General features: G+C 67.3%; 56 protein-coding genes (1 of these 56 only partly in view). 26 read left to right on the top strand and 30 right to left on the bottom strand.

All coding sequences use genetic code 11. From position 1 onward, the window contains the following. Positions 1 to 186: 186 nt before the first annotated feature. Both JNK84_RS20490 and pimC read right to left on the bottom strand, forming a co-directional pair. Positions 187 to 1,335, bottom strand: a complete 1,149-nt coding sequence (locus tag JNK84_RS20490) for an acyl-CoA dehydrogenase family protein (RefSeq protein WP_293427626.1) — start codon at positions 1,333 to 1,335, stop codon at positions 187 to 189. Positions 1,336 to 1,500: 165 nt separating this feature from the next. Next, positions 1,501 to 2,697 carry a pimeloyl-CoA dehydrogenase large subunit gene (pimC, locus tag JNK84_RS20495; protein WP_293427629.1) on the bottom strand — a complete coding sequence of 399 codons (1,197 nt, stop codon included), beginning with the start codon at positions 2,695 to 2,697 and terminating at the stop codon, positions 1,501 to 1,503. Positions 2,698 to 2,966: 269 nt separating this feature from the next. On the opposite strand from pimC, the gene JNK84_RS20500 reads away from it, so the two are divergent. Further along, on the top strand, positions 2,967 to 3,719 hold the full coding sequence (locus JNK84_RS20500; RefSeq protein WP_293427632.1) for an SDR family NAD(P)-dependent oxidoreductase: 753 nt from the start codon (positions 2,967 to 2,969) through the stop codon (positions 3,717 to 3,719). Positions 3,720 to 3,770: 51 nt separating this feature from the next. On the opposite strand, the gene JNK84_RS20505 is transcribed toward JNK84_RS20500, so the two are convergent. Continuing rightward, the gene (locus JNK84_RS20505) at positions 3,771 to 5,216 is read right to left on the bottom strand and encodes an aldehyde dehydrogenase family protein (protein ID WP_293427635.1); all 1,446 of its coding nucleotides are present in this window, start codon (positions 5,214 to 5,216) and stop codon (positions 3,771 to 3,773) included. Positions 5,217 to 5,465: 249 nt separating this feature from the next. Between JNK84_RS20505 and JNK84_RS20510 the strand changes: the two genes are divergently transcribed. Then, the gene (locus JNK84_RS20510) at positions 5,466 to 6,212 is read left to right on the top strand and encodes a TIGR00730 family Rossman fold protein (protein ID WP_293427637.1); all 747 of its coding nucleotides are present in this window, start codon (positions 5,466 to 5,468) and stop codon (positions 6,210 to 6,212) included. Between the two features lie 29 nt (positions 6,213 to 6,241). Continuing rightward, a complete protein-coding gene (locus JNK84_RS20515) occupies positions 6,242 to 7,834 on the top strand; it encodes an MBL fold metallo-hydrolase (protein WP_293427639.1) in 1,593 nt (530 codons plus the stop codon). A gap of 6 nt (positions 7,835 to 7,840) precedes the next feature. Here the strand turns inward: JNK84_RS20515 and JNK84_RS20520 are convergent, their stop codons facing one another. Continuing rightward, positions 7,841 to 8,533 (bottom strand): GntR family transcriptional regulator, encoded by a 693-nt coding sequence (locus JNK84_RS20520; protein WP_293427641.1) that lies wholly within the window; start codon positions 8,531 to 8,533, stop codon positions 7,841 to 7,843. A 138-nt stretch (positions 8,534 to 8,671) separates the two neighbouring features. Between JNK84_RS20520 and JNK84_RS20525 the strand changes: the two genes are divergently transcribed. The 7 genes from JNK84_RS20525 to JNK84_RS20555 all read left to right on the top strand — a co-directional run bounded on the left by JNK84_RS20525 (position 8,672) and on the right by JNK84_RS20555 (position 15,141). Next, positions 8,672 to 9,661 carry a TRAP transporter substrate-binding protein gene (locus JNK84_RS20525; RefSeq protein ID WP_293427643.1) on the top strand — a complete coding sequence of 330 codons (990 nt, stop codon included), beginning with the start codon at positions 8,672 to 8,674 and terminating at the stop codon, positions 9,659 to 9,661. A 90-nt stretch (positions 9,662 to 9,751) separates the two neighbouring features. After that, on the top strand, positions 9,752 to 10,276 hold the full coding sequence (locus tag JNK84_RS20530; protein ID WP_293427646.1) for a TRAP transporter small permease: 525 nt from the start codon (positions 9,752 to 9,754) through the stop codon (positions 10,274 to 10,276). Between the two features lie 2 nt (positions 10,277 to 10,278). After that, a complete protein-coding gene (locus tag JNK84_RS20535) occupies positions 10,279 to 11,559 on the top strand; it encodes a TRAP transporter large permease (protein ID WP_293427649.1) in 1,281 nt (426 codons plus the stop codon). Between the two features lie 25 nt (positions 11,560 to 11,584). Further along, positions 11,585 to 12,424, top strand: a complete 840-nt coding sequence (kduI, locus tag JNK84_RS20540; RefSeq protein ID WP_293427652.1) for a 5-dehydro-4-deoxy-D-glucuronate isomerase — start codon at positions 11,585 to 11,587, stop codon at positions 12,422 to 12,424. Continuing rightward, positions 12,421 to 12,765, top strand: a complete 345-nt coding sequence (locus JNK84_RS20545) for a cupin domain-containing protein (protein ID WP_293427655.1) — start codon at positions 12,421 to 12,423, stop codon at positions 12,763 to 12,765. The genes kduI and JNK84_RS20545 overlap by 4 nt, the downstream gene beginning before the upstream one ends. Positions 12,766 to 12,853: 88 nt before the next feature. Next, positions 12,854 to 13,741, top strand: coding sequence for a sugar kinase (locus tag JNK84_RS20550; protein WP_293427658.1), 888 nt, complete (start codon positions 12,854 to 12,856; stop codon positions 13,739 to 13,741). Between the two features lie 122 nt (positions 13,742 to 13,863). After that, positions 13,864 to 15,141 carry a calcium:proton antiporter gene (locus JNK84_RS20555; protein WP_293427661.1) on the top strand — a complete coding sequence of 426 codons (1,278 nt, stop codon included), beginning with the start codon at positions 13,864 to 13,866 and terminating at the stop codon, positions 15,139 to 15,141. Here the strand turns inward: JNK84_RS20555 and JNK84_RS20560 are convergent. From JNK84_RS20560 to JNK84_RS20600, 9 genes are all read right to left on the bottom strand, one after another. Continuing rightward, positions 15,039 to 18,230 carry an efflux RND transporter permease subunit gene (locus tag JNK84_RS20560; protein WP_293427954.1) on the bottom strand — a complete coding sequence of 1,064 codons (3,192 nt, stop codon included), beginning with the start codon at positions 18,228 to 18,230 and terminating at the stop codon, positions 15,039 to 15,041. The genes JNK84_RS20555 and JNK84_RS20560 overlap by 103 nt on opposite strands. Positions 18,231 to 18,364: 134 nt before the next feature. Next, positions 18,365 to 19,483, bottom strand: coding sequence for an efflux RND transporter periplasmic adaptor subunit (locus tag JNK84_RS20565; protein WP_293427664.1), 1,119 nt, complete (start codon positions 19,481 to 19,483; stop codon positions 18,365 to 18,367). An 11-nt stretch (positions 19,484 to 19,494) separates the two neighbouring features. Beyond that, positions 19,495 to 20,097, bottom strand: coding sequence for a TetR/AcrR family transcriptional regulator (locus JNK84_RS20570; protein WP_293427667.1), 603 nt, complete (start codon positions 20,095 to 20,097; stop codon positions 19,495 to 19,497). A 283-nt stretch (positions 20,098 to 20,380) separates the two neighbouring features. After that, positions 20,381 to 20,590 carry a CsbD family protein gene (locus JNK84_RS20575; protein WP_293427670.1) on the bottom strand — a complete coding sequence of 70 codons (210 nt, stop codon included), beginning with the start codon at positions 20,588 to 20,590 and terminating at the stop codon, positions 20,381 to 20,383. Between the two features lie 93 nt (positions 20,591 to 20,683). Beyond that, on the bottom strand, positions 20,684 to 21,745 hold the full coding sequence (locus tag JNK84_RS20580; RefSeq protein ID WP_293427673.1) for a branched-chain amino acid ABC transporter permease: 1,062 nt from the start codon (positions 21,743 to 21,745) through the stop codon (positions 20,684 to 20,686). 10 nt (positions 21,746 to 21,755) lie between these two features. Then, positions 21,756 to 22,775, bottom strand: a complete 1,020-nt coding sequence (locus JNK84_RS20585; RefSeq protein WP_441343280.1) for a branched-chain amino acid ABC transporter permease — start codon at positions 22,773 to 22,775, stop codon at positions 21,756 to 21,758. Between the two features lie 10 nt (positions 22,776 to 22,785). Then, positions 22,786 to 23,508 carry an ABC transporter ATP-binding protein gene (locus JNK84_RS20590; RefSeq protein WP_293427676.1) on the bottom strand — a complete coding sequence of 241 codons (723 nt, stop codon included), beginning with the start codon at positions 23,506 to 23,508 and terminating at the stop codon, positions 22,786 to 22,788. Further along, positions 23,501 to 24,274 (bottom strand): ABC transporter ATP-binding protein, encoded by a 774-nt coding sequence (locus JNK84_RS20595; protein ID WP_293427679.1) that lies wholly within the window; start codon positions 24,272 to 24,274, stop codon positions 23,501 to 23,503. Before JNK84_RS20595 ends, JNK84_RS20590 begins: the two co-directional genes overlap by 8 nt. A 129-nt stretch (positions 24,275 to 24,403) precedes the next feature. Then, positions 24,404 to 25,612 carry a substrate-binding domain-containing protein gene (locus tag JNK84_RS20600; RefSeq protein ID WP_293427956.1) on the bottom strand — a complete coding sequence of 403 codons (1,209 nt, stop codon included), beginning with the start codon at positions 25,610 to 25,612 and terminating at the stop codon, positions 24,404 to 24,406. 140 nt (positions 25,613 to 25,752) lie between these two features. On the opposite strand from JNK84_RS20600, the gene JNK84_RS20605 reads away from it, so the two are divergent. From JNK84_RS20605 to JNK84_RS20655, 11 genes are all read left to right on the top strand, one after another. Next, positions 25,753 to 26,373 carry a TetR/AcrR family transcriptional regulator gene (locus JNK84_RS20605; protein WP_293427682.1) on the top strand — a complete coding sequence of 207 codons (621 nt, stop codon included), beginning with the start codon at positions 25,753 to 25,755 and terminating at the stop codon, positions 26,371 to 26,373. 7 nt (positions 26,374 to 26,380) lie between these two features. Continuing rightward, positions 26,381 to 27,154 (top strand): enoyl-CoA hydratase/isomerase family protein, encoded by a 774-nt coding sequence (locus tag JNK84_RS20610; RefSeq protein ID WP_293427684.1) that lies wholly within the window; start codon positions 26,381 to 26,383, stop codon positions 27,152 to 27,154. Continuing rightward, positions 27,151 to 28,650, top strand: a complete 1,500-nt coding sequence (locus tag JNK84_RS20615; protein WP_293427687.1) for an acyl-CoA synthetase — start codon at positions 27,151 to 27,153, stop codon at positions 28,648 to 28,650. Before JNK84_RS20610 ends, JNK84_RS20615 begins: the two co-directional genes overlap by 4 nt. After that, positions 28,647 to 29,048 carry a MaoC/PaaZ C-terminal domain-containing protein gene (locus JNK84_RS20620; RefSeq protein WP_293427690.1) on the top strand — a complete coding sequence of 134 codons (402 nt, stop codon included), beginning with the start codon at positions 28,647 to 28,649 and terminating at the stop codon, positions 29,046 to 29,048. Before JNK84_RS20615 ends, JNK84_RS20620 begins: the two co-directional genes overlap by 4 nt. Then, a complete protein-coding gene (locus tag JNK84_RS20625; protein WP_293427693.1) occupies positions 29,035 to 29,409 on the top strand; it encodes a phosphate acetyltransferase in 375 nt (124 codons plus the stop codon). The genes JNK84_RS20620 and JNK84_RS20625 overlap by 14 nt, the downstream gene beginning before the upstream one ends. A 1-nt stretch (position 29,410) precedes the next feature. Further along, positions 29,411 to 30,202 carry an alpha/beta fold hydrolase gene (locus tag JNK84_RS20630; protein WP_293427696.1) on the top strand — a complete coding sequence of 264 codons (792 nt, stop codon included), beginning with the start codon at positions 29,411 to 29,413 and terminating at the stop codon, positions 30,200 to 30,202. Positions 30,203 to 30,302: 100 nt separating this feature from the next. Beyond that, positions 30,303 to 31,496, top strand: a complete 1,194-nt coding sequence (locus JNK84_RS20635; RefSeq protein ID WP_293427699.1) for a CaiB/BaiF CoA transferase family protein — start codon at positions 30,303 to 30,305, stop codon at positions 31,494 to 31,496. An 11-nt stretch (positions 31,497 to 31,507) separates the two neighbouring features. After that, positions 31,508 to 32,296, top strand: a complete 789-nt coding sequence (locus JNK84_RS20640; protein WP_293427702.1) for an enoyl-CoA hydratase — start codon at positions 31,508 to 31,510, stop codon at positions 32,294 to 32,296. Between the two features lie 16 nt (positions 32,297 to 32,312). Beyond that, on the top strand, positions 32,313 to 33,086 hold the full coding sequence (locus tag JNK84_RS20645; RefSeq protein WP_293427705.1) for a short-chain dehydrogenase/reductase: 774 nt from the start codon (positions 32,313 to 32,315) through the stop codon (positions 33,084 to 33,086). A gap of 24 nt (positions 33,087 to 33,110) precedes the next feature. Beyond that, positions 33,111 to 34,913 carry a gamma-glutamyltransferase family protein gene (locus tag JNK84_RS20650; protein ID WP_293427708.1) on the top strand — a complete coding sequence of 601 codons (1,803 nt, stop codon included), beginning with the start codon at positions 33,111 to 33,113 and terminating at the stop codon, positions 34,911 to 34,913. A 4-nt stretch (positions 34,914 to 34,917) separates the two neighbouring features. After that, on the top strand, positions 34,918 to 35,517 hold the full coding sequence (locus tag JNK84_RS20655) for a GNAT family N-acetyltransferase (protein WP_293427711.1): 600 nt from the start codon (positions 34,918 to 34,920) through the stop codon (positions 35,515 to 35,517). Here the strand turns inward: JNK84_RS20655 and epmA are convergent. Then, entirely contained in the window at positions 35,507 to 36,568 is a 1,062-nt protein-coding gene (gene epmA, locus JNK84_RS20660) for an EF-P lysine aminoacylase EpmA (protein ID WP_293427714.1), read from the bottom strand. The two genes, JNK84_RS20655 and epmA, sit on opposite strands and share 11 nt — an antisense overlap. Positions 36,569 to 36,676: 108 nt before the next feature. Between epmA and JNK84_RS20665 the strand changes: the two genes are divergently transcribed. Further along, positions 36,677 to 37,504 (top strand): acyl-CoA thioesterase, encoded by an 828-nt coding sequence (locus tag JNK84_RS20665; RefSeq protein WP_293427717.1) that lies wholly within the window; start codon positions 36,677 to 36,679, stop codon positions 37,502 to 37,504. A gap of 66 nt (positions 37,505 to 37,570) precedes the next feature. Beyond that, positions 37,571 to 38,194, top strand: a complete 624-nt coding sequence (gene efp / locus JNK84_RS20670) for an elongation factor P (protein ID WP_293427720.1) — start codon at positions 37,571 to 37,573, stop codon at positions 38,192 to 38,194. A 227-nt stretch (positions 38,195 to 38,421) separates the two neighbouring features. Here efp and fabI read toward each other — a convergent pair whose 3' ends face one another. The 3 genes from fabI to fabA form a co-directional block, all read right to left on the bottom strand. Beyond that, entirely contained in the window at positions 38,422 to 39,267 is an 846-nt protein-coding gene (gene fabI, locus JNK84_RS20675; protein WP_441343283.1) for an enoyl-ACP reductase FabI, read from the bottom strand. A gap of 183 nt (positions 39,268 to 39,450) precedes the next feature. Further along, positions 39,451 to 40,677, bottom strand: a complete 1,227-nt coding sequence (gene fabB / locus JNK84_RS20680) for a beta-ketoacyl-ACP synthase I (protein ID WP_293427726.1) — start codon at positions 40,675 to 40,677, stop codon at positions 39,451 to 39,453. Positions 40,678 to 40,730: 53 nt separating this feature from the next. After that, on the bottom strand, positions 40,731 to 41,243 hold the full coding sequence (gene fabA / locus JNK84_RS20685) for a 3-hydroxyacyl-[acyl-carrier-protein] dehydratase FabA (RefSeq protein WP_293427957.1): 513 nt from the start codon (positions 41,241 to 41,243) through the stop codon (positions 40,731 to 40,733). A gap of 243 nt (positions 41,244 to 41,486) precedes the next feature. Between fabA and irr the strand changes: the two genes are divergently transcribed. Then, positions 41,487 to 42,002: a Fur family transcriptional regulator Irr gene (irr, locus tag JNK84_RS20690; RefSeq protein ID WP_293427729.1), complete on the top strand. Its 516-nt coding sequence runs from the start codon at positions 41,487 to 41,489 to the stop codon at positions 42,000 to 42,002. Positions 42,003 to 42,006: 4 nt separating this feature from the next. Here the strand turns inward: irr and JNK84_RS20695 are convergent, their stop codons facing one another. Genes JNK84_RS20695 through JNK84_RS20710 form a run of 4 tightly spaced genes read right to left on the bottom strand, consistent with a single transcriptional unit; the run spans position 42,007 to position 45,464 of the window. Next, positions 42,007 to 42,759 (bottom strand): hypothetical protein, encoded by a 753-nt coding sequence (locus JNK84_RS20695; RefSeq protein ID WP_293427732.1) that lies wholly within the window; start codon positions 42,757 to 42,759, stop codon positions 42,007 to 42,009. 40 nt (positions 42,760 to 42,799) lie between these two features. Next, positions 42,800 to 44,347 carry an acetolactate synthase large subunit gene (locus tag JNK84_RS20700; protein ID WP_293427958.1) on the bottom strand — a complete coding sequence of 516 codons (1,548 nt, stop codon included), beginning with the start codon at positions 44,345 to 44,347 and terminating at the stop codon, positions 42,800 to 42,802. Positions 44,348 to 44,369: 22 nt separating this feature from the next. Further along, positions 44,370 to 44,684, bottom strand: coding sequence for an NIPSNAP family protein (locus JNK84_RS20705; protein WP_293427735.1), 315 nt, complete (start codon positions 44,682 to 44,684; stop codon positions 44,370 to 44,372). Positions 44,685 to 44,708: 24 nt separating this feature from the next. Next, on the bottom strand, positions 44,709 to 45,464 hold the full coding sequence (locus tag JNK84_RS20710) for an SDR family NAD(P)-dependent oxidoreductase (RefSeq protein WP_293427738.1): 756 nt from the start codon (positions 45,462 to 45,464) through the stop codon (positions 44,709 to 44,711). A 215-nt stretch (positions 45,465 to 45,679) separates the two neighbouring features. On the opposite strand from JNK84_RS20710, the gene JNK84_RS20715 reads away from it, so the two are divergent. Beyond that, complete coding sequence (locus JNK84_RS20715) at positions 45,680 to 47,278, top strand: glucan biosynthesis protein (RefSeq protein ID WP_293427741.1); 1,599 nt, start codon at positions 45,680 to 45,682, stop codon at positions 47,276 to 47,278. Positions 47,279 to 47,368: 90 nt separating this feature from the next. Here the strand turns inward: JNK84_RS20715 and JNK84_RS20720 are convergent, their stop codons facing one another. From JNK84_RS20720 to JNK84_RS20745, 6 genes are all read right to left on the bottom strand, one after another. Then, positions 47,369 to 48,097: a hypothetical protein gene (locus tag JNK84_RS20720; RefSeq protein ID WP_293427744.1), complete on the bottom strand. Its 729-nt coding sequence runs from the start codon at positions 48,095 to 48,097 to the stop codon at positions 47,369 to 47,371. Continuing rightward, complete coding sequence (locus tag JNK84_RS20725; protein WP_293427747.1) at positions 48,094 to 49,242, bottom strand: CobW family GTP-binding protein; 1,149 nt, start codon at positions 49,240 to 49,242, stop codon at positions 48,094 to 48,096. The genes JNK84_RS20720 and JNK84_RS20725 overlap by 4 nt, the downstream gene beginning before the upstream one ends. A 67-nt stretch (positions 49,243 to 49,309) precedes the next feature. Then, positions 49,310 to 50,233: a metal ABC transporter solute-binding protein, Zn/Mn family gene (locus JNK84_RS20730; protein WP_293427749.1), complete on the bottom strand. Its 924-nt coding sequence runs from the start codon at positions 50,231 to 50,233 to the stop codon at positions 49,310 to 49,312. 42 nt (positions 50,234 to 50,275) lie between these two features. Continuing rightward, the gene (locus JNK84_RS20735) at positions 50,276 to 51,142 is read right to left on the bottom strand and encodes a metal ABC transporter permease (protein ID WP_293427751.1); all 867 of its coding nucleotides are present in this window, start codon (positions 51,140 to 51,142) and stop codon (positions 50,276 to 50,278) included. Between the two features lie 10 nt (positions 51,143 to 51,152). Next, a complete protein-coding gene (gene aztA / locus JNK84_RS20740) occupies positions 51,153 to 51,890 on the bottom strand; it encodes a zinc ABC transporter ATP-binding protein AztA (RefSeq protein ID WP_293427753.1) in 738 nt (245 codons plus the stop codon). Positions 51,891 to 51,897: 7 nt separating this feature from the next. After that, positions 51,898 to 52,128 (bottom strand): hypothetical protein, encoded by a 231-nt coding sequence (locus JNK84_RS20745; protein WP_293427755.1) that lies wholly within the window; start codon positions 52,126 to 52,128, stop codon positions 51,898 to 51,900. A gap of 141 nt (positions 52,129 to 52,269) precedes the next feature. On the opposite strand from JNK84_RS20745, the gene JNK84_RS20750 reads away from it, so the two are divergent. Beyond that, positions 52,270 to 53,232, top strand: a complete 963-nt coding sequence (locus tag JNK84_RS20750) for an alpha/beta hydrolase (protein WP_293427758.1) — start codon at positions 52,270 to 52,272, stop codon at positions 53,230 to 53,232. Here JNK84_RS20750 and JNK84_RS20755 read toward each other — a convergent pair. From JNK84_RS20755 to JNK84_RS20765, 3 genes are all read right to left on the bottom strand, one after another. After that, complete coding sequence (locus JNK84_RS20755; RefSeq protein ID WP_293427761.1) at positions 53,229 to 54,173, bottom strand: homocysteine S-methyltransferase family protein; 945 nt, start codon at positions 54,171 to 54,173, stop codon at positions 53,229 to 53,231. The two genes, JNK84_RS20750 and JNK84_RS20755, sit on opposite strands and share 4 nt — an antisense overlap. A gap of 158 nt (positions 54,174 to 54,331) precedes the next feature. Next, entirely contained in the window at positions 54,332 to 54,607 is a 276-nt protein-coding gene (sciP, locus tag JNK84_RS20760; RefSeq protein ID WP_106749419.1) for a CtrA inhibitor SciP, read from the bottom strand. A gap of 188 nt (positions 54,608 to 54,795) precedes the next feature. Then, positions 54,796 to 55,236, bottom strand: partial view of a flagellar hook assembly protein FlgD gene (locus tag JNK84_RS20765; RefSeq protein ID WP_293427767.1) — the 3' portion only. Its footprint extends 213 nt past the window's final position; 441 of the gene's 654 nt are visible here — the last part of the coding sequence; its start codon lies off the right edge, out of view; it ends in the stop codon at positions 54,796 to 54,798.

The following is a 55,236-nucleotide window of genomic DNA, read 5'->3' on the forward strand; positions in this document are numbered from 1 at the left end:
AGGGTGGCGGCGGCAGCGGCGGCGAGGGCGAGGGTCTTGAAGCGGGTCATGGCGCGTCTCCGATGAAGGCTCAGGTGGGGCCCGATGCCCCGGTCCTCCATCAGTCGCCGCCACCGCCGAAAAGGTTCGAGGCCCGCGACGAAAAAATCGCGAGCCCCGGACAGGGTTAGCCAGACGTGAAAATGCTCAGGCGGCCGTAACGAGCTTGCCGTAGTCCGCGACCGCCGACAGGTGATGGTCGGCATCGCCGAACAGCGTGTCGATCATGGTGAGCCGTTTGAAGTAGTGGCCGGCCTTGTACTCCATGGTCATGCCGATGCCGCCGTGGAGCTGCACCGCCTGCTGGCCGATGAACTTCGCGGAGCGGCCGATCTGCACCTTGGCAGCGGAGGCGAGCGCGCGGCGCTCGACCGGATTCTCCGTCGCCGCCGTCATGGCCGCGAACATGGCCATGGACCGCGCCTGTTCCAGCGCCACGAACATCTCGGCCGCGCGGTGCTGGAGCGACTGGAACGAGCCGATATTGATGCCGAACTGCTTGCGCTGCTTGAGGTAGTCGACGGTGACGTCGGTCAGTTCGCTCATCGCGCCGACCGCCTCGGCGCAGAGAGCGGCAATGGCCTCGTCCGCCACCGCCTCGAGAATGGCGAGCCCGCCGGCCGGATCGCCGATGACCGCATCCGCCCCGACCTTGACGCCCGATAGCGTCACTTCGGCGGCGTGGGTGCCGTCCTGCGTGACGGAATCGCGACGGCTGACGCCCGGCGCATCGCCCTTGACGATGAACAGGCCGATGCCGGCCTTGTCTCGCCGCTGGCCGCCTGTGCGCGCGGAGACGATCAGATAGTCCGCCGTGCCGCCGTTGACGACGACCGACTTCTCGCCGTCGAGGACGTAGGCATCGCCGTCCTTCTTCGCGGTGGTCGTGACATCGTTGAGGTCGTAGCGTGAATGCCGCTCGGTGGTCGCCAGCGCGAAGGTGCGCGAGCCGTCGGCGATGGCCGGAATGTGCTCGGCCTTCTGCGCGGCGGAAGCCCGCTTCAGCACGCCACCGCCGAGGATAACGGTCGCAAGATAGGGCTCCAGCACCAGATATTTGCCGAGGCTCTCGGCCACCAGCATGGTCTCGACCGCGCCGCCGCCGAAACCGCCATCCTCCTCCGCGAAGGGCAGGCCGAGCAGGCCGAGTTCCGCGAACTTGGCCCAGACGTCGCGGCTGTAGCCGCCCGGCTGCGCGGCGATCTTCCTGCGGCTCTCGAAGTCATAGGTGTCGGCGAGAAAGCTGCCGATGGAGTCCTTGAGGAGCTGCTGTTCTTCGGAGAGGTCGAAATCCATGGAGACTGTCCGTTCGGTTTCGAATGACGCTGGAGCGTTAGTTCGCGTCATGCCCGGCCCAGGACCGGGTATCCACGACTTGAACACGGCGTTGCAGGAATTCCTGGATGGCCGGGCCAGGCCCGGCCATGACGACGAGAGAATGCCTCTTGAGAAGCGATACCCTCAGAGGCCCAGCACCGCCTTGGCGATGATGTTCTTCTGGATCTCGTTGGAGCCGCCGTAGATCGAGACCTTGCGCACGTTGAAATAGGTCGGCGCGATGGTCTGGGCCCATTCCGGCCCGATCGGCGGCTCGTTGGTGCCCGGCTCGTCCGGCGTATAGGGCGCCGAATGCGGACCGATCACCTCCATCAGGAGCTCGGTGGTTGCCTGCTGCAGCTCCGAACCCTTGATCTTGAGCACCGAGGAAGCCGGGTCCGGCTTGCCCTTCTCGCGCTTCGCCTCGCCGGCGATGACACGCAGCTGCGTGATCTCCAGCGCCTTCAGCTCGATCTCCACGGCCGCGATCTTCTCGCGGAAGCGGATGTCCTCGATCATGGGCTTGCCGCCCCTCTGCTCGATCCCCGCCATCTCCTTGATCTTGGCGATGCGCTGCTTGGAGATGCCGACGCGGGCGATGCCGGTGCGCTCGTTGCCGAGCAGGAATTTGGCGTAGTCCCAGCCCTTGTTCTCCTGGCCGACGAGATTCTCCAGCGGCGCCTTCACGTCGTCGAAGAACACCTCGTTGACCTCGTGGCCGCCGTCGATCGTCTGGATCGGCTTCACGGTGATGCCCGGCGTCTTCATGTCGACGAGGATGAAGGAGATGCCCTCCTGCTTCTTCACGGTCGAGTCGGTGCGGGCGAGCACGAAAATCCAGTCGGCATGCTGGCCGAGCGTGGTCCAGGTCTTCTGGCCGTTGATCACCCAGTGATCGCCGACCTTCTCGGCCTTGGTCTTGAGGCCGGCGAGATCCGAGCCGGCGCCGGGCTCCGAGAAGCCCTGGCACCACCAGTCATCGAGATTGGCGATGCGCGGCAGGAAGCGCTTCTTCTGCGCGTCGGAGCCGAACGTGTAGATCACCGGGCCGACCATCGAGGTGCCGAAGGCCAACGGCGGCGGCGACGGCGCCATCATCATCTCCTCGAGGAAGATGTACTGCTTCACCGCATCCCAGCCGGTGCCGCCATAGGCCTTCGGCCAATGGGCGACGCCCCAGCCCTTCTCGTTCAGCGTGCGCTGCCAGAAGACGATATCGTCGCGGGAGGCGTGGTGGCCGGCCGCCAGCTTCTCGCGCAGCGCCTTCGGCAGCTTTTCCGCGATGAAGTCGCGCACTTCCTTACGGAAGGCGATTTCCTCGTCGGTGAACCTCAGCTCCATGGGCCAGCCTCCTCAAAACGGGAGCGGGCCTGAGGCGCCCTCCCTGCCTGTCGCTTCCTCGCCGCGCGAAAACATACTCGCGCGAATGTTTGTTGGCCGCATTCAAGACCTGCCCGGGCGCGAAGGCAACAGGAACCTTGGAGCCCGGGCATCGCCCGAACGGGTGGCATCCCGATGCATGGCAGGGGCGAGGCTCCCGGCCGCGACATGCCATGGCCGCCATGACAGGATTGTCCGCAAGGGGCGATGTGCCCTGCAAGGAACGGCTCATGGCATTCGATTTCAAGGGCAAGCGCGTGGTGGTCTGCGGCGGCAGTCGCGGGATCGGTCGATCCATCGCGCTCGGCTTCGCGGCAGCGGGCGCCGGCGTGTCCATCTGCGCGCGGGGTGAAGACGGCTTGAAGGCCACGGCCGCCGAGATCGCCGCCCATGGTGTCGCCTCGCACTATGCGCCCTGCGATCTCGCCAGCGCCGAGGCTATCGCCGGCTACATTCCTACCGCAGCCAAGGCGCTCGGCGGCATCGACGTTCTGGTCAACAACGCCTCCGGCTTCGGCATGGGCGACGACGAGGCCGGCTGGGAGAAGGGCCTGAACGTCGACGTCATGGCGACGGTGCGCGCGAGCCACGCCGCGCTGACCTATCTCGAGGCGGCCAAGGGCTCCTCGATCGTCAACATCGCCTCGATCTCCGGCTACCGCGCCTCGACGCGCACCCCGGCCTATGCGGCGGTCAAGGCGGCGGTGATCCAGTACACGACGAGCCAGGCGGCAGCCCTCGCGCCGAAGGGCATCCGCGTCAACTGCGTCGCGCCCGGCTCCATCGAGTTTCCCGGCGGCACCTGGGAGGCGCGTCGCGCCGCCGACCCCGCCCTCTACAACAAGGTGCTGTCGGCGATCCCCTTCAACCGGCTCGGCACGCCGGAGGAAATCGCCAATGTCGTGCTGTTCCTCGCCTCGCCCTATGCGAGCTGGGTGACCGCGCAGACCGTGACGGTCGATGGCGGCCAGTTGCTGGGATGAATGAGAAAGGGCGGGCCAAGGCCCGCCCTCCCAAGGCTCTGTGCGCCCGCCTCACGCCAGCGTGTAGGCGGTCTTCACCGTGGTGTAGAACTCGCGGGCATAGGCGCCCTGCTCGCGCGGGCCGTAGCTCGAACCCTTCCGGCCACCGAACGGCACATGATAGTCGACGCCCGCTGTCGGCAGGTTGACCATGACCATGCCGGCCTCGGAATTGCGCTTGAAGTGCGAAGCATATTTCAGCGAAGTCGTGCAGATGCCCGACGACAGGCCGAACTCGGTATCGTTGGCGATCGTCAGCGCCTCGTCGTAGCTCTTGGCGCGCACCACGGCCGCCACGGGGCCGAAAATCTCCTCGCGCGCGATGCGCATGGAGTTGGTGACCTCGGTGAACAAAGCCGGCTGCAGGTAGAAGCCGGGATTGTCGCGGTTCAGCCGCTCGCCGCCCCAATGAAGCTTGGCGCCCTCGTCGCGACCGATGGCGATGTACTTCTCATCCTGACCAAGCTGCGATTCATCGACTACCGGGCCGATATGGGTGCCGGATTTCAGCGCGTCATCGACGACGAGGCCCTTGAGGCGCTCGGTGAGCGCATCGACGAAGCGGTCATGGATACCCTCGGTGACGATCAGGCGCGAGGAGGCCGTGCAGCGCTGCCCCGTGGAGAAGAAGGCGCCGTTGGCGGCGCACTCGACGGCCACCGACAGGTCGGCATCGTCCAGCACGACGAGCGGGTTCTTGCCGCCCATTTCCAGCTGCACCTTCTTCATCGGCGTGGCGGCGACGCAGGCGGCTGCCACGCGCCGGCCGGTCGCGACCGAACCGGTGAAGGAGATCGCGGCGACGTCCGGATGCTCCAGCATGGCCTGCCCGACCACCGAGCCGCGACCCATGACGATGTTGAGAACGCCCTTCGGCAGGCCGGCGCGGTTGAGGATATCGACCAGCGCCCAGGCGGAACCCGGCACGAGGTCGGCCGGCTTGATGACCACGGTGTTGCCGTAGGCGAGCGCGGGCGCGATCTTCCAGGCGGGAATGGCGATGGGGAAGTTCCACGGCGTGATCATGCCGACGACGCCGACCGCCTCGCGGGTGATCTCGATGCCGACGCCCGGACGCACGGAATTGACCAGCTCGCCATTGAGGCGCAGCGCCTCGCCGGCAAAGAAGGACAGGATCTGGCCCGCACGCGCCACCTCGCCGATACCCTCGGGAAGGGTCTTGCCTTCTTCGCGGGAGAGCAGCGCGCCGAGCTCCTCCTTGCGCGCCATGACCTCGTTCGAGGCCTTCATCAGCACATCGTAGCGCAGCTGAGGGTTGGACCGGCTCCAGGCGGGGAAGGCGTCCTTTGCGGCGGCGACCGCTGCCTTGAGGTCCTCCACCGTCCCCTGAGCATATTCGCCGACGACCTCGTTGGTGTTCGACGGATTGAGGTTTGGCGCGGCCTTGGCCGGAGGGACGAATTCGCCGGCAATGAAATTGCGGAACACGGTGGTCATGGGCCTCGCCTCCTCGAGCGCTTCTCGCTGCGGGCCGTCCTTGAACGCCCGACGGAAATAGGGCCGGCACAGAACCACAATCGCGGCGGAACGACCAGACCGCGCGGCGCGCATGGCAGCCGCCGACAGTGCCTGCAACCGGAGCGGCTGGCGCATCGCCGCGTCGCGCCCTAGATTCTCCTGTCCGACAGGCAGATTGCGATGGACATGCAGGACATCAGACCACCCCCGGGGCCGAATTCGGCCCAGATGGCCTCCCCTTCCTACCGCCTCCCGGCTCTCGATCAGGATTTCCTGCTCGCAGAGGAACAGCGCGGCGTCCGTTTCCTGCTGGAGTATGAGAAGGCAGAGCAGGCTCTCGCGCGCTGGGCGGTGAAATCGACCATCGTGGTCTTCGGGAGCGCCCGCGTGCGCGAGGATGGACCGGGCAAGCAGGCGGGGTGGTATGCCGCCGCGCGGGAATTCGGACGTCTGGCGTCAACCCACGGCGGTGCTCTGAACGCCGGCGCGGCTCCGCGCGAGAACGTCATCGCCACCGGCGGCGGACCCGGCCTCATGGAAGCGGCGAACCGCGGCGCGGCCGAAGCCGGCGCGCCCTCCATCGGCTTCAACATTCGCCTGCCGCACGAGCAGGAGCCGAACGCCTATTCCACACCGGACCTGACGTTCCTGTTCCACTATTTCGCCATGCGGAAGATGCACCTCGCCATGCGCGCCAACGCGCTGGTGGTCTTCCCCGGCGGCTTCGGGACCTTCGACGAACTGTTCGAGATTCTCGCCCTGATCCAGACCGGCAAGATGCGGCGCGTGCCGGTCGTGCTGTTCGACAGCGCCTACTGGCATCGAGTGTTCAATTTCGATGCGGTGGTGGAAGCCGGCATGATCGCGCCGCACGACCTCGATCTTGTCGCCTATGCCGACACGCCGGAAGCCATCTGGAAGCTGATCGCGACCGCCGACGGCATCGCCCCGGACCGGCCGCTCGTCCAGCCCTGACGTCACAGCAAGACCTGAGGAGACAGACCATGCCCGTCCGTATGCATGTCCTGGGCGCGGCCCATGTCGTCACCGGCTCCTCCTATCTGCTGGAAGCCAACGGCCGGCGCATTCTGGTCGATTGCGGCATGTTTCAGGGCTCCAAGACGCTGAAGGAGCTGAACTACCGGCCCTTTCCCTATGAGCCGGATCGCCTGCATGCCGTACTGCTGACCCACGCCCATATCGACCATTCCGGCCTGCTGCCGAAACTCACCAAGGCGGGCTTCCACGGCCCGATCCACGCGACGCGCTCCACCATCGAGCTCTGCGCGATCATGCTGCCGGATTCCGGTCATATCCAGGAGATGGAGGTGGAGCAGCTCAACCGGCGCCGGTCGCGCGGCGGCGAGCCGCCGGTCGAGCCGATCTACACGGCCGAGGACGCCGTCGCCTGCATGACGCAGTTCCGCCCTGTCGACTACGGCGCCTGGCTCGACCTCGGCGATGGCGCCAGGGCGCGCTGGTGGAATGCCGGTCACATCCTCGGCTCGGCTTCCATCGAGATCGAGGTCGCGGAGGCCGGCGGCGAGCCGGTCCGCATCCTCATGTCCGGCGACCTCGGTCCGGAGGCCAAGCTTTTCCATCCCGACCCTGACGGGCCGCAGGGCCTCGACCTCGTCGTCTGCGAGGCGACCTATGGCGATCGCGACCGCCCGGACACGACCATCGCCGACCGGCGCACGCTGCTCGCAAGCGAGATCCGGGCCGCCGCCCAGCGCGGCGGGCCGCTGCTCGTGCCCTGCTTCGCCGTGGAACGGACGCAAGAAATCCTCACCGACCTGATCGACCTGATGGAGGCCGGCACCATCCCGCGAGCGCCGGTCTTCGTGGACTCGCCGCTCGCCATCAAGGCGACCGAAGTATTCCGTAGCCATGCCGGCGAACTGGAGGAAGGCGGCGCGCTGGCGCGGCTCACCAACTCGCCCTTCGTGCGCTTCACCGAGAGCGCCGACCAGAGCAAGTCGCTGGCCCGCTTCCGCGGCTTCCACATCATCATCGCGGCCAGCGGCATGGCCGAGGCCGGCCGCATCCGCCATCACCTGAAGAACCATCTCTGGCGGTCATCCACGACGGTCCTGTTCGTCGGTTATCAGGCCGAGGGCACGCTCGGCCGCATCCTGCTCGATGGCGCGCCGACCGTGACCATTCACGGCGATGCCGTCAGGGTGAAGGCGCAGATCCGCTCCATCGACAGCTATTCCGGCCATGCCGACCGGACCGAGGTGCTGGACTGGCTGAAGGCGCGCCTGCCGATCCGCGGTGGCGTCGCCCTCGTTCACGCCGAGGAGCGTGCCATCGCCGCCTTCGTGCCGGTCGTCGGCGCCGAGGTCGTGACGCCCGAGCGGGTGGTGGCGCCGCATCTCGACGATGTGCTGGAGATTGCGCCCGGTAGCGTGCGGCTGGTCCTGCCGGCGACGCCGCGCCGGATCGAGCCGGAGCGCGCCAAGGGGCAGGACTGGCACAACGATTCCGCCGCCTTCCTGCTCGACCTCAAGGACACGCTGGACAAAGCGGCCGATGACCGGGCGCGCGGCGTGATCCTGCGCCGGCTGAAGAAGGCGCTGGAGGAAATCGAATAGACGCGCCTACTCGAACAGCTCCGCGAATTTCAGCTCGATCCCCGCGACCGCCTTGAGGATCTCGTTGAGGTGATGGCTCATTGCCGCCACCGCGCGCTCGGCATCGCCGTCGTCGATCGCGTCGAGAATGGCGCGATGCTGCTCGACAAGAGGCTCGGCCGAGCCCGGCACATGCAGCGTCAGCGCACAGACCCGGTCCATATGGGCCTTCTGCAACTCGATGGCGTTCCACGCCTCGGCGCAGCCCGCACCTTCCGCCAGCGCGACATGGAACAGGCTGTCGAGCTGCTGGAAGCCGCGATGGTCGCCGGCGGCGGCGGCTTGCGCCTGCGCGTCGATCAGCGCCAGCGCCCGGTTGCGGTAATGCGGATCGAAACGCTCGCAGGCGCGCCTGACGATCGCGACCTCGATCGCCTCGCGGATGAACCGAGCATCCAGCATCCGCCGCACCGAGAGCTTCACGACAACCGTTCCGCGCTGCGGCTGCACATCCACGAGGCCCTGCCGCATCAACGCGATGAACGCCTCGCGCACCGGCTGCCGCGACACCGAGAAGCGCTCGGCGATCTCCGATTCCGACAATCGCTCGCCGGGCCGCACGGTGAGGTCGATGATCTTCTCGCGCAACGCACGTTCGACGCGCGCCGCCGCGCTTTCCGGCGGGCGGGCTTCGGCGCGCGGCGAGAAATCAACATCCATCGTCACTGGCCCTTGAACTTCCATACAAGTGCATACTAGACTGAATTCCGGTCAGGAAGCCACACCTTGTCGCAAGGCTTCGATCTCAAGGTTCCCGACGACAAGAGGGACCGTCGTTTCGACCGGGAGGATACCCAGATGCTCACACGCCGCACCTTCATGTCCACCGCGGGCGCGCTCGCAGCGACGCCCGCCATCGTCGGCCCGGCTTCCGCCCAGGCCGCCATCACGCTCCGCTCCACCGACATCCATCCCGATGGCTATCCGACCATCGACGCGGTGAAGTTCATGGGCCAGCTGCTCGAGCAGCGGACCCAGGGACGCATCAAGATCAACGTCTTCCACTCCGCGCAGCTTGGTCAGGAACGCGACACGATCGACCAGACGCGCTTCGGCGTCATCGACATGAACCGCATCAACATGGCGCCGTTCAACAACCTGATCGCCTCGACCAACGTGCCCTCGCTGCCGTTCATCTTCCGGTCGGTCGCGCATATGCGGAAAGTGATGGATGGTGCCATTGGCGACTCCATCCTCAATGACTTCACGCCGCATAACCTCGTCGGCCTCGCCTTCTATGATTCCGGCTCGCGCTCGTTCTACAATTCCAAGCGGCCAATCAACACGCCGGCCGACATGCGCGGCATGAAGATTCGCGTCCAGCAGTCCGACATGTTCGTGGCCCTCGTGCAGGCGCTCGGCGCCAACGCGACGCCCATGCCGTTCGGCGAGGTCTATACCAGCTTGCAGACCGGCGTCATCGACGGCGCGGAGAACAATTGGCCGAGCTATGAATCGACGCGCCATTTCGAGGTCTCGAAGTTCTACTCGCTGACCGAGCACTCGCTGAGCCCCGAAGTGCTGGTCATGTCGAAGCGCTCCTTCGACAAGTTCAACGCCGCCGACCAGGCGCTGATCCGCGCCGCCGCCAAGGAATCGGTCGTCAAGATGCGCGAGCTCTGGGACGCCCGCGAGAAGGCCTCCGAGGCCAAGGTCCGCGCCGGCGGCGCGCAGATCAACACGGTCGAGAAACAGCCGTTCATCGACGCGATGAAGCCGGTCTACGACCGTTTCGTCACCGACGCCAAGATGAAGGATCTCGTCGCCCGCATCCAGGCGACGACCTGACGCCTGCCTGAACCGGGAGCCTGCCGCGCCGGGTGCGCGGCGGGCATCTCGCCTCCCCGCGCCGCGAGCAATGTCAGGTTCGATAATCGCATGGTCGCCGTCCTGAAGCTCCTCGAACCGGTCGCCGGCTGGATCAGCCGGGCCGCTCTCCTTCTCGCCGGCCTCGGCGTGGTCGCCATGACCGTCCTGGTGTTCTGGAGCATCGTCGGCCGCTACGTCTTCAACGACACGCCGACCTGGACCGAGCCGGCCGTGCTGCTGCTGATGTCGTGGTTCATCCTGCTCGGCTCGGCGGTCGGCGTCCGGGAGCGCAGCCATATCGGCTTCGAGATCGGCCTTGCCGCCGCGCCTCCGCCACTTCGCCTCGCGATGAAGGTGGTCACGGAGGCGCTGCTGGTCGGCTTCGGCGTCGCCATGGTCGTCTATGGCGCGCAGCTCGCGGCCGGCACCTGGAGCAGCCTCACGCCAATGCTCGGCATCAGCCAGGGCTGGGACTACGTACCGGTCGCCGCCGGCGGCGCGCTGATCGTCCTGTTCTCGGTCGAGCGGCTGCTGATGATCCTGACCGGCACCGACGACACGGCATCCCTCGACCACGGCACGGGCGAGATCTGACGATGGAACTCGCGATCCTCTTCGGCACATTCGCCGTTCTGCTGCTGATCGGCATGCCGATCGCCTTCTGCCTCGGCATCGCCTCGCTGGCGACTGTCTTCTATATGGACGTGCCGGCGGTGGTCGTCTTCCAGCAGATGAATTCCGGCATGAACGCCTTCGCGATGATGGCGATCCCGTTCTTCATCTATTCCGGCGATCTGATGATCCGCGGCGGCATAGCCGAGCGCCTGATCTCGTTCGCGGCCTCGCTGGTCGGCCATATCCGCGGCGGCCTTGGGCAGGTGAACGTCGTGACGGCGACGCTGTTCGGCGGCATTTCCGGCTCGGCCGTCGCCGACGCATCGGCGGTGGGCGGATTGATGATCCCCCAGATGAAGAAGCGCGGCTACGACGCCGACTACGCGGTGAACGTCACGGCGAACGCGGCCATCATCGCGCTGCTCATTCCACCGTCGCACAACATGATCATCTATTCGCTGGCGGCCGGCGGAAACCTCTCCATCGCCGACCTGTTCACCGCCGGCATCGTGCCCGGCCTGATGCTGGCGGGCTCGCTGATGGTGGCAGCCTATTTCGTCGCGCGCACGCGCGGCTATCCGGCGGAGGCCTTTCCCGGCTGGCGCATGGTGGCCCAGACGCTGGTTGTCGCCCTGCCGGGCATCCTCCTGATCGGCATCATCTTCGGCGGCGTGCGCTCCGGCGTCTTCACCGCGACGGAAAGCTCCTGCGTCGCCGTGGTCTATGCGCTGCTGGTGACGATCTTCGTGTACCGGCAGCTGTCGTGGGAGGCCTTCGTCGAGGCGACGTCTGGCGCGGTGCGCACCACGGCCATGGTGCTGCTCGTCATCGGCACGGCGGCCGCCTTCGGCTGGCTGATGGCCTTCCTGCAGGTGCCGGCCCAGACCGTCGCCTTCATGAAATCGATCACCAACGATCCGATCGCGATGCTCCTCCTGATCAACGTGATCCTCCTGTTCCTCGGCACCTTCATGGACATGGCGCCGATGATCATCATCCTGACCCCGATCCTGCTGCCTGTCGTGAAGGCCTTCGGCGTCGATCCCATCCATTTCGGCGTGATCCTGATCCTCAATGCCGGCATCGGCCTCAACACCCCGCCGGTCGGCTCGGTGCAGTTCGTCGCCTGCGCCATCGGCAAGATCAGCATCGGCGAGAGCATGAAGACGATCTGGCCCTTCTACGGCGCCTCCGTCGCCGTGCTGCTGCTGGTCACCTATGTGCCGGCCTTCTCGCTCTGGCTGCCGAAACTGTTCCACTGACCTGCCGCATCGACCGGGGTTCGCCATGACCATCGCCGTCCGACATCCCTCGCATCCCGAGGCCGTCAAGCACTACGACACCGCCGCCCTGCGCGCGCATTTCCTCGTCGAGACGCTGTTCCGGCCGGACGCGGTCGAACTGACCTACAGCCATGTCGACCGCATCGTGATCGGCGGCGCCATGCCGGTCGCCAGGCCGCTGAAGCTCGAAACGGACAGGGCGACCATCGGCCAGCCGACCTTCCTCACCCGCCGCGAGCTCGGCGTCTGCAATATCGGCGGCCCCGGCCGCGTCGTCTGCGACGGCGAGAGCTTCCAGGTGAAGCTGCGCGACATGCTCTATGTCGCCATGGGCACGAGCGAGGTGACGTTCCACGCCGACGACCCGCAGAACCCGCCGAAATTCTACCTGTTCTCCACGCCCGCCCACGCCCGGCACAAGACGGTGCTGGTCGGCGAGGCCGACGCCAGGGCTATCAACCCCGGCAGCCAGGAGCAGGCGAACCTCCGCACCGTGCGCCAGTACATCCTTCCCGGGCTGGTCGAGACCTGCCAGCTGGTCATGGGCCTCACCACGCTGAAGCCCGGCAACATCTGGAACACCATGCCGGCCCACGTCCACGACCGGCGCTGCGAGGCCTATCTCTATTTCGACCTGCCGGCTGAATCGCGCATCGTCCACCTGATGGGCGAGCCGCGGGAGACGCGCCACCTGATCGTCGCCAACGAACAGGCGATCATCTCGCCGCCCTGGTCGATCCACTCGGGCTGCGGCACCTCGGCCTATTCGTTCATCTGGGCGATGGGCGGCGACAATCAGGACTACACGGACATGGACATGGTCAATGTCGGAGACCTGAAGTGACTGCTGCCAAGGGAACCGACATCTTCCTGCATGACCGCGACGTGCCCTGGACCGATCTGGGCGGCGGCGTGAAGCGCAAGATCCTCACCTGGGACGAGACCCTGATGCTGGTCCGCGTCGCCTTCGAGAAGGGCGGCGTCGGCGCGCTGCACAGCCACCCGCACATCCAGTCCACCATGGTCCTGTCGGGCAGCTTCGAGATGACCATCGGCGACCGGACCACGATCATCAAGGCGGGCGACTGCTACATCGTGCCGACCGGCGTGGTGCACGGCGTTGTCTGCCTGGAGGCGGGTGAGCTGCTCGACGCCTTCGCCCCCATGCGCGCCGATTTCGTCTGAGGTTTCAGCCCCGCGCCTCGGGAAGCCCTGCCGGCCAGGAATCCGGCTGCGGGTGGACACCTCGGGCTCTCTCCCCCACTCTGCCGGTATGGAAGCGCTCTTCATCGGCCAGACCTATATCGATGTCACCCTGCTGGCGGATGAGATTCCGACCGGCGACGACAAGGCGGTGGCACGGGACTACGCGGTGTCTTTCGGCGGCAATGCGGTGACCGCCGCCTTCGCCTGCGCGAAGCTCGGCATCGCGCCGGACCTCCTCACATCGCTTGCCGGCGACTGGCTTGGCCGCATGTTCACCGACATGGCCGCGCGCTACGGCGTCTTCGTTCACCCCCGGCCGGTGAAGCGGTCGTCGCTGTCCTTCGTCATCCCGAACAACGGCAAGCGCGCTATCCTGCGCGCCCGCGACGACAATTACCTGCATCCCTATCCGACGCTGAATCTCGACGGCTGCCGCCTGCTGCACCTCGACGGTCACCAGTCCGACGCGGCCATCGCCTATGCGAAGGCATGCCGCGAGAAGGGCATCGTGACCTCGCTCGACGGCGGCGGCCTGCGCTCCAACACCCATGAGCTTCTGGAATTCATCGACATCGCGGTGGTCGCCGAGCGCCTCTGCGAACAGATGGAGCTCACTCCCAACGAGATGCTGACCTATCTCCACGCTCGCGGCTGCGCCGTTGGCGCGGTAACGCTCGGCGAGCGCGGCATCGTCTGGATCGAAAAGAGCGGCGAGAAGCGCGAGATGGCGGCGCTGAAAGTGCCGCGTGCCCGCGTGGTCGACACCAACGGCGCCGGCGACATCTTCCATGGCGCCTACTGCTATTCGTACCTGTCGCAGCCGGATGCGCCCTGGGAGGAGCATTTCCGTTTCGCTCGCGCGGCCTCCGCTCATTCGGTTCAGCATCTTGGCAACGAGGCGAGCCTGCCTTCGCTCGCCGACATCACCGCAATTCGTGCCGCTCTGGAGACGTGATGCGCGGCAGCCCGCCGCATCCCGTTACGATTTGTCGCGTTCGCACGCCGGAAATTCGTGGTTGATCTGATCCGCCTCTCTGTTCAGAACGAAGACCCCATCTTCTAGTTGCACGAGGCCTTATGCCTGCGAGCCGCCACCCGACCGCGTTCATCACACCCGTCGTCGCGCTGGGCGTCGCAATAGTGGCCACTGTCTTCCCCGACCTGATCAAGGCCATTCCGGGCTCGACCACCATATGGCCGATCGTGGAATTTGCGATCCTCGGGGCTGCTGTCTTCGCCGCCGTCCACCATGCCGATGTCGTCGCCCACCGCACCGGCGAGCCCTACGGCACGCTGGTTCTGACCATCGCGGTCATGGTCATCGAAGTCTCGCTGATCATCTCGATCATGCTGGCAGGCGACGGCTCGCCGACGCTCGCGCGGGACACGATCTTCGGCGTCATCATGGTCGTCTGCAACGGCCTGGTCGGCCTCTGCATCATTATGGGCGGCCTCAAATACGGCGAGCAGGGCTTCCACATTTCAGGCGCCCGGGCCTATCTCGTGGTGCTCATGCCGCTTGCGACCATGACGCTGATCCTGCCGAACTACACGATCAGCGCGCCGGGGGCTGCCTTCAACGTCAGCCAGCTCGTCTTCGTCACCATGGCGACCATCGTGCTCTACGGCATCTTTCTCTATGTGCAGACGGTGCGCCATCGCGACTACTTCCTGTCGGACGACGGCATGTCCACGGCTGACGAGCACGCCCATGTGCCGAGCGACCGGGAGGTCGCCGCCAGCGTGGTTCTGCTCGTCGCAGCACTGGTCGGCGTCGTGCTGCTGGCCAAGCACTTTGCCGAGACCGTAAAGCTCGGGGTCGCGGTCGTCGGCGCGCCGATCGGCATTATCGGCCTTCTGGTCGCCATGATGGTGCTGCTGCCGGAGAGCCTTGCGGCGCTGCGGGCCGCCAAGCGCAACGAGCTGCAGAAGAGCATCAATCTGGCGCTCGGTTCGTCGCTCGCCACGATCGGCCTGACGATCCCCGCCGTCTGCGCGGTTGCGATCGTGCTCAATCAGCCGCTCAGCCTCGGTCTGGAGACGCGCGACATCGTGCTGATGATGCTGACCTTCGCGGTCAGCCTTGTCACCTTCGGCGGCGGCCGCACCAACATCCCTGCCCGGTGTCGTCCACCTGGTCCTGTTCGCGACCTATGTGTTCCTGATCTTCGCGCCTTGACGGAAACGGAAATGCCCGGCGCGAGGCCGGGCATTTCCATTTTACTTCCCCGAACCTCGGATCCGCTATCGCCTCACTCGGCCGCCATGCGCAGTGCGGGGGCCGGCTCCTCGGTATCGGCCGGTTCCTGCTTCGGCTGCTTGTCTGACGGCTTGACGCGGAACCAGACCGCGTAGAGCGCCGGCAGGAACAGGAGCGTCAGCAGCGTCGCGCCGGCGAGACCGCCGCCGATGGTGATCGCCATCGGTCCCCAGAACAGCGAGCGGGCCAGCGGGATCATCGCAAGGATGGCGGCGAGCGCGGTCAGCACCACCGGCCGCGAGCGGCGTACGGTCGCCTCGATGATGGCGTCGTGCAGCGAGTAGCCGGCTGCTACCTCCTCGTCGATCTGCTGCACCAAGATCACCGTGTTGCGCATGATCATGCCGGCGAGAGCGATGAGGCCGAGCAGCGCCACGAACCCGAAGGGTGCGTTCAGAAGGTTCAGCGCGAAGGCCGCGCCGACAATGCCGAGCGGGGCGGTGAGGAACACCAACGCCAACCGCGAGAAGGACTGGAGCTGGATCATCAGCACGGTCAGCATGCCGAGCAGCATGATCGGGAACAGCACGAAGATGGAGGCATTGGCCTTGGCGGATTCCTCCACCGCGCCTCCCTGCTCGATGCGCATGGTCGGCGGCAGGCTGGCGATGAGCCCCTTCAGCGCCTCCTGAACCTGCGCGCTGACCACCGGCGGCTGGACGCCGTCGGCGACGTCCGCGCGCACGGTCATGGTCAGGTCGCGGTTGCGCCGCCAGAGGATCGGGTCCTCCTGCCGGAACTCGATGCGCGCGACCTGCGCCAGCGGCACCGGCACGCCACCACGCGCGATGATGGTCAGGTCCCCGATACGACCGAGGTCGACACGTTCCGAGGGCACCGCGCGGGCGACGATGTCGACCTTCTCAGTGCGGTCGCGCACCGTCGTAACCGTCGCGCCCGAGAGCAGCGTCTGCAGCGTCTGTGCGACATCCTGCACGTTGAGGCCGAGCGAACGGGCGCGGTCCTGATCCACCACCAGGCGGACCGAGGGCGACTGCTCGTTCCAGTCGAGGTGCGGATCGCGCGCGTTGGGATTGCCGCGCATGATCTCGCGCACCTTCACCGCGGTCTCGCGAACGAGCTGCGGCTCGGGTCCGATCACCCGGAACTGCACGGGGAAGCCGACCGGCGGTCCGAAATTGAAGCGGTCGACGCGCACGCGCGCCTCCGACAGCGCCCCGGCGGCGACCTCGCGCTCAAGCCGCGCCTTGACGCGCTCGCGGCCTTCGAGGGTCTTCGCCTGGATGACGATCTCGGCGAAGGACTCGTCCGGCAGCTGCGGATTGAGGCCGAGCCAGAATCGCGGCGAACCCTGGCCGACATAGGTCGTGTAGGTGGCGATGTCGGCATCGCCCTTCAGCATGGTTTCGGCGCGCTTGGCGGTTTCCAGCGAGGCGGTGATCGCCGTGCCCTGCGGCAGGCGCATCTGGAAGAACAGCTCGGTGCGTTCCGAGACCGGGAAGAACTGCTGCTGCACCCGGCCGAAGGCGACGATGGAGGTCGCGAACAGCAGGACCGTTGCGGCAACCACGAGGAACTTGTGATCGACGCACCAGCCGATGACGCGGCGAAGGGCGTTGTAGGTCGGCGTCTCGTAGAGGGCGTGCGGGTTCGAATGGTCGACGCGCTGGGGCGCCGGCTTGCCCCGCTTCGCCGCGCGCGCGAGGCGGCGCTGGTACTTGCGCTCCTCGACCGCATGGAAGTCGGGGAGCAGCTTCGCGCCCAGATAGGGCGTGAAGATCACCGCGACGAACCACGAGACGATCAGCGCGATGCCGACCACCCAGAAGATCGAGCCGGTATATTCGCCGACGCCCGAGTTCGCGAGGCCGACCGGCAGGAAGCCGATCGCGGTGACCAGCGTGCCGGTCAGCATCGGGAAGGCCGTGGAGGTCCAGGCATAGGCCGCGGCCGACAGGCGATCCCAGCCCTGCTCCATCTTCACCACCATCATCTCCACGGCGATGATCGCATCGTCGACCAGCAGGCCAAGGGCGATGATCAGCGCGCCGAGCGAAATGCGGTGCAGGTCGATGCCGAGCGCGAACATGGCGATGAAGATCACCGCCAGCACCAGCGGCACCGACAGCGCCACGATGATGCCGGTGCGCCAGCCGAGCGAGACGAAGGAGACGAACAGCACGATGGCCAGCGCCTCCAGGAACACCTTGATGAACTCGGAGATCGCCGTCTCGACGACATGCGGCTGGTCAGCGATCTGGCCGAGCTCGATGCCCGCCGGCAGCTCGCGGCGGAACTCCTCGCGTGCCGCGGCAAGGTCGTGGCCGAGCTGCGAGATGTTGCCGCCCTTCTGCATGACCACGCCGACGAGCACGGCCTGCTCGCCCTCCTGGCGGATGAGATAGGTCGGCGGATCGACGAAGCCGCGCGTCACCGTCGCGATATCGCCGAGCCGGAAGATGCGGCCGTTGACGTCGACCGGGGTCGCGGCGACGGCTGCGACGCCGTCGAGCGCGCCGGTGACGCGCAGCGGCACGCGGTTGGCGCCGGTGTCGATCGTGCCTGCGGGAACCACGGCGTTCTGACGCTGGAGGCTGTCGAAAATGGCGGAGGCCGGCACGCCGAGCGTCGCAAGCTTGGCATGGCTGAACTCGACGAAGATGCGCTCGTCCTGCGCGCCGTAGATATTGACCTTGGTGACGCTCGGCACGCGCAGCATGCGGCTCTTCAGGGCCTCGGCATAGCGCTTCAGGTCGGCGTAGGAGGCGCCGTCCCCGGTCAGCGTGAACAGGACGGAATCGACGTCGCCATATTCGTCATTGATGTTCGGGCCGATCAGGCCGGCCGGCAGCTCAGCGCGGATGTCGTCGAGCTTCTTGCGCAACTGGTAGAAGAGCTGCGGCACGTCGCGCGCCGGCGTCTGGTCGCGGAACGACACCTGCATGGCCGTGAAGCCGGGCTTGGTGTAGGTCTGCACCCGCTCGAACCAGGGCAGTTCCTGCAGCTTTTTCTCGATGCGCTCGGCAACCTGATCCTGCATCTCCCGGGTGGTTGCACCGGGCCAGATCGCGGTCACGATCGCCACCTTGATGGTGAAGGCCGGGTCTTCGGCGCGCCCCAGCCGCGAAAATGAGTAGGCGCCGCCTGCGACCAGCGCGAGGATCATGAACAGCACGAGCGCGGGGTGCGTCACCGCCCAGTGTGACCAGTTGTTGCGCACCAGACTCGGATCGTGGCTGTCGTGCGCGGCGGAGGAATTGTGTCCGGAAGACATGGGGGCTCGCTCCGCGAGGAAGGATGGCGGTCAGTGCGGATGGATGGCGGGAGCGCGCCGGGGCGGCGCGCCCGGGATGCGGATCAACGGCCGGCGACGACGCGCACGCGCTGGCTCTCGTCGAGCTTGTGGACGCCGAGCGCGACGACCTTGTCGCCCTCCGCGACACCATCGGCGATGAGCACTTCGCGACCGTCATAGCCCGCGACCGTCACTGGCTTCAGAGTCAGCCTGCCGGTTGCGGGCTCGACCACGAAGACCGAGGGGCCGCGCCCTTCCGAATAGAGCGCGGAGATGGGGAGGCGAGCCACGCGGGCGGACGCGGGCTCGCCGACCGCGACGGTTGCCGTCATACCTATGACGACACCGTCATCGGCGTCCTGAATGGTGAAGCGGGCCTGGAAGGTCCGGGTCGCCGTGTCCGCCGAGGCGGCGAACTCGCGCAGCGTGGCGCGGTAGGTCTTTCCGGCATTCGACCAGAGCGAGACGGTCGCCTGGCCGGCGCGCACATGCTCGATCAGCGCCTCCGGGATCGCGACGACGGCTTCGCGTTCGCCCGAACGGGCGAGACGGATCACCGGCGTACCGGCAGCAACGACCTGACCGGGCTCGGCCATGGTCGCCGTCACGACGCCGTCGGCATCGGCGACGAGCGCGGCATAGGTGAGCTGGTTATCCGCAAGGTCGAGGGCGCGCTTGGCACGGTCGAGTCGGCCGCGGGCATCGGCGCTGCGGGCGAGCTGGGTATCCAGCGTTGCCTGTGTCGCCCAGCCAGCGACACGCAGATCCTGCGTGCGCTTGTCCTGCGCGAGCGAGGCATTGAGGTTCACCTGCGCCGCGGTCAGCTCGGCCTCGGCCTGTTCGCGCTGAAGCGTCAGGTCGGCCGCGTCGAGCCGGGCCAGCGGCTGGCCGCGGCTGACGCGCTCACCCTGCTGCACCAGCCGCTCGGCGACCTTGCCGGCGACGCGGAACCCGAGATCGCTCTCGATGCGCGGGCGCACGGTGCCGACGAAGCTGCGCTCGCGGTTGCGCGGTCCATACGTGATCGTTTCGGTCACCACGGCGCGGGCTGCCGCCTCCGGTTTGGCCTCGGTGCTTGCATTGCCTTCGGTACAGGCGGCAAGGCCGAGAGCCAGAAGCGAGACGAGCGCCAGGGAGCGGATGGCGGCGGGGGACGAGGAACCGAAGACGCTGGACGACATGAGGGCTGTCCTCAGACTTTCAGGGCACGAATGGCGAATTGGGTCAGGCGGCGGGTCTGCTCGTCGAGATCGAACAGCGTCGCGCACTGTTCGATCAGCGAGGGGTGGAAAACGGTGACGTGGCATTGCTTGAACGACCAGGCGGCCTCGACCGGGTCGCGCACGACGAACTCGCCGGCTGCCATGCCGTCCTGGATAACCTCGGCGAACAGCACCACCAGTGTTTCCAGATGGGCCTTGATGACGTGCCAGTTCTCCTTGATGGCCGCTTCGACCATGTCGTGCAGACGCTTCTCGTCGAACATCTGCGACTTGTTGAACTGGTGGATGGCCATGGTCATCCGCGCGAGACGCTCGGAGGCCGGCGTCCGCTTCTCCGCGACGATCTCGCGCAACGCCTCATGGCAATTGTCGAGAAGGCGGCTGGCGATCTCCTCGCAGATCGACGATTTCGACGGGAAGAACCGATAGACATTGGCGGGACTCATGCCGAGCGTCCCGGCAATGTCCGCGACCGCCGTCTTGCCATAGCCAACCCTGCGGAAGTGCTCCTCGGCGGTGTCGAGGATGCGCTCGCGGGTCTCGTCTGCGGTGAGGCGGGTCTTGAGGGTCATGGCCGTCGATCGGTGAAGCCTGAAAATTGATGACTGATAATTTTGGAAATTTATCACTTATCAGAAAAACGTCAAGCCCGACCTTCCCCAGGAGCAACCGGATGCGTTAACGAATCCGTGTGGGAATGCCCGGGCGATAGTCAAAATCTAAACAACGGATTGAATTAAAAAGAGAATTTTGATTTGACACAAAACGACCCGCCCGGCGGACCGGACGGGCCTATGGGGCAACGGCGGAAGTGCCGAAAGGTCCCCGCTTCCGTGATAGTTGGCGCTTGGAGCCTTACGACAGCCAGTTCCGGCTATTGTACCAGCTGTCGATCTCAGCCCTTGCCTTGTCCTTGGCGTAGCCGTAGCGCTCCTGGAGCTTGCCCTCGAGCTGGTCGCGGCGGCCGGCGATGACGTCGAGATCGTCGTCCGTCAGCTTGCCCCACTGTTCCCTGACGTTGCCCTTGAGCTGCTTCCAGTTACCCTCGACGCGGTCCCAGTTCATCGGAAATCCTCCTTCGGATTGACTGCCCGGATAACCGGACAGCTCCGACGGAGGTTCCGAGAAAGCGGAGAGAATGCGTTTTTCTCTAACGGGTTACCGCTTTTCGCCGCGCAGCCGTCCCACAATACCGGTGGGGAAGAAATAGACGGAGAGCACGAACAGCACGCCGAGCAGCAGGAGCCAGCGATCCGGGTGCAGAAGCTTCGGCAGCAGCGGAATGCCCTCGGTCGCGGCGGAGGCCGTGCCCATCAGCTTCTGCAGATAGTTCTGCGCCACGATGAACAATGTCGCGCCGACCACCGCCCCGTACATCGTGCCCATGCCGCCAATCACGACCATGAGCAGGATGTCCAGCATGATGGCGAAGGACAGCGTCGTGTCAGGGCCGGTATAGCGCAGCCAGATGGCGCTCATCGCGCCCGCCAGCACCGCCATGGCGGCGGCGAGGCAGTTGGCGACGGTGCGGTAATAAACGACGCGGTAGCCGAGGGCCTCGGCGCGCATGTCGTTCTCGCGGATCGCCTGCAAGACGCGCCCAAACGGCGAGTTCACCACCCGCAGCGCCAGCAGGAACAGGACGACCGCCGAGACGAAGACGAGGTAGTAGGCCAGGATGCGCCCGTTGATCGTCACGCCGAAGACCGGCGTCTCGAACAGCCGGAAGCCCGGCCGCAGCACCGGCGGCACCGAGAAGGAACGGCCATCCTCGCCACCGGTATATTCGGAGAACTGCGTGGCAAGGATCAGGAAGGCCGATGCCACGGCCAGCGTGATCATCGCGTAGAAGATCGCCCGCACGCGCAGCGACAGAAGCCCGATCAGGAAGGCGAGCACGACCGCCACGAGCAGCGCGATGAGGATGCCGAGCGCCATGACGCCCCAGGTCGCGCCGAAAGCGTAGAGCCCGAGGCCGACGCCATAGCCTCCGATGCCGAAGAACATGGTGTGGGCGAAGGAGACGATGCCGGTATAGCCGAGCAGCAGGTCGTAGCTCGCCACCAGCACGATGAAGATGCAGATCTTGGCGGCCGTGTTGATCGCCGCCGCCCCCGAGAACAGGAACGGCGCGAAGGCAAGCCCGACCAGGATGGCCACCAGCACGCCCGAGAGGATGCGGCTCTTGGGATAGTCGCCGGAAAGGAGGCTGTTCAGCATTGTCGTGCCCTCACCGCTTGGCGACGGGATAGAGGCCCTGCGGCCGCCACATCAGGATCGCGACCATCAGCAAGATGTTGGAGGCGAGCGCGATCTTCGGCGCGAGGAAGGCGGTGTAGTTCGCCATCATCGCCACGAGGATGGCGCCGAGGAAGCAGCCGCCGACCGAGCCGAGGCCCCCGATGATGATGACGATGAAGACGAGCACCATGATGTCTCCGCCGATCGCCGCCGTCAGCGTCTCGCGGTAGAGCGCCCACATCACGCCGCCGAGCCCCGCCAGCGCGGAGCCTGCGACGAAGACGCCGACGAACAGCCGGCGGATGCGATAGCCGAGCGCCTCGACCATCTCGGAATTCTCCACGCCGGCGCGGATCAGCAGGCCGATCTTGGTGCGGTTCAGTACCAGCATCATCGCGGCGAAGACGACGAGGCCGACGACCACCGCGAGAATGCGGAACTTCTCGATGGCGAAATCACCGAGCACCACCGCGCCGCGCAGCGCGGTCGGCAGCGCCATGGCCTTCTGGTCGCCGCCCCAGATGACGTGGATGAGCTGCTCGGCGACGATCAGGCCGCCCATGGTGATCAGGATCTGCTTGAGATGCTGGCCATAGACCGGCTTGACGATGACCCGCTCGAAGGCCCAGCCGATCAGGCCCGTGCCGGCCATCGCGACCACGACCGCAAGGCCGAGCGCCATCAGGTTCCAGGCGAGCGAATCCACCTGCACCCAGCCGGACAAAAGCCCCAGCACCGACAGCGCGATATAGGCGCCGACCGCGATGAAGGCGCCGTGGCCGAAATTGAGCACGTCCATCAGGCCGAAGACCAGCGTGAGACCCGAGGCGATGACGAAGATCATCATGCCCATGGCGAGCGCGGCGACAGTCAGCGTCACCCAGGTCACGGGATTGCCGATGAAGGGCAGCGCCGCCGCCGCCAGCACGATCGGCAGCAGGATGGGCAGATAGTCCGACTTCACCGAAGGAAGCGTCTCGGCTGGTGTCGAGGTCGTTGCCATGGTCATCGCGTCGCCCTCACTGATGCGCGTCGAGCGACAGGCCGAGCAGGCGCTGCTGCAGGGTCTCGTCGCGGGCAAGATCGGCCATCGCGCCGCGATGGACGATGCGGCCGTCATCCATGACAGCGACATGGTCGCCGAGGCTCGCGGCGAAACGGAAGTTCTGTTCGACCAGCAGGATCGTCGTTTCGCGCTTCAGCTCCGCGAAGGCCGAGATCATCGCCTCGATGATGGCCGGGGCGATGCCCTTGGTCGGCTCGTCGATGAGGATCAGCCGGCGCGGCTCGGCAATGGCGCGGGCGATGGCCAGCATCTGCTTCTGCCCGCCGGAAAGGACGCCCGCAGGCAATTGCCAGAACTTCTTGAGCGCCGGGAACAGCCCGAAGATCCAGTCGAGCCGCGCGGCATCGACCGGGCCAGAGCGCGCCGCCAGCGTCATGTTCTCGGCAACCGTCAGGTCGGCGAAGACCGCCATGGTTTCGGGCACGTAGGCGATGCCGCCTTGCGCGATGTCCGGGGTCGGTAGTCCGCCGATGGACCGCCCGTCGAAGGTGATCGTGCCTTTCGACGGCTGCCACAGCCCCATGATGGTGCGCAGCGTCGTGGTCTTGCCCGCGCCGTTGCGGCCGAGCAGAACGGTCATGCCGTCCTTCGGCAAAGCGAGATCGACGCCCTGAAGGATATGATACTGGCCGATATGGGTATGGACGCCCTGAAGGTCGAGCAGCGGCTCAGACATTTGCGGCCTCCGCCTTGGGCGCCTGTCCCAGATAGGCCTCCTGCACCACCGGCGAGGCGATCACCGCCGCCGGCTCGCCGTCCGCGACGAGGCGGCCGTTGTGCAGCACCACGATGCGGTCGGCGAGCGAGCGCACCACGTCCATCTTGTGCTCGACGAGGAGGATCGTCTTGGTCCCCTCGTCCTTCAGCTTCTGGATCAGGTCGAGAATGACGGGTACCTCGTCCACCGACATGCCCGCGGTCGGCTCGTCGAACATGAAGACCTCGGGCTCCAGCGCCATCATGATCGCGACTTCCAGCTTGCGCTTGTCGCCATGCGGCAGGGCGGCGGCGACCGTGTCGCGCACGCCGGCAAGGTTCACCTGTTCGAGATAGTGGTCGGCCTTGTCGATCCAGTCGCGATGGCGCGACCAGAGCGAGAACAGGCTCGCTGCCGCCTTGCCGCGCGCCTGAACCGCGAGGCGGACATTCTCGGCCACGGTAAGGTTCGGGAAGAGGTTGGTGATCTGGAAGGCGCGGCCGATACCGCGCTGCGCACGGCCCGCTGCGCCGAGCGCCGAAATGTCCTCGCCACCCAGCAGCGTCTTGCCGGCGGTCGCGGTCAGCTGGCCCGACATCAGGTTGAAATAGGTGGTCTTGCCCGCGCCGTTCGGCCCGACAATGGCTGTCAGCGTGCCGGCATGGAAGGCGCAGGAGACGCTGTCCACGGCGACGTGGCCGCCGAACCGGATCGTCAGGTCTCGCGTTTCGAGGACGGGTGGCATGGTGACGGGTCTCGCGAGGCATCGCGTCATGGCCGAGCTTGGCCCGGCCATCCACGACTTGGAACACGCCTTGAAAGGAAAGTCGTGGATGCCCGGCACGAGGCCGGGCACGACGATCAGGTCTTTTCGTCAGTTCGTGCGCCGGTTGGTGATCGGCAGCGGCATTTCCGAAGCCGGAATGGTGCGCACGAGATCGAGCAGGTCGTTGTCACGGGCATTCGGGCGGATGCGGAAGTGATACATTTCCTGCAGCGCCTGATGGTCCTCGCGGCGGAAGGTCATCGCCCCCTTCGGCGTCTGGAAGGTCATGCCCTCCATGGCCGCGATCAGCTTCTCGGTATCCGTCGACCCCGCCTTTTCAAGGCCAGCCACCACGGCGGCGGCTGCCGCGAATCCGCCTGCCACGAAGAAGTCCGGCGGCGCGCCATGGCGCTTCTGGTACTCGGCCTTCAGCCAGTCGTTCATCGGGTTACGCGGGAAGTCGTAGTAGTAGTAGATGCCGCCTTCGGTGCCGGCGAAGGCCTTCCAGGCGTTCATCGCGGGCAGGATGTTGCCACCCGGCGCCAGCGCGATGTTGAACCGCTCCGGGCGCATGTCCACGAACTTCGCCATCGGATGCGCGCCGGCCCAGATGAAGCCGATGATGCGCTTGCCGGGACGATCGCGCAGCGCCGCGAACAGGCGCTCCGCGAAGGGCGCGAAGTCGGCCGTGTTGCCGGCAGCATATTCCTCCGCGACGATGCGGGCGCGCGGGCGGATCGCGGCGAGCGCTGCCTTGTAGGCGGCGACGCCGTCACGGCCGAAGGCGGTGTCGAGGCCCATCATGCCGATGGACACGTCCTCGTTCTCCGGCACGGAAGCGGCGGCGGCCAGCGCGTCCTGGTAGGACGAGCGGCCGGTGCGGAAGACGTAGCGGTTCCAGCGGGCGCCCGTGATCGAATCCGCCACCGCCGGCTCGACGATGAGGATCTTCTTGGCCTCTTCGGCCACCGGCAGCATGGCGAGCGCCACCGGCGAGCCTGTCGTGCCAACCGCGATGTCGGCGCGGTCGTCGTTGTAGCACTCCTCGAGCAGCGCCTTGCCGCGATCGGGGCGCAGCTGGTCGTCCTTGACGATGACCTGCAGGCGCATGTTGCCGACCTGGTTGGTGCCGCGCGTCAGGAATTCGAGGCCCATCATGAAGCCGACCTCGGTCTGCTTCGCATAGGCCTCCAGCGCACCGGTGCGGCCGGCGATGAGGCAGATCTTCACGTCACGGGTCTGCGCGGCGGCGGGAACGGCAAACGCCGTCACGGCCAGTGCGAGCGAGGCCGAAGCCAGCGCCAGCGTCTTCCTCAGCATGGGATCCTCCCTGATCCTGAAAATGCAAAACTGACACTTGAGTCATGTTTCATGTGACGCTAGCCTCGTCCCCGAAACGCGTCAAGCGGGAAGGCGGTTCTGAGCCCATCGGGCGAAGGGCCGATGACGGAAACGCCATGGCTCACATCGATCCGGCAGCCCCCCTGCCGGTGCCGAAGACCAAACGCGGGGAGCGTACCCGCCAGAAGATTCTCGACGCTGCCGAGCGCGAGATCGGCGTGCGCGGCTTCTCCGATGCCTCCATCGCCACGATCACGGCGGAAGCCGAGGTCGCACAAGGCACATTCTATCTCTATTTCCGCTCCAAGGAGGACGTTCTGCGCGAACTGGTCCTGCTGATGGGCCGCAGGCTTCGCCATCACCTGACGCGCGCCATCGCGGGCGCGCCGGACCGCCTTTCCGCCGAGCGGAAGGGTATTCACGCCTTCCTGCAGTTCATCCGGGATAATCCCAATCTCTACCGGGTGGTCGCCGAGTCGCAGTTCGTCGACCCGGCAGTACATCGCGCCTACTACGAGGAATTCGCCGATGGCTACCGGGGCGGCCTGGAGGAGGCCGCGCGGCGCGGCGAAATCTCTCCCGGCGACGCCGAGGTTCGCGCCTGGGCCCTGATGGGCGTCACCGACATGATCGGCCGGCGCTACTCGCTCTATGACGAGAGCGTGCCGCTCGAAGCGGTCGCGGAGGCAGCCTTCGATTTCGTGGCAAACGGCATCGGGCCCAAAAGCCATGTCTGAGAAAGCCATGACTGACAGCCACGTCTTGGTCGACGTGGTGGATGGTGTCGCGACGCTGACGCTCAATCGCCCGGCACGCCACAATGCGCTCGTTCCGGATCTGATGGACGCCCTCAACGCGGCCCTCGACGGCCTCTCCTCGACGCCGCCCGCCGTTCTGGTGCTGCGCGGCGCGGGTCGCTCCTTCTCGACCGGCGGTGATATCGTGGCCTTCGCCGGCTTGCCGCGCGGCGAGCGGCGGACCTATGCAGCCCGCCTCGTCGGCGCGTTGAACGAGGCGATCCTGAAGCTGCTCGCCCTGCCCTGCCCGGTGATCGCGGCGGTGCACGGCCCAGTCACCGGCGGCTCCTGCGGCTTCGTTTTCGCCAGCGACCTCGTCGTCATGGGACCACGCGCCTTCCTTCAGTCCTACTATGTCGATGTCGGCTTCTCCCCGGACGGCGGCTGGACGGCGTTGCTCCCCGAGCGGATCGGCCCCGCGCGCGCCGGCGCGATCCAGATGCTCAACCGCCGCATCGGCGCGGATGAGGCGCTGGCGCTCGGCATCGCGCAGGCGGCCCCGGCCGCGAACGAGTTCGAGGCGGTCATTGCCGGGTGGCTCGGCACGCTGCGATCAAAGGTTGCCCCGAGCCTCGCCGCGACGCGTTCGCTGCTCATGCCGCCGGAGCGCCTGCGCGCCATCGCCGACGGCCTCGAGCGCGAGCGCAGCCGCTTCCTCGACCTGATCGAAACTGACGAGACCGAGGCCGGCATGGCGCGCTTCCTCGCGAGGGCCGCATGAGATCGATTCCCGATATCTGCCGCCGCCGTGCGGAACTCTCGCCCGATGCCGTCGCATTCGAGGAAATCGCGACCGGCCGCTCCCTCACCTTCGCAGAGATCGAGGCCAATGCCTCCCGTGGCGCGGCCCTGCTCCTGTCGAGAGGGCTTGCCGAGGGCGACCGCGTCGCCGTGCTCTGCCACAACGGCGCGACCTTCTTCGAGCTGCTCTTCGCCTGCGCCAAGGCCAGACTGATCCTCGTGCCGCTCAACTGGCGGCAGACGCCCGCCGAACTCGCGCCGATCCTCGCCGATTGCGCCGCGAAGCTGCTGCTCGCGGATGAGGCCAATGCCACGCTCGCCGGCTCCCTGCCCGGTGTGCCGGTCTTGTCCTTCGCGGACTACGAGACCGAGCGCGCGGGGGCTTCCCGCCTCTCCGGCCCTGCCGAGCCTTGGGAGACCGACAGGGTCTGGTATCTGCTCTACACGTCCGGCACGACCGGCAAGCCCAAGGCGGTGATCCAGACGCCGGGCATGGCGCTCGCCAACTACGTCAATATCCAGCAGGCGACCGGGCTCGGCGCCGGCGACGACACGTTGAACTTCCTGCCGCTGTTCCACACGGCCGGCATCAATCTGCACGCCCTGCCCGTGTTCATCGCCGGCGGCACCTCGCGGATCATCCCGAAATTCGAGGCCGACGTGGTGATCGACCTGATCGCGCGGGGGCGGCTGTCGCTGTTCTTCGGCGTGCCCGCCATCTATCAGGCGATCAGCCTGCATCCCGCCTTCGCCACCACCGATTTCTCCCGCGTGCGCCACTGGGGCTGCGGCGGCGCGCCGATGCCCGAGGCGATGCTGCGCGCCTTCCTCGATCGCGGCGTCACCGTCTGCAACGGCATGGGCATGACGGAGACCGGACCGACCGTCTTCCTCATGGACCCCGCCCATGCGGTCGAGAAGATCGGCTCGGTGGGCAAGCCGCAGGTGCTGGCCGAGGTCCGCCTCGTCGACCTCGACGGCAATGACGTTGCGCAGGGCGAGCGCGGCGAGTTGCTGTTTCGCGGCCCCGGCATCACGCCCGGCTACTTCAACAACCCCGAAGCCACCGGAAAGGCCTTCGCGCCCGGCGGCTGGCTGCGCTCCGGCGATGTCGGCCGGCAGGATGCGGACGGCTGCTATTTCATCGTCGACCGCATCAAGGACATGTTCATCTCGGGTGGCGAGAACGTCTATCCGGCCGAGGTGGAAATCGTCCTGCACGCCCATCCGGCGGTGCTGGAGGCCGCCGTACTCGGCGTCGCGGACGCGCAATGGGGCGAGGTCGGGCATGCCGTGATCCTGCTGCGGCCGGGTGCCGTGACAGGCGTCGAGGACATCCGAAAGCACGCGCGCGCCAATCTCGCCGGCTACAAGGTGCCGAAACATATCACGCTAGTGGAAGACTTCCCGCGCACGGCGGCAGGCAAGATCCAGAAGCACGTGTTGCGCGGCATCGTCGCGGAGGGCTCGCGATGATCGCTGCCGGCCCCCTGTTCTCCGAGACGCGGACGCTGACCCAGGCCGATTTCGACCTGTTCGCCAGGGTCAGCGGCGACGACAACCCGATCCACGTCGATGCCGATTTCTCCGCCCGCACGCGGTTCGGCCGCACCGTCTCGCACGGCATGCTCCTCTACACCGTCCTGTGGGGCCTGATGCGCCGGCACGTGCCCGGCGCGCGCCAGACGGCCCAGACGCTGATGTTCCCGGCGCCCGCCTTCGCGGGCGAGGCGCTGGTCTTTTCCGGCATCGTGGAAACCACGACCGCCGATGGCGCGCGGCTGGCCCTGCGCATCGTCCGAGAAAGCGACGGCGAGACCGTCTGCGAGGCCTCCGCCAACGTCACCACGGAGGGCGGCGATGAAGGTCGGTGACAGCGCCAGCCTGACCCGCCGCTACACGTTGGAGGACATCGCCGCCTTCACCTCGCTGGCCGGCGTCGCTCCGGCGACGATCCGCGACGTCCCCGAACCGCTGATCGGCGCGCTGTTTTCCTACCTGCTCGGCGTCGAACTGCCCGGCAGCGGCACGAACTACCTCAAGCAGGAACTGGCTTTCGCCGTTCCCGTGCCGCTCGACGCCGAGGTAACCGCCACGGTTACCATCACCCGCCTGCGGCCCGACAAGCATCTCTGCGACCTTGCGACGACCCTTGCCGACGCCGCCGGCCAGGTCCTCGCCACCGGCCGCGCGCTCGTGCTGGTAAAAGACGTCGATGCAGCGATCGAGGCCTGACGTGACCGGCGACGCGGCGCTGACCGACATCGGCGAGGGCCGTCCCGTCGTCTTCCTCCACGGCTGGTCGGTCGATCGCTCGTTCTTCGCCGGCCAGCACCGGCTCGTGGACGAGGGTTTCCGGGTGATCGCGCCCGATCAGGCCGGCCACCGCGACGGCGAGGTGGCGGGCGTCCTGTCCATCGCTGACCTGTCCACGGACCTCGCCGCTCTGCTGGCCGGCCTCGACCGGCCCGCACTCCTCGTCGGCTGGTCGATGGGTGCCACCGTCGCACTCGACCATCTGGCGCGGCGCGGTTCGACCGGCATCGCGGGGCTGGTCATGGTCGACATGACGCCGAAAGTGGCGAACGATGTCGGCTGGCGCCTGGGGCTCTCCGATGGCCAGTCGCTCGACGAGGCCGTCGCGGCCGCCGAACGGATGCGGGCGGGATGGGCCCGCTATGCCCCGAAGATCGCTGATGCCCTGTTCGCGGAAGGCCGCACGGCGGATGCAGGCCTTGTCGCGCATGCCCGGCAGGTGGTCGCCGCGCGCGACCCGGCCGTCATGGCGCATCTCTGGCGCTCGCTGGTCGAGGCCGATCATCGGGACACGATCCGCAAGCTCGATATTCCCGTTCTCGCGCTCGCGGGCGCGCGCAGCCGGCTCTACCGCCCGGAGGTCGCGGCATGGATCGCCGCTCAGGCGCCGCGCGGGGCGGCCGTGAGCATCGCCGATGCCGGCCACACCCCCCATGCCGAACAGCCAGAGGCCTTCAACGCCGCGCTCAGCGCCTTTGCAGCGCGCCTCTGAGGGAATGCTGGCGCAAGGTGCTGTCATGCCGCCTGTCCCCTTCCCGCCGGCCGCCAAACAATCCTAGTCTGCCGGCCCGACGTTCCGTGCCGGACAGGACATGCCGCGACCGCGCCCCTCCACAGCACTCGACCACATCAGGGTCCTCGACCTAACGCGCGTGCGCGCGGGCCCGACCTGCTGTCGCGTCCTCGCCGATTTCGGTGCCGACGTGATCAAGATCGATGCCCCCGTCGGCTTCGATTCGAACGCGGCGATCCTCGGCGACCGCCACGGCTCCGACATGCAGAACCTGCATCGCAACAAGCGATCGCTCACCCTCAACCTGAAGACCGACGAGGGCCGCAAGGTCTTCCTGAAACTGGTCGAGACCGCGGACGTGGTGGTCGAGAATTATCGCCCCGACGTGAAGGAGCGCCTCGGCATCGGCTACGAGGCGCTGCGGGCCGTCAATCCGCGCGTCATCCTCGCCTCGGTCTCCGGCTTCGGCCAGACCGGCCCCTACCGGACCCGCGCCGGCTTCGACCAGATCGCGCAGGGGATGGGCGGGCTGATGGGCGTCACCGGCTTCCCGGGCGAAGCGCCGCTGCGCGCCGGCATCGCGGTCGCGGATTCCGCCGCCGGCATCTATGCCGCCACCGGCATCCTCGTGGCGCTCGCCGAGCGCGCGAAGTCCGGCGAGGGCCAGTGGGTGCAGACCTCGCTGCTGCAAGCCCAGATCGCCATGTGCGACTTCCAGGCCGCCGCCTACACGGTCGATGGGCGCGTGCCGCCGCAGGCCGGCAACGACCATCCGCACGCCACCCCGATGGGCGTGCTGCCCTCGGCGGACGGCCACGTGAATGTCGGCGTCGGCGGCGAGGGCCAGTGGAAGGGCTTCTGCCGCGCCATCGAGCGCGAGGATCTGGTCGCCCATCCCGACTATGCCGACGCCAGGCTGCGGTTCCGCAACCGCCCGGCCCTGATGGCCCTGCTTGCCGATATCTTCCGCGCGCGCACCACCGCCGACTGGCTGGATCGGCTGGAGGCGGAGGGCGTGCCCGCCGGCCCGATCTACCGCATGGACGAGGTGTTCAGCGACCCGCAGGTCGAGCATCTCGGCATGGCCGTGCCGATCCGGCACTATGCGCGTGGCGACATCCGCCTGATCGCCCAGCCGCTCCAGATGTCGCGCACGCCGCCGGCCATCGAGACCGCCATTCCCGAGGCCGGCGAGCATACCGACGAAGTGCTCGCGGAGGCGGGATTCGACGCCGACGAGATCGCCCGGCTGCGTGACGCAAAGATCGTGTGAAAGGACAAGCCTTGAGCCAAGCCACCGTGCGCTATGAGGCGTCGAACGGCGTCGCGACACTGACCATCGACCAGCCCACGAAGATGAACGCCATGACCTTCGACATGTGGTCGAGCGTTCCCGGCCTCGTGAAACGGGCCGAGGACGACCGCACGGTGCGCGTCATCGTCGTCACCGGTGCGGGTGACAAGGCCTTCTGCGCGGGCGCCGACATCTCGCAGTTCGGCGAGAAGCGCACCGGCGAGGACGCCGTGCGCGCCTATGACCGCGCGGTCGCCGCCGGCATGGCGGCGATCCATGATGCCGCCAAGCCGACCGTCGCCGTCATTCGCGGTATCTGCTTCGGCGGCGGCTGCGCGCTGGCGCTGACCTGCGACCTGCGCTTCGCCACATCGGATTCGCGCTTCCGCGTGCCGGCGGCGCGGCTCGGCCTCGGCTATGGCTTTTCCAGCGTCAAGATGATGATCAAGAAGATCGGCATGGCGGCGGTGGCCGACATCCTCATCTCCGCGCGCATCCTCAACAGCGCCGACGGCGAGCGCTCCGGCGTCATCCATCGGGCCTGGCCGCGCGAGAGCTTCGAGGCGGAGGTGCGGGCCTATCTCGACACGGTGGCGGCCAATGCCCCCTTGACGCTCGCCGCCATCAAGCGCTCGCTGGTGGAGCTGTCGAAGCCGGAAGCGGAACAGGACGATGCCGCCGTGGATGCGCTGGTGGCGAAGTGCTTCGATTCCGCTGACTACAAGGAAGGCCAGAAGGCCTTCCTCGAGAAGCGCCTGCCGAACTTCAAGGGCGAGTGAGACGAGGGAGCCGGCCATGGAACTCGGGCTTGCAGGCAAGAAGGTGCTGGTCACCGGCGCGTCGAAGGGCATCGGCCTCGCCTGCGCCGAGGTCTTCTCGGCCGAGGGTGCCCACGTCATCATGGTCGCGCGCGACATCAAGCGGCTGGAGGCGGCGGCCACCGGTCTCAAGGCGCGCCATCAGGGGTCGATCGAGATCGCCGCGGCGGATCTGTCCCGCCAGGCTGACCGCGAAGCGCTCTGGGCCAATCACCGTGACGTCGACATTCTCGTCAACAATGCCGGCGCCATTCCCGGCGGCGGGTTGCTCGACCTCTCCATGGAGACCTGGGAACAGGCCTGGTCGCTCAAGGTGATGGGCTACATCCACCTGACCAAGCTGGCGCTGGCCTCGATGAAGGACCGCAACACCGGCGTCATCGTCAACATCATCGGCATGGCCGGGCGCACGCCGCGCTACAGCTATGTCTGCGGCGGAGCCGGCAATGCCGCGCTGATGGCCTTCACCGGCGCGGTCGGCGGCAAGTCGCAGGAATGGGGCGTGCGCGTCTTCGGTATCAATCCGGCGGCGACCCGCACCGACCGGATCATATCTCTGTCGAAACAGCAGGCCGAGGCCAAGTTCGGCGACCAGAGCCGCTGGGAAGAGATGCTGACCGGCCTGCCGCTGAACCGACTGATCGATCCGAAGGAAATCGCCAACGCGGCGGCCTTCCTCGCCTCCCCCGCTTGCGGCTACGTCTCCGGCGCGGTGCTGGACGTCGATGGCGGCGGCGCGTTCCGCGGCTGAATTGCGTAATTCTTGGAGAGCATCATGAGCGCGCCGCGCTTCACCACGCGTCCCGAGATCGACGGGACTTTCGGCGTCGTCACCACCACGCACTGGATCGCCTCGGCCGTCGCCATGGGCATTCTCGAGCGCGGTGGCAATGCCTTCGACGCCGGCTGTGCCGCCGCCTTCACGTTGCAGATCGTCGAGCCGCACCTGAACGGCCCCGGCGGCGACGTGCCGGTCATCCTCTACGATGCGAAGAAGGAAGCCGTGGAGGTCATCTGCGGACAGGGCCCTGCCCCGGCCGGCGCGACCATCGAGCACTACCGCTCGCTCGGTCTCGACCTCGTGCCCGGCACCGGCCTGCTCGCCACCTGCATTCCCGGCGCCTTCGACACCTGGATGCTGATGCTGCGCGACTACGGCACCATGCGCCCGCGCGACGTGCTGGAAGCCGCCATCTCCTATGCCCGCCACGGCTATCCGCTGGTCGAGCGCATCCCCGCCACCATCCGCACGGTGGAGGCCCTGTTCCGCGACCACTGGCCTACCTCGGCGGCCGTCTATCTGCCGGGCGGCGCGGTGCCGAAACCGGGCGACCTGTTCACCAACGTCAAGCTCGCGGAAACCTACGAGCGCGTCCTCCGGGAATGCGAAGGCGGCACGCGCGAGGACGAGATCGCCCGCGCCCGCTACGTCTGGAGTCAGGGCTTCGTCGCCGAGGCCATCGACCGCTTCTGCCGCACTGAAGCTGTTTACGACGTCACCGGTCAGCACAATCGCGGCGTGCTCACCGGACAGGACATGGCGAACTGGAAGGCCAGCGTCGAGGCTCCGATCCACTACGATTACGGCCGCTACCGGGTGTTCAAGCCGACGACCTGGAGCCAGGGCCTTGTCTGCCTCCAGCAGCTCGCATTGCTCAAGGGCATGGGCCTCGACGGCATGGACGTGGCGGGACCGGACTTCGTCCACCTCGTCACGGAAGCGGCCAAGCTCGCCTTCGCCGACCGCGAGGCCTTCTACGGCGACCCGGATTTCGTCGGCGTGCCGATCGAAACGCTGCTGTCCGACGCCTACAACGACGAACGGCGCAGGCTGATCACTGACCGCGCCTCGCTGGATCTGCGCCCGGGCACCATCGCGGGAGCCGGCGGCAAGGTTGATGCGCGCGTCTCGTCCGGCAAACGCGTCGCGGTCGGCGCGACCGGTGCCGGCGAACCCACGGTTGGCGAGATCGAAACGCACGAGAGCGGCGGCACGCGCGGCGACACCGTCCATTTCGACATTATCGACCGCTGGGGCAACATGGTCTCGTCGACGCCCTCCGGCGGCTGGCTGCAATCATCCCCGATCATCCCGGCCCTCGGCTTCTGCCTCGGCTCGCGCGCCCAGATGTTCTGGCTGGACGAGAGCCATCCGGCAACCCTCAAGCCCGGCAAGCGCCCGCGCTCGACGCTGACCCCGACCATCGCCTATCGCGACGGCGCGCCCTACATGGCCTGGGGTTCGCCCGGCGGCGACCAGCAGGACCAGTGGATCCCTCAGATGTTCCTGCGCCACGTCCATGCCGGCATGAACCTTCAGGAAGCCATCGACGCTCCCGCCTGGCACACCGAGCATTTCCCCGGCTCGTTCTGGCCGCGCACCTCGCGCCCTGGCGTGATCGTCGTCGAGAGCCGCTTCCCGCAAGCGACCATCGACGAACTGCGCCGGCGCGGCCACGAGGTCGAGGTCGGCGGTGCATGGTCCGAGGGCCGCCTCACGGGCGCGCGCAAGGAGGGCTTGCGGCTGAAGGCCGCCGCCAATCCGCGCGGCATGCAGGGCTATGCGGTCGGGCGATGAACGCATGAGCATCGCATTGAACCTCGACGGCTATACGGACCTGCCGCCCGGAAAGATCGCAGCGGTTGTCACGCATCTGGAAATGCGCCAGCGGCCCGCCCCGCGCGCACCCTCGGAGCGCATCGCCCTGCGCAAGACCGAGCGACCCGACATCGGCTGGTATCGCGCGCTTTACCGGGCTATCGGCGAGGACTGGCTGTGGTTCTCCCGCCTCGAAATGACCGAAACCGAGCTGACCGCGATCCTCCACCGTCCCGGCAACGAGACCTATGTGGCGATGGCGGACGGCGCGGAGGCCGGCATCGTGGAACTCGACCGCCGCGATCCCGCCGATGTCGAGATTTCGTTCTTCGGGCTGAGGCCGGATGCCACCGGCAAGGGTCTGGGCGGGGCGATGATGGCGGCGGCGCTGGCGCTGGCATGGCAAGCCGCAACACGGCGCGTCTGGCTTCACACCTGCACGCTCGACCATCCGGCGGCACTGGCCTTCTACCGGCGGCAGGGCTTCACGCCCTTCGCACGTCAGGTCGAGGTCGTCGATGACCCACGCCTGTCGGGCATCCTGCCCCGGACGGCCGCGCCGCATATTCCGGTTATCGGCTGAACAGGTCCGGCACCGGCGCCCAGATCACGTCCTCGATGTGCCGGGCGCCGCTCGCCAGCATCACCAGCCGCTCGAAACCGAGCGCGATGCCGGACGTCGGCGGCATGTGCGCGAGCGCTGCCAGCAGGTCCTCGTCGATCGGATAGCTCTCGCCATAGATGCGCTGCTTCTCGGCCATCTCGATCGCGAAACGCCGCCGCTGCTCTTCCGGATCGGTCAGTTCCCCAAAGGCATTGGCGAGTTCGACGCCGCAGGCATAGAGCTCGAACCGCTCGGCGACCCGCGGATCGGACGCCTTGGCGCGCGCGAGTGCCGCCTCGCTGACCGGATATTCGCAAAGGATGGTCGCCCGGCCGAAGCCGAGATTGGGTTCGATCCGCTCGACCAGCACTTTCGAGAAGATGTCGGCCCAGGTGTCGTCGCCGGAGACGCGGATGCCCGCTTCTCTCGCTCGCGCGGCGAGGCCCTCGCCATCTGCCTCGCCCGATGGTGATATCGTCGCGAGCAGGTCGATCCCAGCGTGGCGTTCAAACGCCTCCGCAAGCGTCACCCGCTCGGGCGCCAGCCCCGGGTCCACGGAAGCCTCCCGCCAGACCAGCGCATGCCGACCGGCGGCTTCGCAGGCCAGCGCCAGCAGTTCGGCGCAGTCCGCCATCAGGCTCTCATAGGTCTCGCCGACGCGATACCATTCGACCATCGTGAATTCGGGGTGGTGCAGGGCCCCGCGCTCGCGGTTGCGGAACACGCGGGCGAAATCGACGATCCGCGTCTCGCCGGCGGCGATCAGCTTCTTCGCTGCGAATTCGGGCGAGGTGTGCAGGTAGAGCGGCGCGCGCCGGCCATCGATGGTCACCGCCTCGGTGGCGAAGGCGTGGAGATGCGCTTCGTTGCCCGGCGAAACCTGCAGGATGCCGGCCTCGACCTCCGTGAACCCCTGGTCCCCGAACCAGCCGCGCATCGCCGCCTTGATCCGTCCGCGCGCGGCGAGAAACGGGCGGCGGTCGGCATGGCGGCCGGCATCCCACCAGGGCGAGGCAGTCGTCTCGGTCATCGCTCGCTCCGTCTGCGCCGCAACCCATGACCTTTGGCGTCATTGCGGCGGTTGCGGCGCTCCTCATAGGGTATCGTGCAACAACACGAAACAGCAGCCGCTTCGATCATGTCCGACAGTCTCGCCGACCTCCACCCGCTCGACACCGCCACTCTTCTGACGCCCGGCCCGGACGGCACGCTGACCGGCCGCACCTCGCCGGCCTATGCCAACATGGTCGGTCCCTTCGGCGGCACGACGGCGGCGCTGCTGCTGCGCGCGGCGCTGGAGCACGACCGGCGCGTCGGCGAGCCGGTGGCGCTCACCGTCAATTTCTGCGCCGCCATTGCGGACGGCGAATTCGCCGTCATCGTTCGCGAAATCCGGTCCGGACGCTCGGTGCAGCATCTCTATGTCGAACTGAGGCAGGGCGAGACCATCGCGGCCAACGCCACCGTCGTCTGCGCGGTGCGATCGCCGACCTGGGCGCATCAATCCGCCGTCATGCCGGCCGTCCCGCCCGCCGACGCCTTGCCGATCCTCACCGGCAAGCCGCCCCTCGCCTGGCTGTCGCGCTACGATTTCCGCTACACCGAGAGACCGCCCTTCATTCCCGGCGCGGCCCATGCCGAACCGCAATCCGCGCGCTCGGTGCTCTGGGTCGCCGACAACCCGCCCCGCCCGCTCGACTATCTGTCGCTCGCCGCCATCTGCGACGTGTTCATCGTGCGCATCTTTCAGGTGCGCGGCACGCGGACGCCGGCCGGCACCGTGTCGATCACCTCCTATTTCCACGCGATCTCGGAGGAGCTGGCAGCGCAGGGCACGCGCCCGGTTCTGGCCAAGGCCGATTCCATGCGCTTCGGCGGCCAGTTCTTCGACCAGCAGGGCGAGATCTGGTCGGACTCAGGCAAGCTGCTGGCCTCGACAACGCAGGTCGTCTGGTTCCGCGACTGACCCGCCGATTTTCGGGCAGGGGTGGCGCTGATCGGCCAATTCGTCTATGCGACGGCCCGATAGATCATGCGGGCCGCAGCCTGCAAATCCCAAAGCCCGCAAATCCCAAGGACCACTTCCGTGCCGAAGGTCATCGCCTCCTCCGTCCGCAAGGGCAACATCCTCGAAGTCGACGGCAGGCTCTACCTGATCGTCGCCGCCCAGAACATCCATCCCGGCAAGGGCACCCCGGTGACGCAGGTCGACATGCGCCGCCTGTCCGACGGCGTGAAAGTGTCCGAGCGCTGGCGCACCACCGAGATGGTCGAGCGCGCCTATGTCGAGGATCGTCCCTACACCTACCTCTACACGGACGGTGACGGGAACCACTTCATGAACAAGGAGACCTACGAGCAGATCTCCGTTCCCGACGACATCCTCGGCGACTACAAGCCCTATCTCCAGAACGAGATGGAAGTGAAACTGTCGGTCTACGAGGGCAATCCGGTCGGCATCGAGCTGCCGCAGCGCGTCACGCTGGAAGTGGTCGAGACCGAGCCGGTGACCAAGGGCCAGACGGCCTCCTCGTCCTACAAGCCGGCGATCCTCTCCAACGGCGTGCGCACCACCGTGCCGCCGCATATCGGCATCGGCACGCGCATCGTGGTGATGACCGAGGACGGCTCCTATTCCGAGCGCGCCAAGGACTGACAAGGGCACCACAAAACCCTCTCCCATGGGGAGAGGGTGGCTGCGGAGCAGCCGGGTGAGGGGATCGACCTCGACTGGTCCACGCAGGTTGGCTCTCAACGTGAGAGTTGGCTGCCTGCAACGCCAGAGAAGATGTCGGCAGTACGTCATCGGCGAGGGCCAACCCCTCACCCGGCGCCTGACGGCGCCACCCTCTCCCCGGGGGAGAGGGTTACTGGAACAATACCCTACTCCGCCGCCTGTCCGGCCGCGCGGTTCGCCGCGTCCTCCACCGCCTGCTCGGCGGCATCGAGGGTCTTCAGCGCGTCAGGGCGCGGCATCGAGATGATGTTGTAGCCGGAATCGACGTGATGGATCTCGCCGGTCACGCCACCGGAAAGATCCGACAGCAGGTAGAGCGCCGAGCCGCCGATATCATCCAGCGACACCGTCTTGCGCAGCGGCGCGTGGCGCTTCTGGAAGTTGAACATCAGGCGGGCATCGGAAATGCCCGCCCCCGCCAGCGTCCGGACCGGGCCGGGCGACAGCGCGTTCACGCGGATGCCGAGCGGCCCGTAATCGGCGGCGAGATAGCGCACCGAGGCCTCGAGGCCGGCCTTGGCGACGCCCATCACGTTGTAGTTCGGCATGACCCGCGTCGAGCCGCCATAGGTCAGCGTCAGCATGGAGCCGCCCGGCTGCATCAGCGCCGCGGCCCGCTTGGCCACTTCCGTGAACGAGAAGCAGGATATGACCATGGTGCGCGAGAAGTTCTCGCGCGTGGTGTCGGCATAGCGGCCCTTGAGCTCGTTCTTGTCGGAAAAGCCGATGGCATGGACGATGAAGTCGAGCCCGCCCCAGACCTCCGCCAGCTTCGCGAAGGTGGCATCGACGCTGGCGATGTCCTCCACGTCGCACGGGATGACGATCGGCGTGCCGAGGCTCTCCGCCAGCGGCCGGACGCGCTTGCCGAGCGCCTCGCCCTGATAGGTGAAGGCAAGCTCGGCGCCATGGGCGGCCAGCGTGCGGGCGATGCCCCAGGCGATGGAGTGGTCGTTCGCCACTCCCATGATCAGGCCGCGCCGGCCCTTCATCAGTGCGGTCACGCGCGACCTCCTCGATTCGCTGTCAGGCTCCGCTTCGCGTCCAACGACCCGAAGCTGGGGATGCGCAAACCGGTCTGTCCACATGGCCGTTCACTGCGAGGGGACGATCCCCCGAGCCTTGCCATGGAACTGCGACCGGCCGGTGACAGGCCAGGGCCTGCCCGTGTCACGTCACGCATCCACGTGCTTCATGACGATGGTGGCGTTGGTGCCGCCGAAACCGAAGGAGTTCGACAGGACGCAGCCGAGATTCACGTTGTCGATCCGCTTGCGCACGATCGGCATGTCGGCGAAGGCCGGATCGAGTTCCTCAATATGGGCGCTCTCGCAGATGAAGCCGTTGTTCATCATCAGGAGCGAGTAGATCGCCTCCTGCACGCCCGTCGCGCCCAGCGAATGGCCGGTCAGCGACTTCGTGGCGGCGATCGGCGGGCTCTTGTCGCCGGTGCCGAACACGTTGCGGATCGCCTGAATCTCCGGACCGTCGCCAGCCGGCGTCGAGGTGCCGTGGGGATTGATGTAGTCCACCTTCGCCTTCACGGTCGCCAGCGCCTGGCGCATGCAGCGCTCGCCGCCCTCGCCTGACGGCGCGACCATGTCGTAGCCGTCCGAGGTCGCGCCATAGCCGGCGATCTCGCCGTAGATCTTGGCGCCGCGCGCCTTGGCATGCTCGTATTCTTCCAGCACCAACACGCCGGCGCCGCCGGCGATGACGAAACCGTCGCGGTTCGCGTCATAGGCGCGCGAGGCGGTGGTCGGCCGGTCGTTGAACTTCGACGACATGGCGCCCATCGCGTCGAACAGCACGGACAGCGTCCAGTCCAGTTCCTCGCAGCCGCCGGCGAAGACGATGTCCTGCTTGCCCCACTGGATCAGCTCGTAGGCGTTGCCGATGCAATGGTTGGAGGTCGCGCAGGCAGACGAGATCGAATAGTTGACGCCCTTGATCTTGAACCAGGTCGCAAGCGTCGCCGAAGCGGTCGAGGACATCGCCTTCGGCACGGCAAAGGGGCCGACGCGCTTGGAATTGTTACTCTCCTTGGCCTTCTCGTAGGCGTCGATCAGCGCCCGGGTCGAGGGGCCGCCCGAGCCCATCACGATGCCGGTGCGCTCATTGGAGATGTCGGAGGCTTCAAGGCCCGCATCAAGGATCGCCTGATCCATGGCGACATGGTTCCAGCCGGACCCGCCGCCATGAAAGCGCATGGCGCGACGGTCGAGGATGCTGGCCGGATCAAGCGTCGGCTTGCCGGAAACCTGGCTTCGGAAGCCGTGCTCGGTGAAGGACGGATCGAGCGCGATGCCGCTCTTGGCTTCGCGGAGCGAGGCCAGAACCTCGTTCGTGTTGTTGCCGATGGACGAGACGATGCCCATTCCGGTGACGACGACGCGGCGCATGAGGGCCTCTTTCTGGTGCTTGCCGCGCCGGAGCGCGGCCATCGATGGGCGAATCAGGCGGCGGACCCGAACAGGCCGACGCGCATATCCTTGACCTCATATATGCGCTTGCCGTCAGCCTCCAACCAGCCATCGGCAATTCCGAGCACCAGCTTGGACTTGAACACGCGCTTGATGTCGACGCCGTAGACGACCTTCTTCGTGGTCGGCAGCACCTGCTCGGAGAACTTCACCTCGCCGACGCCCAGCGCCCGGCCGCGGCCCGGAAGGCCGAGCCAGCCGAGGTGGAAGCCGGTGAGCTGCCACAGCGCGTCGAGGCCGAGGCAGCCTGGCATCACCGGATCGCCTTTGAAATGGCAGGGGAAAAACCAGAGGTCCGGCCTGATGTCGAACTCGGCGACGACATGGCCCTTGCCGTTCGCTCCGCCGGTTTCGCCGATCGATGCGATACGGTCGAACATCAGCATCGGCGGCAGGGGCAACTGGGCATTGCCGGCGCCGAACAGCTCGCCCCGGCCGCAGGCCAGGAGCTCTTCATAGGTAAAGCTCGACTGTCGCTCGGTCATCGTGCTGTTGCGTCCGCCCTGTTCGCCGGCTCGGCCGGCATGATCGGCGCTCTCTAACACACGGGTTCCGCCGGGCAAATGGCCTAACCGGACATGGCTGGAGGCGGCGGGCCTCGACCATCGTCCGCGACGACCCTTCGGGGAATGCGGGAAGGCAGCGGTGTTTGCGAACGACTTGCAGGCGGCTCGAACTGTTCTTAGAATGAATGACTGAAACCATTCTTAGAATTGTTAGAATATACAATGACCATTCGCACCCTGATCGACCGGACTCACCATGAGCCGGCCGTACCGGCCGAAGGCAAGTTGTCCGCCCAGGACCGCGTGACATTGCTCCAGAAGACCGGCTGCCCGATCCACGACGTCCGCACCATGCTGCGGGAAGTCGGGCTGCGCCCGACGCGCCAGCGCATGGCGCTCGGCTGGATTCTGTTCGCCAAGGGCGACCGGCACGTGACGGCGGAAATGCTCTATGACGAGGCGACCAAGGCGCGCGTGCCGGTCTCGCTCGCTACCGTCTACAACACGCTGCATCAGTTCACCGAGGCCGGCCTGCTGCGCGAGATCGCGGTGGACGGCTCGAAGGCCTATTTCGACACCAATCTGTCGGACCATCATCATTTCATCGTCGATGGCGAGACGACGGTGTTCGACATTCCCGGCCCGCACGTGGCCGTCGACAGGCTGCCGGCCGCCCCCGAGGGCTACGAAGTCGCCCGCGTCGATGTCGTGGTCCGTCTGCGCCGCCGGGCCGACTGACCGTTCAATCCGCCGCTGCCATCGCGGCGGCTCCCACCGACAATGCGATGATCGCGAAGAGATAGCCGGCCGCCTTGGCGAGCGCCGCGCCGAGGATCGGCGGCTGCACGCTGGCGGTGTGCAGCATGGCCGCGATCAGGACCGCGCTCAGCGTTCCCGCCCCGATCACCGCGCAGAGAATGCCGGCTGTCCGCTCGCTGTGAACCAGCAGCCGGCGCGCGGCGCGGGCGAAGCCGACCGAGCGCCCGTCGAACGATGCGGCCAGCGCCACGGCTCCCGCCAGCAGCACCGTCATCACCATGAGCGTCGCGAGAATCGCCGTTCCGCGCAGGACGAGACCCGGCCAGGCCGCGTTGAGCGGCGGGTCCGTCGCGGCGACCACGAGATCGAGCGCGCCGACCAGGGCGAGCGCCGCGACGAAGACCACCAGCAGCATCAGCGCGCTTTCGCCGGTAACCCGCCCCGCGACCTTCAGGTGATGGCGCACGGGCGGCATGGCCGCATCCGGCCCCACCGCGCGCAACATGGCGACATGAGCGCCCAGCAGCACGGCGAGATGCAGGCAGGCGACCACCGTGACAGCGAGAGGCAGCTTCCAGATCAGCACGATCCGCAGTCGCAGGAAGCCTTCGGTGATGACCCCGGCCGCCACCGCGTAGGGCAGGACGTGCAGCGCCACGCGCCAGCCCGCATCCGCAAGCAGCCGCAGATAGCGGACGGCGAAGGCGGGGCTGGCACGGGCGGGCGCTTCGGTCACATGGCCATCATGAAGCAGCGGGCCGGCGGGCGCGAGCCCGTCAGTTCAGCACCTCGATGAGGAACGGGCCGCGACGCTTGTTGGCGGCGGCGAAAGCGTCGGCAAAGCCTTCCGCCGTATCGACGCGCGTCGCTTCCACGCCCATGCCCGCCGCGAGCTTCACCCAGTCGAGATTGGGATCGCCGAGGGAGAGCATGTCGTGGGCCTTCCGTCCAGGATTCTCGGCGCCGACATTGGCCAGCTCGCCCTTCAGGATCGCATAGGTGCGGTTGGCCCAGATGCAGACGGTCACGTCCAGCCGCTCGCGCGCCATGGTCCAGAGCGCCTGCAGCGAATACATGCCGGACCCGTCGGCCTGGAGCGCGATCACCTTGCGGTCCGGGCAGGCGACGGCCGCGCCGACGGCCAGCGGAAGACCCTCGCCGATGGCGCCGCCGGTCAGCGACAGCCAGTCGTGGGGCGGAGCGCCGTGAGTGTCCCGGAAGAAGTTGCGGCCGGTCGTGACCGATTCGTCGGTGACGATGGCGTTTTCGGGCAGAAGGTGGCCGACGACGGCCGCGATGGCTTCGTGGGACAGGTCGCCGCGGATCAGGTCGGGACGGCCGGGCTTGTTGAGAACGGGCGTCTCCTTCGACGCCCCGAGCCGGTCCGCGAGCCGCGCCAGCGCGTCCTCGGCATCCTCCGAAGGCTCCGCCAGCGTCACCACCTGCGCCTCCGGCGGATAGAGCAGCGACGGCTTGTTCGGATAGGCGAAGAAGGCCACCGGCGCCTTGGCGCCGACGAGAATCAGGTGTGTCACGCCCTTGGTGGCCGCAAGCGCGGTATCCACCGGATAGGGAATGCGCTCGATGGCGACCCGCCCCGCACCGCGCTCGACGCGGCCGTTCGATCCCTCGGCGCGGAACTTGGCGCCGGTCTTGGCCGCGATCTTCGAGGCATGCTCCATCGGCTTCGCACGCACCGCCCAGGTGCCGAGAACGATGAGCGCCGTGCCGCCGCCGGCCTCGATGGCCCTGGCCGCGGCCTCGACGGCATCCTCGGCGACCTTGGCCGGGGCGGAGGGCGCGGCGACCTTGGCCGGTCCGGCACCCTCGGTCCAAGCAGTATCGGCGGGCAGGATCAGCGTTGCGATCTGGCCGGGCGCCTGCATGGCGACGGAAACCGCCTCGGCGCCGTCGGCGGCGACGTCCTTCGCCGAGATCGAGGTCTTGACCCAGTGCGACATGGTGCCGGCGATGCCCTCGATATCCGAGGTCAGCGGCGCGTCGAACTGGCGATGATAGGTCGCATGTTCACCGACGATGTTCACCACACCCGAGCGCGCACGCTTCAGGTTGTGCAGGTTGGCGAGCGAATTGGCGAGGCCGGGGCCGAGATGGAGCAGGGTCGAGGCCGGCTTGTTGACCATGCGCCAGTAGCCGTCCGCCGCGCCGGTCGTGACCGTCTCGTGCAGGCAGAGCACGCAGCGCATGCCGTCGACGCGGTCGAGCGCCGCGACGAAGTGCATCTCGGACGTGCCGGGATTGGTGAAGCTGACGGTGACATCGCCGGCAACGAGGGTGCGCACGAGGCTCTCGGCCCCGTTCATGGACTTGGTCATGTCGTGGAGATCACTTCATCGGGGAGAAGGCAGTGGGAACCAGGATGCGGTTCTCCATGCGGATCAGGTTCGGCGTCGCGGCGTCCAGATAGTCGCCCCAGCCAGCGGCCTGGGCGAGCTTGGCGCGGCGCTGCTCGCGGTCGGCCATGCTGTCGTATTTCCACAGATGGACCACCTGGTTCAGCGTGCCGGTTTCGGTCACGAAGAAGCCGATGGGGTCACCCAGGATCGCCCACTGGATCGGCTTGGCGAGCCGCTCGTAGACCTCCAGGAAGGCCTTCACCTTGCCGGGGTGGCACGTATAGGTGCGCTCGTCGATGATCATGGTTCGTCCTTCAGGGGGTAGGTGTCAGGAGCCGCGCAGGCCGATGCGCTGGCCGCCGTCGACGGTGATGGTGGTGCCGGTCATGAACGCGCCAGCCTCCGACAGCAGTAGCAGCAGCGCGCCGTCGAGCTCGTGTTCGCGGCCGAACCGGCCGACGGGAATGTCCCGTGTCATCTCCGCGCCCTTGCCCGATGTTAGGTAGTCGCGGTTGATGTCGGTAACGACATAGCCGGGCGCGATGGCGTTGACCCGGATGCCCTTGAACGCCCATTCGAGCGCCAGCGCCTGCGTCAGCTGGATGACCGCCGCCTTGGAGGTGGCGTAGGAGGCGTTGCCCTTGCCGACGCCGTAGCCGAGGATCGAGGCGATATTGACGATCGAGCCGTGCTTGCCGGCCTTCAGCAGCCGCTGGGCGGCCTCGCGGGCGGTGTAGAAGACGCCGTCGAGATTGGTCGCCATGGTCCGGCGCCAGGCGTCGTCGGAAATCTCGGCGGCGCGCCCGGCCTCGGCGATGCCGGCATTGGCGACCACCGCGTCCACGGTGCCGAAAGCCTTCTCGGCGGCATCGAAGGCGGCACTGATCGAAGCGGTGTCGGTGACGTCGCCGGACACGGCGATGGCCTTGCCGCCCGCCTTGCGAATGGCGTCCGCGACGTTCTCGACCTTCTCGGCGCGACGCGCGACCGCGACGACTTCGGCGCCATGCTCGGCCAGCGCCATGCAGAACCGCGCGCCGAGGCCCGTTCCGGCGCCGGTCACCAGCGCAACGCGGCCGGTCATGTCCAGAAGGTCTCTCGGCGCCACTGATCTCTCCTTGTTCGGGTGGCGCACACTGGCAAAGGTGCACACCGCCCGGCAAGACGGCCCTGCGCCGGACAGCGATGCAGCTCGATGCGGTACCGTCCACCCCTGCCCCTTGACGAGGCCGGCGGGAAGGCCGCATGTCCCATGCCGTGCCGCCGATCCGGCACGCGTGACCGGTTTCCAGAGGCCTTATGAACCTGCCTGCCTTCGCCCGCCGCGATGCCCTGAAGCTGATCGCCGCAGCAGGCATTGCCTGGCCGGCCGCCGGCCGCGCCCAGACGCAGAACAGCCAGCCGCCCGCGCCGCAGGCCGGCACGCCCCAGCCGCAGGCCCGGTTCGGCTATGAGGAGGTCGAGCGCCGCGCCCGCGATCTCGCCGCCCTGCCCTACGAGGCGCCGCGCAACGAATTGCCGCAGCCCCTGCAGAGCCTGTCCTTCGACCAGTATCGCGATCTGCGCTTCCGCACCGACCGGTCCTTCATCGCTCAGGCCGGCGGTCCGTTCCGCATGCAGATGTTCCATCTCGGCTTCATCTACCGCACGCCGGTCGTGGTGAACGTCATCCGCGACGGCATCGCGACGCCGATCCCCTATGCCGCCTCGCTGTTCGACTACGGCCGCAACCGGTTCGAGCGGCCGCTGCCGGTCGATCTCGGCTTCGCCGGCTTCCGCATCCACCACCCGCTCAACGATCCGCGCGTCCACGACGAGCTGATCTCGTTCCTCGGTGCGAGCTACTTCCGTTTCCTCGGGCGCGGCCAGAAATATGGCCTCTCGGCCCGCGGCATCGCCGTCAACACGGCCGGCCCCGGACAGGAGGAATTCCCGTACTTTCGCGAATTCTGGGTCGATACCCCGGCCGCCGATTCACAATCCTGCGTGATCTACGCCCTGCTCGACGGCGAGAGCCTCACGGGCGCGTTCCGCTTCACGGTCTTCCCGGCGCAGGAAACCGTGCTGGACGTGCGCTGCACGCTGTTTCCCCGCCGCGCCATCCCCAAGCTCGGCGTCGCGCCCCTCACCTCGATGTTCTTCTATGCGGAGAACGACCGGCGCAGCTTCGACGACTACCGGCCGGAACTGCACGATTCCGATGGCCTGCTGATCCATTCCGATACCGGTGAGTGGATCTGGCGACCGCTGCGCAACCCGCGCAGCGTCGAGGTTTCGCAATTCGCCGACCGGCAGGTGCGCGGCTTCGGCCTGATGCAGCGCGACCGCATCTTCGAGCACTATCAGGACCTCGACCTCGCCTATGAGCAGCGGCCGAGCTACTGGGTCGAGCCGCGCGAGGGCTTTACCGAAGGCCGGGTCGAGCTGGTCGAGATCCCGACCACCGACGAGACCAACGACAATATCGTCGCCTACTGGGTGCCGAACCGCGCTGTCGAGCAGGGCCAGACGCTGACCTTCGCCTATCGCATCGTCTCGACGATCAACGAGGCGCGGCTGCATCCCGGCGGCTATGCCAGCAACACCTACCGCACGCGGCCCGTGGCGCTCGGTTCGGGCGAGCCCGTCGCACCCAATTCCACGCGCTTCATCATCGATTTCGTCGGCGGCGACCTCGAATACCACCTGCCGCACCCGGATTCGGTGCAGATCGTGCCTTCGGCGACGCAGGCGCGGATCATCCGCACCTTCCTCGTACCCAACGCCCAGACGCGCGGCTTCCGCGCCGGCATCGACGTGGTGGGAGAGGCGGGCCAGACCGCCAACCTCCGGGCCTTCCTGCGCACCGGCAACCGCGCGCTGACCGAGACCTGGACTTTCCCCTGGAAGGTCGACTGACGCCACGGCGCTGGTGAAGCCGGAGCGACGCAGCCGCTTGCGGCCAGCGGCACTCGTCGCTCACGCCATGGCAATCCCTCTGTTCCTGCGCTATTGCCCGCGCGCAAGCCAGCGGCGGCGAAGCTCGCCCGCCGCGACCGCGAGCACGATCAGCGCGAGATAGCCGCGCGTCATCCAGGTCTGCCAGACGAGCAGATGATCGCGCTGCTCGGCCGAGACACCAGTCCCCTGCCGGGCTGCGAGATCGGTCGAGACTTCGGCAGCCATGCGGACAAAGCCGAGCGCTGCAAGTCCCGGCACGAGGATCAGGACCGCGAGAAAGCCAGGCCAGGCGCGCTCAAGCGGTCGATAGCGCCGCAGCGTGATCCACAGGCCAAGGCAGCCGTGGATCCAGCCGGGCGCGAGGAGGGCGAGCTGCCAGCCCTCGGCGCCGGAGGTCACGAGGCCGGACACCGTGCCGCCATAGCTCGGCACCACATCGTAGAGCGTCGCCTTGAGACGCGTGCTGACGACGTAGCCGATCAGCAGCAACGGCAGCGAGAAGCCCGACCCCAGCCGAATGATCTCGATGGCCGGCAACTTCCAGTTTCGGCGCAGGAAGACGGTGCGCAGGGCCAGCGCGAAATGCACGCCCGTCGCTCCATTGAGCAGCGCGCTTCCCGGTCGGCTGTGCCACAGGGCTATGGACCAGCCCAGCACCTGCTCGGCGCGCTCCAGCGAGACCGCGCCGAGGGCGTGATTGAGAAGGTGAAAGGAAATATAGGCGAACAGAACGAGCCCGGAGCCGAGGCGCAGGCGTCGAACCGTCGTCTCACTCACGCCGTCAGCGCCTCGAAGCCGGCCTTGATCTTGTCGACCGGCAGTTCGCGGCCGATGAAGACGAGCCGGCTCTCGCGCTTCTCATCGTCCTTCCAGGCGCGCTGATGATCGCCGTCGAGGATCATGTGCACGCCCTGGAACACGAAGCGGTCCGGATCGTCCCGGAACGCGACGATGCCCTTGCAGCGCAGGATCTTCGGCCCTTCGACCTGCGTCAGGTCCTGAATCCAGGGAAAGAACCGGTCGGGATCGAGCGCCTTGTCGGTGCGCAGCGAGAGCGATTGCATGTGCTCGTCGTGATAGTGCTTCAGGCCGCCATGGCTCGGATGGTCGCAGTCCGGGCCGCAGGAATGATCATGATGGTCGTGGTCATGGTCATGCCCGTGGTGATGGTCGTGATCGTGGCCATGGTCATGACCGTGATGGTGATCGTGCCCGTGATCATGGCCGTGATGATGGTGGTGCCCGTCGTCCTTCTGCAGGAAGGCCGGCTCGATCTCCAGGATGCGCTCCAGGTCGAAGGCGCCGCGCCCGAGCACGTCCTCCAGCGCCACCGCGCATTTCTGCGTCCGGTGCAGCACCGCATAGGGATTGATGGCGCGGATGCGCGCCTCGACCTCGCGCAGCTGCGCAGGCGTCACGAGATCGGTCTTGTTCAGGAGGATCACGTCGGCGAAGGCGATCTGGTTCTTCGCCTCCGGCGCGTCCTTCAGCCGGTCGAGCAGCCACTTGGCGTCGGCGACCGTGACGACGGCGTCGAGCGCGGTCTTGGCGCCAACCTCCTCGTCGACGAAGAAGGTCTGGGCGACGGGGGCCGGGTCGGCGAGGCCGGTCGTCTCGACGATGATCGCGTCGAACTTGCCCTTACGGCGCATCAGCCCCTCGATGATGCGGATGAGGTCGCCGCGCACGGTGCAGCAGATGCAGCCGTTGTTCATCTCGAACACTTCCTCGTCCGCGCCGACGACGAGATCGTTGTCGATGCCGATCTCGCCGAACTCGTTGACGATCACGGCGAACTTCTTGCCGTGGTTCTCGGTCAGGATGCGGTTGAGCAGCGTCGTCTTGCCCGCGCCGAGATAGCCGGTCAGCACGGTGACGGGGATCTTGCTCAGGGCGGCTGCGGTCGGGGCGGCGTCGGTCATGTCGGTCGTCCGGATGGAATGGTTCGGAGCATCATATAGGAAGCGGAGCGGCTGGCGGAATGGCCGCTCACGCCGCCCTGATCGCCTCGACGATCTGGCGTGTATTGTGCCGGATGAGGTCGATATAGGTCGCGGCCGGGCCGCCGGCCTCCGACAGGGCGTCGGAATAGAGCCGCCCGCCGATCTTCGCGCCCGTTTCCGCGGCGATCCGCTGGATCGAACGCGGGTCGGCGATGTTCTCCATGAACACGGCGGCGACCTTCCGCTCGCGCACCTGCCGGATGATCGCCGCGACCTCGCGCGCGGAGGGCTCGGATTCCGAGGACACACCGCGCAGCGCGACGAACTCGACCCCATAGGCTCCGGAATAGTAGCGGAAGGCATCGTGGGTGGTGAGGATGCGGCGCTGCGCGGCGGGAATCGCCGACATCGCGGCCTTCACCTCCGCATCGAGCGCATCGAGCTTCGCCACATAGGCCACCGCTGCGGCGGCGAATGCCTCGCGGCGCGCCGGATCGGCCTCGCCCAGCGCAGCGGCGATGTTCCGTGCATAGGTCTTCACATTGGCAACGTTCTGCCAGGCGTGAGGGTCGTTCGCGCCGTGCGAATGACCGTGCGAGTGTCCGTGCGAATGGCCGCTCTCGGCCTTCAGCGGCGTGACGCCCTCGCTGGCCGTGACAACCTTCGCACGCGTGCCGGAGGAACGGATCAGCCTCTGGATCCAGCCCTCGAAACCGAGACCGTTGACGACGACGAGCCGCGCCTGTGCCAGTTGCCGGGCATCAGCGGGGGTCGGCGCGTAGGAATGGGCGTCGCCATCCGCCCCGACCAGCGCGGACACCGCGACATGGTCGCCGCCGATCGCCTTCACGACGTCGGCGAGGATGGAGAAGGTCGCGACCACCGCGACCGGCCCCTGCTGCGCATGACCGGCGCGGGCGAGGAACGGGACGGCCATCAGGCCGGAAACGGCGGAACGGCGCGATAACATGCGGCAAAACCCCTTGTGGAGGCCCTCTGATGACGGGTCGGCCTAGGCCTCGCGGTGCCGCGCCGGCCAGTAGGTGGGCAGAAGCCCTCCCCGCGGACCGAAGACCAGCGACACCAGATAGATCACCCCCGCCACGAGGACGATCGAAGGGCCGGACGGTGTCGACATGTTATAAGATAACATTAGACCTGCATAGCCCGAAACGATGCCGATGAGGACGGCGATCGCCGCCAGCGCGGTGACATCGCGCGCCCAGAACCGCGCGGCGATGGCCGGCAGCATCATCAGACCGACCGCCAGCAAGGTGCCGAGCGCATGGAAGCCGGCAACGAGGTTGAGCACGACCAGAGCGAGGAAGACGAGGTGCGCCGGCGCGCCAGCGCGCGAGACCGAACGGAGGAATCCGGGATCGACGCAGTCCAGCACCAGCGGTCGCCAAAGCACGGCGAGCGCGACCAGCGTCACCGTGGCGATGCCGGCGAGCAGCAGCAGGGTCGGGTCGTCGAGAGCGAGCACGGAGCCGAACAGCACGCGGAACAGGTCGACATTCGAGCCCCGCGTGGAGATGACGATCACGCCGAGCGCCAGCGAGATCAGGTAGAAGGCGGCCAGCGAGGCATCCTCCTTGAGCGCGGTGAAACGGGCGACCAGCCCGGCCGTGAGCGCCACCGCGAAGCCGGCGGCGATGCCGCCGAGGGTCATCGGCACCAGCGCCAGCCCGAACAGAAGATAGCCGACCGCCGCCCCCGGCAGGATGGCATGCGCCATGGCGTCGCCCATCAGCGACATGCGCCGCAACATGAGGAAGACGCCGACCGGCGCGCCGCCGAGCGACAGCGCCACCGCGCCGACCAGCGCGCGGCGCATGAACTCGAACTCGACGAAGGGGCCGATGAGAAGATCGTACATGGTTCGCCGCTCAGGCCGCCGCGGCGCAGATGTCGGCGTGATCGTCGAAGGCTTCCGTCATCCGCCGGGCCGCAAGCAGGTTCTCCGGGGTCAGAACCTCGTCGGTCGGCCCCCAGGCGATGGAGCGACGCGCCAGCAGCAGCGATTGCGGGAAGGCCTGACGGACCGTCTCCATGTCGTGCAATACCGCGACCACGGTCCGCTTCTCGGCGTTCCAGCGGCGGACGAGATCTAGGAGGTCGGCGCAGGTCTTGGCATCGATGGCAGTGAACGGCTCGTCGAGGAGGATCAGCCGCGCGTCCTGCACGAGCAGGCGGGCGAACAGCATCCGCTGGAGCTGGCCGCCCGACAGCGTGCCGATGGGCCGCCGCTCGAAGCCGGTGAGCCCGACCGCCGCCAGCGCATGATCGACGGCCGCGCGGTCGCCCTTCGACAGGCCGCCGAACAGCCCGGTGCGTTTCCACAGGCCCATGGCGACGAGCTCCATCACCGTGATCGGGAAGGACCGGTCGATCTCGGCGGCCTGCGGCAGGTAGGCGACCGCGTGCCGGTCGGCGCGCGCGATCTCGATGGCGCCGCTCAAGGGGCTGATCGCGCCGGCGAGACCCTTCAGAAGGGTCGATTTGCCCGCGCCGTTCGGCCCGACGACGGCCAGCATGGCGCCCTCCTCGATCGTGCCGTCGAGGTGATGCACGGCCGGGTGGCGGTCGTAGCCGAGGGTCAGGTTTCGGATGCGGACAGAGGACATGGGCGGCTCAGGCAATGGCCCAGGCAACGAGGCCCCAGAGCAGCACCGCGAGCCCGGCTGCGACGCCGAGGCGCGCCGGCGCGGACATCAGCATGGCCGAGGCCATGCGCGCGGGTGCGGGCCGGTCGTGGCCATGCGGGTGACCGTGATCGTGCAGGTGACCGTGATCATGCGGGTGACCGTGATCGTGCAGGTGACCGCGATGGTCCTGACCGGAGGCATGGGTGTGGGCGGACACGGATCGGCAATCCCGGGAAGCGAGCTGGCGACGTTATAATATCACGCGCGTTTCGTCCATCGCGGATCATCCGGCCGTGACGCGCGCCGCGATGGCGGTTAATCTCGCGTCCATGGAATGCCGCGCAGGACCGACCCAACCATGACGCCCGACATACTCGGCGGCGACTGGGTTGCGCACGCCATTCCGCTTCGTCCCGACGAAGAGGGCGAGGTTGTCGCCACTCTCGTCCATCGGGCGGGTGCTCCACGGGCGCGGCGCGCCGTCCTCTACGTGCACGGCTTCGTCGACTACTTCTTTCAGACGCACCTGGCCGCGCACTGGGAAGGGCTCGGCTTCGACTTCTACGCGCTGGACCTGCGCAAATATGGCCGCTCGCTGCGGCCGCGCCAGACGCCGAATTTCTGCACGGACCTTGCCGTTTATGACGAGGAACTGGACGCGGCCGCTCAGATCATCCGCGCGGGGCATGGTCACGACGTGCTGGTGCTGATGGGCCATTCCACCGGCGGACTGATCACCAGCCTGTGGGCCAGCCGCCAGCGCGGCAAAGGCACCGTTCAGGCGCTGGTGCTGAACAGCCCCTGGTTCGACCTCGCGGGCAACTGGTTCCTGCGCGGCCCCATGACGGCCGCCATCGACCGTGTTGGCGTCCTGGCGCCGAAGCTCGCCATCAACGGCCTCGACAAGCACTATGGCCGCAGTCTGCACCGTTCGACCGGCGGCGAATGGGACTACAGCCTCGACTGGAAGCCCATCGACGGCTTTCCGGTCGTGCTTGGCTGGCTGCGGGCGATCCGGCGGGGACACGCCGAACTCGCACGCGGTCTTGCCATGGACTGCCCGGCGCTGGTCTGCTGTTCGGCGCTCAGCGGACCGAACCACCGCGCCCACGAGGCGATCCTGCGAACCGACAGCGTGCTGGATGTCGGGCAGATCGCCGGGCGGGCTCATCTGCTTGGGGCGGATGTCACCATCCGGCGCATCGCCGACGGTATCCACGATCTGGCGCTGTCGCCGGAACCCGCCCGCGGCAGGTTCTTCGCGGCGGTTGCCGAATGGGTGCAGGCAAGGTTGCCGGCTGCCGCGAACGGCGCGGCCTAGGACGCCGGCAGCACCGCCTCGCAGATCGCTGCGATGTGCCGCTCGTCGGTGCCGCAGCAACCGCCGAGCACATGCACGTTCGGCATCAGTCGCGCGAGCTCGGAATAACGACGGCCAAGGTCTGCGGGATCGCCGGCGTCCAGTTCGGTGGCCTCGTCGAGTTCTGCATGGCTCCGCGTCGAGGCATTGGCCCGGATACCGCCGATGCGCTGGAACCACGCGGCCTTCGGGTCGAGGGCCCGCTCGAAATGGGTCGGGTGGGCGCAGTTGATCAGGTAATAGGCCGGATAGGCACCGGTCGCCTGATCGACAGCGTCGATCGCGGCGCCCAGCGTCGTGCCGTCGGGCAGCCGGCCGTCGGTTTCCACCGTGAAGGCAATGGCGGCCGGCATGCGCGCCGAATGGGCCGCCCGCGTGATGCCGAGCGCCTCGTTCACCGTGTTGAGGGTATAGGCCGTGACCATGTCGGCCTGCGTCCCGGCGAAATCGGCGATCTGGGCGCGGTGGTAGTCCTCAGCCTCGCCGGCTTCCATCCGGCCGGCCTTGTAACCGTCGCCGCGCGGCCCGATCGCGCCGCTGATCACGCAAGGGGTGTCCGCCGTCTCGTATTCCTCGCGCAATTCCAGCGCGAGCCCGACACTGTCCTCATTGATCCGCTTGAGCCCCGCGCGGTCATAGCCGAGCTTGTCGCCCCAATCCGGATTGGCCCGCCAGGTCGGCGTATCGAGCACGAAGCCAGCCCCGCGCGCCTGCGCGATCTTGAGATGGCGGCGGAAATAGGCCTTCAGCCGGCGCCGTCCCTCCTCGCTCGCAACCAGAACGAAGGCGGCGAAATGCGGCAGATCCACTCCGTCCCGGAAGATCAGGGTCGTTTCCAGCCCGCCATCGGCAACGAGCGTCTTGCCATGAAGCTGCGGCATGTGAATGCGGTACTTCGCCATGGCGGCCTCCGCGCTGCACGCGCCGTTCCCAGATCCGGCAGCCCGCCTTCATACCATGTCGCGGCCGGGATTTCAGGCCGCGCCCGCCTTCGCCCGCCAACGCAAGAAAGCGCCGGACCCATCGGGTGCCGGCGCTTTCTTGAAGCAGTCGGTCAGACTTACTGACGATATTGCTGGATGCGCGTGGTGCGCAGGCCGGCGAGGCCGTGACGGTCGATGGAAGCCTGCCAGTTGAGGAATTCTTCGACGGTGAGCGTGTAGCGCTTGCAGGCTTCTTCGAGGCTCAGCAGCCCGCCGCGTACGGCTGCCACGACCTCGGCTTTGCGCCGGATCACCCAACGATGGGTATCGGGCGGGGGGAGATCAGCGATCGTCAGCGGACTGCCGTCCGGCCCGATCACATATTTCACCCTGGGACGCATGGGCTCGGTCATTCTCACTCTCACACAACGCACGCGACTGACCACGTCTGAAGCGAAGAGTACCGGCAGGGTGTTAAATTTGGCCTAAATGGGAATCGACAAAGAAACTCAACGTTTTCGTTGATCGATTCCGCACGGGACATGCGGAAAACCCACGTTTCGGGAGTGGATGGAATACCGTCCACGATCCGCTCCGCCGGTCAGAGTGCGATGCCGGTAAGCCGTGCGATGGGGATGTTGAGGGTACCGACCGTGACGCGCGGCGTGCCGGTCGACATATCGACGGCGGAGACGGTTCCCGTGTGGTTGACCGCCACCTGCGCGGCTGTGCTGCCGGTGCCCCGATAGAGTTCGAGCGTATAGGGCTGGGTGCCGAGCGGCTTGCCGTCGCTGCGCTTGCCGTCCCAAGTGTATTCCTGCGCCTGGTTGGCCGTCAGCGAGGCCGTCGTCTCCTTGACGAGATTGCCCTCGGAATCGCGAATGCGAACCGTGTACTGGCCGCTTGCCGTCGGCGTGAAGGTCCAGGTCGCGCCCGTGCCGGCCGGCGAAACCGTGCTGGCGTCATAGGTGACCTTCTTGCCGAGATAGCCGAGCGAGGCCGTGGTCTGGTTGCCGGCGAACGCCGCGGCCATGGCATCGAG

The organism is Phreatobacter sp. (genome assembly GCF_016793595.1).
Taxonomy (GTDB): domain Bacteria; phylum Pseudomonadota; class Alphaproteobacteria; order Rhizobiales; family Phreatobacteraceae; genus Phreatobacter.

Excerpts from the sequence above, each read along its gene's own strand:
- JNK84_RS20490 (WP_293427626.1), bottom strand. The coding sequence starts at position 1,335 with ATGGATTTCGACCTCTCCGAAGAACAGCAGCTCCTCAAGGACTCCATC.
- pimC (WP_293427629.1), bottom strand. The coding sequence starts at position 2,697 with ATGGAGCTGAGGTTCACCGACGAGGAAATCGCCTTCCGTAAGGAAGTG.
- JNK84_RS20500 (WP_293427632.1), top strand. The coding sequence starts at position 2,967 with ATGGCATTCGATTTCAAGGGCAAGCGCGTGGTGGTCTGCGGCGGCAGT.
- JNK84_RS20505 (WP_293427635.1), bottom strand. The coding sequence starts at position 5,216 with ATGACCACCGTGTTCCGCAATTTCATTGCCGGCGAATTCGTCCCTCCG.
- JNK84_RS20510 (WP_293427637.1), top strand. The coding sequence starts at position 5,466 with ATGGCCTCCCCTTCCTACCGCCTCCCGGCTCTCGATCAGGATTTCCTG.
- JNK84_RS20515 (WP_293427639.1), top strand. The coding sequence starts at position 6,242 with ATGCCCGTCCGTATGCATGTCCTGGGCGCGGCCCATGTCGTCACCGGC.
- JNK84_RS20520 (WP_293427641.1), bottom strand. The coding sequence starts at position 8,533 with ATGGATGTTGATTTCTCGCCGCGCGCCGAAGCCCGCCCGCCGGAAAGC.
- JNK84_RS20525 (WP_293427643.1), top strand. The coding sequence starts at position 8,672 with ATGCTCACACGCCGCACCTTCATGTCCACCGCGGGCGCGCTCGCAGCG.
- JNK84_RS20530 (WP_293427646.1), top strand. The coding sequence starts at position 9,752 with ATGGTCGCCGTCCTGAAGCTCCTCGAACCGGTCGCCGGCTGGATCAGC.
- JNK84_RS20535 (WP_293427649.1), top strand. The coding sequence starts at position 10,279 with ATGGAACTCGCGATCCTCTTCGGCACATTCGCCGTTCTGCTGCTGATC.
- kduI (WP_293427652.1), top strand. The coding sequence starts at position 11,585 with ATGACCATCGCCGTCCGACATCCCTCGCATCCCGAGGCCGTCAAGCAC.
- JNK84_RS20550 (WP_293427658.1), top strand. The coding sequence starts at position 12,854 with ATGGAAGCGCTCTTCATCGGCCAGACCTATATCGATGTCACCCTGCTG.
- JNK84_RS20555 (WP_293427661.1), top strand. The coding sequence starts at position 13,864 with ATGCCTGCGAGCCGCCACCCGACCGCGTTCATCACACCCGTCGTCGCG.
- JNK84_RS20565 (WP_293427664.1), bottom strand. The coding sequence starts at position 19,483 with ATGTCGTCCAGCGTCTTCGGTTCCTCGTCCCCCGCCGCCATCCGCTCC.
- JNK84_RS20570 (WP_293427667.1), bottom strand. The coding sequence starts at position 20,097 with ATGACCCTCAAGACCCGCCTCACCGCAGACGAGACCCGCGAGCGCATC.
- JNK84_RS20575 (WP_293427670.1), bottom strand. The coding sequence starts at position 20,590 with ATGAACTGGGACCGCGTCGAGGGTAACTGGAAGCAGCTCAAGGGCAAC.
- JNK84_RS20580 (WP_293427673.1), bottom strand. The coding sequence starts at position 21,745 with ATGCTGAACAGCCTCCTTTCCGGCGACTATCCCAAGAGCCGCATCCTC.
- JNK84_RS20585 (WP_441343280.1), bottom strand. The coding sequence starts at position 22,775 with ATGACCATGGCAACGACCTCGACACCAGCCGAGACGCTTCCTTCGGTG.
- JNK84_RS20590 (WP_293427676.1), bottom strand. The coding sequence starts at position 23,508 with ATGTCTGAGCCGCTGCTCGACCTTCAGGGCGTCCATACCCATATCGGC.
- JNK84_RS20595 (WP_293427679.1), bottom strand. The coding sequence starts at position 24,274 with ATGCCACCCGTCCTCGAAACGCGAGACCTGACGATCCGGTTCGGCGGC.
- JNK84_RS20605 (WP_293427682.1), top strand. The coding sequence starts at position 25,753 with ATGGCTCACATCGATCCGGCAGCCCCCCTGCCGGTGCCGAAGACCAAA.
- JNK84_RS20610 (WP_293427684.1), top strand. The coding sequence starts at position 26,381 with ATGACTGACAGCCACGTCTTGGTCGACGTGGTGGATGGTGTCGCGACG.
- JNK84_RS20615 (WP_293427687.1), top strand. The coding sequence starts at position 27,151 with ATGAGATCGATTCCCGATATCTGCCGCCGCCGTGCGGAACTCTCGCCC.
- JNK84_RS20620 (WP_293427690.1), top strand. The coding sequence starts at position 28,647 with ATGATCGCTGCCGGCCCCCTGTTCTCCGAGACGCGGACGCTGACCCAG.
- JNK84_RS20625 (WP_293427693.1), top strand. The coding sequence starts at position 29,035 with ATGAAGGTCGGTGACAGCGCCAGCCTGACCCGCCGCTACACGTTGGAG.
- JNK84_RS20635 (WP_293427699.1), top strand. The coding sequence starts at position 30,303 with ATGCCGCGACCGCGCCCCTCCACAGCACTCGACCACATCAGGGTCCTC.
- JNK84_RS20645 (WP_293427705.1), top strand. The coding sequence starts at position 32,313 with ATGGAACTCGGGCTTGCAGGCAAGAAGGTGCTGGTCACCGGCGCGTCG.
- JNK84_RS20650 (WP_293427708.1), top strand. The coding sequence starts at position 33,111 with ATGAGCGCGCCGCGCTTCACCACGCGTCCCGAGATCGACGGGACTTTC.
- JNK84_RS20655 (WP_293427711.1), top strand. The coding sequence starts at position 34,918 with ATGAGCATCGCATTGAACCTCGACGGCTATACGGACCTGCCGCCCGGA.
- epmA (WP_293427714.1), bottom strand. The coding sequence starts at position 36,568 with ATGACCGAGACGACTGCCTCGCCCTGGTGGGATGCCGGCCGCCATGCC.
- JNK84_RS20665 (WP_293427717.1), top strand. The coding sequence starts at position 36,677 with ATGTCCGACAGTCTCGCCGACCTCCACCCGCTCGACACCGCCACTCTT.
- efp (WP_293427720.1), top strand. The coding sequence starts at position 37,571 with ATGCGGGCCGCAGCCTGCAAATCCCAAAGCCCGCAAATCCCAAGGACC.
- fabI (WP_441343283.1), bottom strand. The coding sequence starts at position 39,267 with ATGAAGGGCCGGCGCGGCCTGATCATGGGAGTGGCGAACGACCACTCC.
- fabB (WP_293427726.1), bottom strand. The coding sequence starts at position 40,677 with ATGCGCCGCGTCGTCGTCACCGGAATGGGCATCGTCTCGTCCATCGGC.
- fabA (WP_293427957.1), bottom strand. The coding sequence starts at position 41,243 with ATGACCGAGCGACAGTCGAGCTTTACCTATGAAGAGCTCCTGGCCTGC.
- irr (WP_293427729.1), top strand. The coding sequence starts at position 41,487 with ATGACCATTCGCACCCTGATCGACCGGACTCACCATGAGCCGGCCGTA.
- JNK84_RS20700 (WP_293427958.1), bottom strand. The coding sequence starts at position 44,347 with ATGAACGGGGCCGAGAGCCTCGTGCGCACCCTCGTTGCCGGCGATGTC.
- JNK84_RS20705 (WP_293427735.1), bottom strand. The coding sequence starts at position 44,684 with ATGATCATCGACGAGCGCACCTATACGTGCCACCCCGGCAAGGTGAAG.
- JNK84_RS20710 (WP_293427738.1), bottom strand. The coding sequence starts at position 45,464 with ATGACCGGCCGCGTTGCGCTGGTGACCGGCGCCGGAACGGGCCTCGGC.
- JNK84_RS20715 (WP_293427741.1), top strand. The coding sequence starts at position 45,680 with ATGAACCTGCCTGCCTTCGCCCGCCGCGATGCCCTGAAGCTGATCGCC.
- JNK84_RS20725 (WP_293427747.1), bottom strand. The coding sequence starts at position 49,242 with ATGACCGACGCCGCCCCGACCGCAGCCGCCCTGAGCAAGATCCCCGTC.
- JNK84_RS20730 (WP_293427749.1), bottom strand. The coding sequence starts at position 50,233 with ATGTTATCGCGCCGTTCCGCCGTTTCCGGCCTGATGGCCGTCCCGTTC.
- JNK84_RS20735 (WP_293427751.1), bottom strand. The coding sequence starts at position 51,142 with ATGTACGATCTTCTCATCGGCCCCTTCGTCGAGTTCGAGTTCATGCGC.
- aztA (WP_293427753.1), bottom strand. The coding sequence starts at position 51,890 with ATGTCCTCTGTCCGCATCCGAAACCTGACCCTCGGCTACGACCGCCAC.
- JNK84_RS20750 (WP_293427758.1), top strand. The coding sequence starts at position 52,270 with ATGACGCCCGACATACTCGGCGGCGACTGGGTTGCGCACGCCATTCCG.
- JNK84_RS20755 (WP_293427761.1), bottom strand. The coding sequence starts at position 54,173 with ATGGCGAAGTACCGCATTCACATGCCGCAGCTTCATGGCAAGACGCTC.
- sciP (WP_106749419.1), bottom strand. The coding sequence starts at position 54,607 with ATGACCGAGCCCATGCGTCCCAGGGTGAAATATGTGATCGGGCCGGAC.